Genomic DNA, 52,806 nt, shown 5'->3' with positions numbered 1-52,806 from the left:
TCAGCAATGTGTAAAGTCCTGAAAATAGCACGTAGCACTTTCTATTACGACACTGAAGTATCCGCTCAAAAAGAACAAGAAAAACGGGAAGAAGAACGCTTATTAAAAGAACTAATCACTAAGGTTTTCAATAATAACCGACGCGTTTATGGAACTCGGAAACTAAAAATAGAACTAGATAAAGGGAAGGAAGGCTTTACAATCTCCAGACGTCGAATTGGAAGATTGATGGGCGAACTTGGACTTCAATCAAAATACGCCAAACCTTCCTATAAACCAATGGCGACAAGGCCAAATGAAGAATCCGTTCGAAACATTTTAAATCGAGAATTCAAAGTGGACAAAGAGATGTCCGTGTTAGTAAGCGACTTAACATACGTGAAAGTAGGATACCGCTGGAGTTACGTATGTTTCTTAATTGATTTATACAATCGTGAAATTGTCGGGTGGAGCGTCGGAGCACAAAAAGACGCTGCTCTAGTTCAACGTGCTTTCGATTCTGTTAAATCCCCATTAGGAAATGTGAACTTATTTCATACAGATCGCGGTTCTGAATTTAAAAATGTTGGGATCGATGAATTATTAAGTGGATACAAAATTAAAAGATCACTTAGCCATAAAGGGAATCCTTATGATAATGCGGTGGCAGAGGCAACATTTAAGATATTAAAAACAGAATTGATCAACGGAGCGCACTATCAAACCCTTAACCAGCTGTCTCTTGAACTTTTCGATTATGTCAATTGGTACAATAATATCCGTACGCACAGTACATTGGGCTACCTAAGTCCGGTTGCTTATAAAAAGTCAGCCCTTAATAAGATTGTTTGATTTAGTGTTGACATACCAAGTCCCCTAAGGAGCTAGAATTCTTTTATTAATATTTTTAGTGAACATGAAGGCGATGATTCGAATGGGTGTCCATTTATAAGGGAGGGGAAATTATGCAGTTTGAAAAGATATACATTTAATTAGGGTTGGACATACACCTTGTTCCTATTCGATTGAGGTGAATATACATACAAGGAAACGGACAAACAATAAGAGGATAGTATTCTATTGAAAAGAAGGGATATGTATATGTATGAGTTTTCAAATTGTAATCACCGGTTTGGTGTTCCTAACGACCATGTTAGTCATATTTTGGAGACCTAGAGGAATGAATGAGGCGTGGCCCGCGTCGATTGGTGCGGCAATAATTATATTAACAGGTATTGTTTCACGAGCAGATATTGTGGATATTATCGATAAAATTGGTGGCGCATCCATCACAATTATTGCAACGATTGTAATGGCTGTTATATTAGAGAGTTTCGGTTTTTTTCATTGGGCAGCTGGACTGCTCGCGAAATTATCAAAGGGTTCAGGTCACCGACTGTATTGGAATATCCAGTTGTTATGTTTTTTGATGACGCTCTTGTTTAATAATGATGGCAGTATCTTAATTACGACCCCTATATTAATTCTATTACTCAAAAACCTTCAATTAAAACCCCATCAACAAATACCCTATCTGTTAAGCGGAGCACTCATTGCAACCGCTTCAAGTGCACCAATAGGAGTAAGTAATATTGTTAATTTGATCGCCTTGGAAATTATTAATATGTCGCTTTGGATGCATACGGCTATGATGTTTGTCCCAGCAACAATAGGTTTATTATTTATGTCAGGCTTGATGTATTTAATTCTAAAAAATAGACTTCCTAAAAAATTACCCAGTTCTGCAAATGATATTGAAGAAGTATTTTTCAGTAAAAATTTCCACCCCTTAAAAACGAAAATTTCGGTTGAAACAAAACAAAAACGTACTAAATTCATGATGAAGATTCTATTATTTGTCTTTATAATGCGTTGCCTACTTTTTGTTGCATCTTTTGCTAACATCCCAATTGAAATTGTAGCCGTACTCGGATCGGCAGCTTTGCTTTTGTGGAGATGGTATCACTTACGTACTAACCCTGTGGATATCCTAAAGAAGACTCCTTGGCATATTCTGATTTTTGCTTTCTCTATGTATGTCATTATATATGGCTTGCATAATGTGGGACTAACAGCTCTATTAGTAGAATTGTGTGAACCAATTGTGAATCAGGGATTATTTCAAGCTAGTTTTATTATGGGAGGATTAGTTTCAATACTGTCCAACATTTTTAATAACCACCCCGCTTTAATGATTGGGACGATTACCCTAACTGAAATGGGGCTAGATCCAATTACATTAAAGACCATCTATCTCGCGAATATAATAGGGAGTGACATGGGATCTTTGCTGTTACCAATTGGAACACTTGCCTCTCTTCTGTGGATGCATATCCTAAGAAAAAATAAAATAAAAGTTACTTGGAAGGATTATTTAAGCGTAACGTTGATTGTTATTCCCATAACAACCATCGTAACGTTGACTTTGTTATATTTTTGGGTACAATTGGTTTTTGCCAATTAAGATCACTAGAGAATAATCTATATGAACTGTGGGAGGGAATATTTAGATGAAAATATTTCCTGCTACTATAGATTATAAAAAGAAAATGTAAATTGGATGCAATAACCAACTTTAATAAGCCACAACTTAACTCTCGGGAAAACTCCGGAAATGAATAAAGAACCCAGCGTTAATTACGTCTTATTCCCTACCATTAAGAATCATAAAAATAGTTAGGGGATTTCAGAGGTGATTAATAAGGATCCTTTTGTTAAAAGTTTCAGCGCTTATACATCTAGTAGGGTAGCAGTACTATTTGAACGTCAACTGATTATTTTGCCGAAGCGGCTCACAGAATAGGAATAAACAGGTTTAGATTTGACCTAACCATTATTTCTTTTGTGAAGTCGTTCTTTGTATGTATATGTTGCAATAGGAAGAAAAGGGACCAAATAATCCGCAATAGCTAAAATTTACCGACTAATGACGGTAATACTTGATTAGTTTTAGAAAAAAATCCATTCATCGTTGTGTAAAGTGAATTAGTGGTAAAATAATGCCTGATTTGATGCCATAAGTTATATAGGATAGTATGAAACAGTACAAAATAGATCAAGTTGAATTATTATAAAGCCTGTTATATAAAGGTTTTAACACAAATATATAACAAGATGGACGGATATCTGCTATAATTCATATAGCTAAAATAGGAGTGAACTGACTATGAATCATGAACAGAGAGCAGCACGTCAAAAGAATATCCGGAACTTTTCCATCATCGCTCATATCGATCACGGGAAATCAACATTGGCGGATCGTATTCTAGAACAAACCCAAACGTTAACAGCAAGAGAAATGAAGACACAAACGTTGGATTCGATGGATCTTGAAAGAGAACGCGGAATCACAATTAAATTGAATGCGGTGCAGTTGACGTATGCAGCTAAAGACGGGCAGGAATACACATTCCACCTGATCGATACGCCAGGACACGTCGACTTTACATACGAAGTGTCACGAAGCCTTGCAGCTTGTGAAGGTGCAATCCTTGTTGTAGATGCAGCGCAGGGAATTGAAGCGCAAACACTGGCAAACGTTTACTTGGCAATTGATAATGAGCTTGAAATTTTACCAGTTATCAATAAAATTGATTTACCTGCAGCAGATCCTGAACGTGTGAGAAAAGAAATTGAAGATGTTATTGGACTCGATGCTTCAGAAGCGGTCCTTGCATCTGCAAAAGCAGGTATCGGGATCGTAGATATTTTGGAACAGATTGTAGAAAAGGTCCCTGCTCCACAAGGGGATCCGGATGCTCCGCTCCAAGCGCTAATTTTCGACTCGCATTATGACGCGTACAAAGGGGTTATTGTTAATATCCGCATTATGCAAGGTACAGTTAAGCCAGGCGATAAGATTCATATGATGGCAACTGGTAAAGATTTTGAAGTTCTTGAAACGGGTGTCTTTACACCAAAAATTTCGCCTCGTGATGAATTGACTGTAGGAGACGTAGGCTATTTATCCGCTTCGATTAAGAATGTTGGAGATACTCGAGTAGGGGACACGATTACAAGCGTGAAAAATCCTGCGAGCGAACCGCTTACTGGTTATCGTCGGATGAATCCAATGGTGTTCTGCGGACTATATCCAATCGATACATCGAAATATAATGACCTGCGTGATGCACTTGAGAAATTAGAGTTGAATGACTCTGCACTTGAATACGAGGCGGAAACGTCACAAGCCCTTGGTTTCGGTTATCGATGTGGTTTCCTAGGCTTATTGCATATGGAAATAATCCAGGAACGTATTGAACGTGAATTCAATATCGACCTGATCACAACAGCTCCAAGTGTTATTTACAATGTCGTTCTAACTGATGGTTCTGAAATGAAAGTGGACAACCCTGCAATGATGCCGGATGCGCAAAAAGTCGATTATGTTGAAGAGCCATATGTAAAAGCATCTATTATGGTACCTAACGAATATGTCGGTTCTGTTATGGAACTGTGCCAACATAAACGCGGGAACTTTATGACAATGGATTACCTGGATTCAACACGCGTCAATATCATTTATGAACTGCCACTTGCAGAAATCGTCTATGACTTCTTTGATCAATTGAAATCAGGTACGAAAGGGTATGCATCACTTGACTATGAACTGATTGGCTACAAACAATCGAAACTCGTCAAAATGGACATCCTCTTAAACGGCGAACACGTCGATGCATTCAGTTTCATCGTGCACAAAGACTTTTCATATGATCGCGGAAAAGCAATCGTTGAAAAGTTACGTAAACTAATCCCAAGACAACAGTTTGAAGTGCCGGTACAGGCAGCTATCGGACAAAAAATTGTCGCACGTTCGACAATCAAGTCAATGGGTAAAAACGTACTTGCTAAATGTTACGGTGGAGATATCTCCCGTAAACGTAAACTTCTTGATAAACAAAAAGAAGGTAAAAAGCGTATGAAACAAGTAGGATCAGTCGAAGTGCCTCAAGAAGCATTTATGGCTGTATTGAAGATGGACGAGGATTAAAGGCTGTAGGTATAGCATTATAAAGTTGGTTGAATTTGTGGGAATGGTCGTTTGCCATCCCCTTGCCATCCTTTAAAAAGATTGGGATGGCAAGTTATTCAATATCACGCATGGCTTGTTCGACATCATCAACCGATTCATTTTGCATCTTTTGCGTTAAGTGCGAATAAGTATCGATGGTTATTGTGGATCTACTATTGCCAAGCCTCTCCTACATTCTTTCACGCTTACATGATCTGATTCAGTCTAATGGACACCGTATTTTAGCTTATTTTTCATAAGCCATATGCGGTGTTTTTTTTAATATATTCATTAAGTTTTGACTAATCTGGTTGTCTCTTTCCGAAGAAGCGGTCATTGTTGAATTTAAAACCCCAAACACTTTCTTTGTTAATCATTGTTTGTTCAACCCGTAGCATTCCTCTTTCCAAATCAATATGTTTCCATTGCAACCCACAAACTTCACTTACCCTCAATTCAGCATGTAGCCCTATGAAGAGGGGAGATGTAAGTGAATGTCCTTCAATTCAGTATTCACTAATTTCTCTCAAGTTTTCCATTGGAGGTATCATTAGATCCTTCTCAGTCGTCTTTCTTACGACATACTTCGGCATAATGATATATTGTACATACGATTCTCTTTGAGATAGCCCCATGGATGTACAACATGTTTTAAGGCGTTTGAAGTACAAGGCATCACCACTTACACGATGACCGAGGACGACAAAGGTGAAAAGATCCACGTAAATAATGATATAGTTGAAGTTCAAAAAGTAAGAAAGCACCGGACGAGATACTTAAAAGTCATGAAATAAAAAAACTCACTTTCTAAGCGGTAACTTAGAGAGTGAGCGAAAAGTTGGGGGTAGCCCAACATTATATCCTTAAAAACCAGATTTTAGAAGTGGATGCAGTTTCCTCAGTGAAGCAGTACCTGTACCAAATGGTGCACCCTGTAAGATGCCTTCCCGGACCTCGTTATCCCTTAAAGGTAAGGGAAGGCGAATTTGTACCCCTCCTGTATAATCCGAAGAGTGGGATAAATTGTTCCTATACAATACAAAACAAACAAGTGATGGAATGTATCTTTTGAAAATATATAGATAGAATTGGAGAGATTTTATTTTGACTTATTTTGAAACAGCTACAGAGTCACGTGAAGTATTCGATGAACAATTTGAAAACGGTCTTTCACCGTTACATGCACGTCATGAACAAGCTGGTATTTTTAAATCACGTTTAAACGAAACTGGATTTTTTGCTTTGACCCTACAACGTATCGGTCATCAATTAACTTTCCTAACAGCTCTATACGAAAAAACTACTGATAAGGGAACCAAATCCGGCGTCCTTCAAGAGATTGAAGACATCATTAATGGTGAAACTGTTTCTGGTGTGGGATCATATGTTGGAACTAAAGCTTATACTTTCACTACTCTAGCGCCTACTATCACTGGCTATACTACAAACACAAGCGGTGTTTCAGGTTCGAAAGAAATAATCAATGGAGTATCTACAAGCAATAAGTACTTTTCAACTCCAACAGTTTCAGATGGTGTTATTGAACCTACACTAGATAACTACTCAAAAGATCTTGGTTATATTGATGGTGGATTTGAAACAGATCCGGGATTTGGTCTTATTTTAGTCGGATATACTAACATCTTAACTAATTCAACTTTACTATCTTCCCTAGCCCCTACAGTTCAAACTCATTTAGAAGAAGGGGCTAAGATCATGTTCCAAAAACTCGCAATTTATTATGCTCAAAATCCTAAATTTACCGAGAAGAATCAAGCTACTTCTGACTTTGATTTTAAACATACTACTATCGCTCGTTTAGCAGAGAACTATGGTTCTCCTGACTTACAAATCTTCGATACTGGTATTGCTACAGACCTTTCTACAACTCATGGTTTCAAAGCGGGTACTGGTGTATTAAATACGATCTACACTCACTTAGCTTCACTGGCATATTATCTAGCGGTTGGTCTTGGAAAATCAAAGTCTCAAATCAAGACTATTGAAACATCTGAACTGTTAAGTGGGATTTCTGTAAACTCGCCATTACGCACTGGTCAATTGAATCAATACTTCGAACAATTCCCTGACTATCTTAACAAAATCGGGAATCCAACAACTTTCAATTCGATCGCCGGTCTTGCTATTGGGGTTGGTGGTGTAAGTCAAACGTTCGCTCTTATTTCTTCTCAAATATCTGCGGCTCGTCTTACTGAACTTGGTGTTTCTTCTGTTTCTCAGTTGAACTCTTCAAGTACTATCGATGGTAATACTTATTACTCTCAAGATCATATGAGAGGTTTCGTAGGATCAAGTGGTTACGATCCATACGTGTCTATGGCATTAGTATGGATGTCGCATGCATCCGGAGCCGAAACGGTAACTGATCGATATGCTACGGCCTCTCAATTAAGTGGAACTGCTTTCACAATTGCTAAACAGCTTGGCCATGAGTATCGTCGTAAGTTAACTAACAAAACACTTAACAATCCTATCGCAATGCATCATGCGTCTAAGTCTGGTGACGGTTTAGCATTAACAGCTTATCTAGGTCAGTTCCAAAACTACATCAAGACTGCAAGTGCAACAGAAACCCATGGAGTTTATCCAGCGTTTGTTGATTTTGTCGATAGAGTTAATTCAGATAATCCAGAGCCAACTGGTTTCTTATACTCATTCGCTTCTAATGGTGATGTTGATTTATTCGAAGAGATTAATGGACGTGTAATTGCAACTGGTGAATTCCAAAACTTAAATAACTCACCTCCTGATATTACTGCAGTTCGAGGTTATATCCGGATTTCTCCTAAAACATCCCATCGAGGCATTCATGGTTTAGCTGGATTACTAGAAAGAGGAATCACATCAAATGGTAAGAGTGTTTATTGCGGAGATCTTATTTCAAACAATCCATCTAATGGTAAGGTGGTCCGCTAAGCTGAGCGGTTTCAATGAAATCGCAAAATCCTTAAAAGTACAAAGCCTGGATGGTTTGAGACTGACTAACAAAGCGGACGTCTTTATGAGAATGAAAAGATTGGACTTCATGTTTTTGGTCATAACAAAACTGAGCGGGGATTATACGGAAAGTTGGGCTACGAAATTACAAATATAACGATGGAAAGGTCAATTTAAAGAAGTTAAGATAGTAAACTAATATGACATTCAAAGCAAAAGAGATCGATCCACAGATTCAATTGTGGATCGATCTCTTATTTATTGAGTTAAGACGCAGTCACCTTTTTTAGTAGTATTCACATAGTTCGCTTTTCTTTAACGAAATAAACGAGAGTTAGAAATAAAAAACTTGCTTGCACTAGATGGTTCGTCCAATCATTGCGCGTACTCGTCCATATACTACGTAGAAGGCTGGCCAGCTTTAAAGAACAACAAAGGGGGGATAGAATATGTGTTTTGAAAATCAAAATCGAAATCGAAATCGGCGGGTAGAGTTGATTTGTGAATGTCGTGAAGTAAGGTCTGATCGTGATAATAGAAATCATTGTGACCGTGACCGCGAAGATAGGTTGAAGTGTCACTGTAAAGAATCTCGTCGCAGACGTTGTAATTTTGGCTGGTAAACGTAGTAGAGATTAAAAGATGAAATAAAGAAAATCCTGATGCGAAAAAAATTTTTAACGAAAAAGGTGACCATTCCATGCGGAACAGTCACCTTTTTCGTATACTTTTCACTAGAGAAATGCACTTTACTTTATTACTGGGGGATGAAGAACCCCCCTCTGATTGAAGATTAACTTTATAACGTTATATGCTTCGGCTTCTTCCAAAACAGTGCAATAATCGTACCGACTGCTAATACGATTGCGGCAAAATAGTAGGGGTAGTTTAAGTCAATATCGAATAACACACCACCGATGATTGGGCCGAAAATGTTACCAATACTTGTGAAAGTTGAGTTCATGCCGCCAATAAAGCCTTGTTCATTGCCCGCAATTTTAGATAAATAGGATGTGATGGCTGGACGAATTAGATCGAATCCAACAAACAGGAAGAACGTTGTCAGTAATATTGTGAAGTATGAGCTTACGAAGGTCATCAATAGGACGAGAATCGCTGATAGGGCTAAGCTGTAGCGAATAAGATTGATTTCGCCAATGCTTTTTGATAAGCGATCAAATAGTAATAGTTGTGCAAGTGCTCCGACAATTCCGCTACCCGTAATGACGATGGCGATATCTTTTGGCGTGAAGCCGAATTTATGGTCGACGAATAAGCTGAAAAACGATTCGAACGCTGCGAGACCAAACGACAACACGAATATTAAGATGAATGCAATGGCATACATCGGGATGAAAAGACGACGAAACCCTGTTTTTTGCCCTGGGATAGGCGCATCTTCGGTCGCTCGTTCGGGTTCTGTTAATAGAATAATAGACAGAATCGCTGCTAGCGCACCGAGTACACCCGCTGAATAAAAGGGTACACGTGTACCAATTTCAGCTAGAAACCCACCAATCCCCGGGCCGATAATAAAGCCTGTGCTTATAGCGGCAGACATATAGCCAATTGCCTTAGGTCTTGTGGCGTTCGTTGTAATATCTGCTATAAAGGCTGTAACAGCAGGCATAATAAATGCTGCACTGACCCCGCCGAGCATGCGTGAGATAAATAATACCTCAACTGTTTTACCAAATCCGAATAAAAACTCTGAGAAACCGAATACAAATAGACCAAGCACAATCATAATTTTACGACCGTATTTGTCAGCCCATCGCCCAGCAAATGGTGAGACGATAAGTTGTGTAATTGCAAATGCTGCCATCATATAGCCGACGACCGTACCGTTAATATTTAGCTCGTTCATGATCGTAGGGAGGACGGGAATAACAAGCCCGATACCAAGAAAGGCAATAAATAAATTCAGTAATAAGATGGCTAATGTAACTTTATGATTTTTCATAAACAGAACTCCTCTACATTTAAGTTTTTATAAACCACTTCTTTCGTTAGATTTGACAACGATTACGATAGTTACTACTTTATTTCGCTTTTTTCCGCTCAGATTACCCTTTGCTTTCTAAAATTCGAAAGTATCATTTTGGCAGGATAAAACGATTCAATCATCACTCGGAGTTGTTTCGACACTAACCATAAGAATGGAGTAGTCTTGTACAGGATTTAAGCTTTGTGCGATACATCATAATGCTGTATGATACAAGTTAGTACATCCAATTAGCAAGAATTATTTATTGTTGCCTTGGAGATGGACGAGGGTTAATTAATAAATGAAGAAGGGGGCGTCGAGCCCTCTTTTTTCCATGTATAGACTCTAACGCCTAGTAGTTCGGGGTCATAGGCCCTGAATAAGGCGTTAACTAAAGGAAGGAAGTGACGGTATGAGGGGTATGTATATCCACATTCCGTTTTGCCATCAAATTTGTCATTACTGTGATTTTAATAAAGTGTTTTTCAAAAATCAGCCTGTCGATGAATATATCGAATCAATGGGTCAGGAATTGGCAATCATGCGGCAGGAAGGTATTTCATTCAAAGAAGTGGAAACGGTTTTCTTAGGAGGCGGCACTCCAACTTCATTGTCTGAAAAACAGCTCGAACGGTTGCTTGAGATTATCCATGAATATGTAGATGTAGGTTCATTAAAAGAGTTTTCGACGGAAGCAAATCCGGACGAGCTAACATACGGCAAATTGATTGTCCTGAAAAATGGCGGTGTGGATCGATTGAGCATCGGTGTTCAGTCATTCGACGCGGACTTATTGAAAAAGATTGGTAGGACTCATGGTCCAGACGACGCTGCACGTGTTGTTGGAGAAGCGAGAAAAGCAGGATTCGATAATATAAGTATTGATTTGATTTACGGGTTGCCGGGGCAAACAATTGCACAATGGCAGGATACTCTTGATAAAGCACTTTCCCTCAATCTTCCCCATTATTCAGGGTACTCGCTTATTGTTGAGCCAAAAACGGTCTTTTATAATTTGATGAATAAAGGCAAGTTGCCGCTCCCGGGTGAAGACATCGAAACGGAAATGTTTACGATGTTGATTGACCAGATGGAAAGTAAAGGCCGTATGCGTTACGAAATTAGTAATTTTGCAACTCCAGGTCATGAATCAATCCATAATCTCATCTATTGGGAAAATGCGACGTACGCTGGTATTGGTGCAGGTGCCCATGGCTATGTAGATGGTATCCGATATTCGAACATCGGACCTATAGCGAAATATATGGAGAAGACGGCATTGGGTGAACGTCCAGTCCAACAGACACATGTAGTTACGGCAATCGAAGCCATGGAAGAGGAAATGTTTCTTGGACTTCGCAAATCAAATGGCGTATCCGTCTCTTTATTCCAAGAGAAGTTCGGACAGTCGCTTGAAGATGTTTACGGGGAAACGTTGCACTCGCTTATTAAAGATGGACTTGTCGAGCGATTGGATGATGCGGTTAAGCTAACGCATCGTGGTGTTTATAGAGGAAACGATGTATTTCAGCAATTTCTTAAATAATCCTGAGTCAATTCGTTGACACTTCGATCTGCATTTGTTAAATTATCAGTAGTATTAGCACTCGTAGTTATAGAGTGCTAACAGGAGTGATGACTATGTTGACGAACAGACAATTGCTTATCTTGCAACTGACGGTTGACGATTTCATCGAATCCGCACAACCTGTCGGATCGAGGCAGCTATCCCAAAAGCCGGAAGCACCATTTAGTCCTGCGACAATACGGAACGAAATGGCTGACCTAGAAGAGATGGGTTATCTTGAAAAAACCCACACTTCATCCGGCAGAATACCATCTGAAAAAGGGTACAGGTTTTATGTAGATAATTTATTAACAAAAGAAAAGTTGAACACGGAAGACAGCATTCACCTGCGCTCGGTTTTTCGGGAGAAAATTGTGGAGACTGAAGAGTTAATACGAAAGTCAGCAACAATTTTGTCCGATTTGACGAATTACACGTCGATTCTACTCGGGCCCGATACATCATTGCATGCAGTGAAACGTTTTTCAATCGTTCCATTAGATGAGAAGACGGCTGTCGCTATTATTGTCACTGACAATGGACGTGTTGAGAATAGGCTCTTCAATGTACCGGAAGGCTTCAACGCTTCAGATATCGAAAAAATGGTAAACATCCTGAACGAGCGGCTCATTGGTACTCCGCTTGTCCAAATTCAGAAGATACTTGCTGAGGAGACGAAAACGGTGTTAGAACGTCATATTCATCATGCAGGCGACTTGCTCGCTTCATTCCAACGGGCGATTTCAATCGAACCACAGGAAAGGCTGTTTTTTGGCGGCAAAATGAATATGATGAAGCAACCTGAATTCAATGATATCCATAAGATGAAAACATTTTTTGAATTGATGGACAAGGGTGCACCAGCAATGACGTTTTTTCAGGAAGGTATGACAGGTATACATGTCCGCATCGGTTCTGAAAATAATCACAATGCGATGGAAGATTGTAGTGTGATTACAGCGACATATTCAGCCGGCGACAATATGACGGGTTCCATCGCGATCATCGGACCAAAACGGATGGATTATGCAAGAGTCATCACCATGCTTGATTTAATGAGCAGTGATTTGTCCAGAGAATTGGCGAGGCTGACAATCGGCGGAACAGCAGGGAGGAACGACTAATGACAACTGTAAACGATGAATTTAAAGAGAACGAAGAAGTAGTAATGGAAACGCCCGAACAGACAGACGAAATAATCGAATCAGGCGAAAATACTGAGGAAATTGAAATCGTTGAAAATGGAGAAGACACTCTTGTGCAAGAATTAACTGACAAGCTACAAGAAGAAGAGAGCAAACGGTTTAGACTTCTAGCAGATTATGAAAACTTCAAGAGACGGGCTTCGCTTGATAAAGAAGCGTTGCAGAAGTATCGTGCGCAGAACATCGTGACGAATCTAATACCGGTTCTTGACAACTTTGCACGGGCACTTACTGTGGAAGCAAAAACTGAAGAGGCGCAAACAATGATGACGGGATTAGATATGATTTACCGTACTTTCGTTCAAGCCCTTGAAGATGAAGGTCTAGTTGAAATCCAAGCGCTGGATCAGGAGTTTGATCCGAATTTCCATCAGGCAATTATGACGGGTTCAGACGAAGATAAACCAACAGGCATCGTTCTTGAACAAATGCAAGCTGGTTATATGTTGAAAGATCGTGTACTTCGACCTGCAATGGTTAAAGTAAACGAATAAAAAATGTAGCATTTATAATAGGAGGAAATAGATTATGAGTAAAATTATTGGTATTGACTTAGGAACAACAAACTCGGTAGTAGCAGTTTATGAAGGCGGAGAGCCAAAAGTTATTCCGAATCCAGAAGGTAACCGTACAACTCCATCCGTTGTTGCATTCAAAAATGGCGAACGTCAAGTTGGAGAAGTAGCAAAACGCCAATCAATCACAAACCCAAACACAATCATGTCTGTAAAACGACATATGGGAACAGATTTTAAAGTAAAAGCCGAAGACACTGAATATACACCTCAAGAAGTTTCGGCAATGATCCTTCAGTATTTGAAGGGCTATGCAGAAGAGTACCTTGGCGAAAAAGTAACGAAAGCAGTTATTACAGTTCCTGCTTACTTCAGCGATGCACAGCGTCAAGCGACACAAGATGCTGGTAGAATTGCGGGCCTTGAAGTAGAACGTATTATCAACGAGCCAACTGCAGCTGCACTTGCATACGGCCTTGATAAAACGGATGAAGATGAAACGATTCTTGTTTATGACCTTGGTGGCGGTACGTTCGACGTATCAATCCTAGAACTTGGCGACGGTGTATTCCAAGTTAAATCAACTGCGGGCGATAACAAACTTGGCGGAGACGATTTTGACGATGTTATCATCGACTTCCTTGTTCAAGAATTCAAAAAAGATAACGGCGTTGATTTGTCGAAAGATAAAATGGCAATGCAACGTTTGAAAGATGCTGCTGAAAAAGCGAAAAAAGATCTTTCAGGCGTAACAACTTCACAAATCTCATTGCCGTTCATTACAGCTGGCGATGCAGGTCCACTTCACTTGGAAATCTCACTTTCACGTGCGAAATTCGATGAATTGACTGCTCACCTTGTTGAACGTTCAATGGTACCGACTCGTCAGGCAATGAAAGATGCCGGCCTAACTGCATCTCAGATTGACAAAGTAATTCTTGTTGGTGGATCGACTCGTATTCCAGCAGTCCAAGAAGCAATCAAGAAAGAAACGGGTAAAGAGCCATATAAAGGCGTTAATCCGGATGAAGTAGTTGCACTTGGTGCAGCTGTTCAAGGATCAATCTTAAGCGGAGACGTTACAGACGTAGTTCTTCTGGACGTAACACCTCTTTCACTTGGTATTGAAACAATGGGTAACGTGTTCACTAAACTAATCGAACGTAATACGACAATCCCGACTAGCAAATCACAAGTATTCTCAACAGCGGCGGATAGCCAGCCAGCGGTTGATATTCATGTATTGCAAGGGGAGCGTCCAATGTCTGCGGACAACAAAACGCTTGGTCGTTTCCAATTGACGGACATTCCGCCAGCACCACGAGGCGTTCCACAAATCGAAGTAACATTCGATATTGATAAAAACGGTATTGTTACAGTTAAAGCGAAAGATCTTGGAACACAAAAAGAACATAATATTACAATCCAAGCAAGCTCAGGTCTAACGGACGAAGAAATCGAGCGCATGGTGAAAGATGCTGAAGCAAATGCTGAAGCTGACCAAAAGCGTAAAGAAGAAGCCGACTTGAAAAACGAAGCGGACCAACTTGTATTCATGGCTGAAAAGACATTGAAAGATCTTGAAGGAAAAGTTTCAGAAGAAGAAGTGAAAAGTGTCGAAGAAGCAAAAGAAGAGTTGAAAACTGCGCTCGAGGCAGCTGATTTTGACGAAATCCGTACTAAAAAAGACAAATTGAATGAAATCATCCAACAAATGACTATGAAAATGTATGAACAAGCAGCAGCTGAAGGCGCTGAAAACGAAGGCGAGCCTAAAGACGACGGTGTAGTCGATGCTGAATTTGAAGAAGTAGACGACGAGAAAAAGTAAACGAGATAATGTAAATAAGAATGATCGTTGACGGAAAAGTCAAAGTCCGATATCCCGGCTTTGGCTTTTCCGATTTTTATTAGGCGATCTAGACTTCAGCGTCTAGCCGCTAGGCCGACACGAAGTGGGGAGGGATTGAACTGCATCCCCGCTTATTGCGACAGGACGTCGCGATTTCAGACTGCCCTCCTTGAACTTCAGTCTTGATAATCAAGGGGGGAAATGCCTTTATCTACTAGTCTTTCAGCACTTGTCGGAGCAGATCAGGCGCTTACGTTTTTCAGATTTTAATGATACAATAGATGATATTCAAAGTATTTCGGGAGAGTGAAGTAATGAGTAAAAGAGATTATTATGACGTGCTTAGTATAGCGAAATCGGCATCAAAAGATGAAATCAGGAAAGCGTATCGTTCGCTTTCAAAAAAATATCATCCAGACTTGAACAAAGCAGATGATGCAGTTGATAAATTTAAAGAAGTGACCGAGGCATATGAAGTACTGAGCGACGATTCGAAAAAAGCAAATTACGACCAATTTGGGCATACTGATCCGAACCAAGGTTTTGGCGGTGGCGGCGGAGCTGACGGATTCGGTTTCGATGATATATTCGGTTCGTTCTTCGGTGGAAACACACGACGACGGGATCCGAATGCCCCTAGAAAAGGCGAGGATTTACAGTATTCAATGAACATTGATTTCATGGAGGCTGTTTTCGGGAAAGAAACGGAAGTTGAAATACCGAAAGAAGAAAACTGTGATACATGTGATGGTTCAGGCGCAAAAAAAGGGACTTCACCTAAGACCTGTACACATTGTGGCGGTTCGGGACAAATTAGCGTTACGCAAAACACGCCACTTGGCCAAATGGTCAATCGTCGTGCGTGTCAACACTGTAGAGGAACTGGTAAAATAATTCCTGAGAAATGTTCAACTTGTCACGGAGCGGGTAAAGTGACGAAAAGGAAGAAAATCAAAGTAACGATTCCTGAGGGAGTCGATGATGGGCAACAGCTTCGGGTAACAGGGCAGGGAGAACCAGGCCATAAAGGTGGACCTTCGGGCGACTTATATATCGTATTCCGTGTCAGAGCACATGAGAAATTTATCCGTGAAGACGACGATATCTATTTGGAGCTCAAGCTTACCTTCCCGCAAGCATCACTAGGCGATGAAATTGAAGTACCAACTGTTCAAGGTAATGTGAATTTGAAAATTCCAGCAGGCACGCAAACGGGAACACGATTCCGCTTAAAAGGAAAAGGTGTTAAAAATGTCCATGGCCGTGGAATTGGAGATCAGCATGTAGTTGTGAAAGTGATGACGCCTAAGAAGATGACGGAAAAACAGAAAGAACTAATGCGTGAATTTGCTGCGATTAGCGGAGATTCACTTGACGAGTATTCAAGTTCACTATTCGATAAAATCAAACGTTCAATCAAAGGCGACTGAAAGGGATGAATTCATTTGAAGTGGTCGGAAATTTCTATTCATACGACGCATGAAGCAACTGAAGCAGTAGCAAATATTTTACATGAAGCGGGTGCGAGTGGAGTCGTTATCGAAGATTCAGCAGAACCAAGTCGAGTCCACGAAGACCGGTTCGGTGAAATATGGGCTCTTGACAAGAATGATTTCCCAGCTGAGGGTGTTATCTTAAAAGCCTATTTACCAGTCAATAGTTTCCTTATTGAAACGGTGAAAGATATCGATCAATCCATCAGTGGCTTATCGGAATTTGGAATAGATGCAGGGGAAAATGCCATTCAGACAAATGAAGTCGATGAAGAGGATTGGGCAACAGCCTGGAAAAAATACTATCATCCTGTCAAAATTTCTGGTCGCTTTACAATTGTACCGACGTGGGAAGAATACGAACCCGTTGAATCAGATGAATTGATTATTGAACTTGATCCTGGCATGGCATTTGGAACGGGTACGCATCCTACAACGGTTATGTGTTTACAAGCGCTTGAGAAATACGTCAAGCCAGGAGATACAGTTGTAGACGTAGGAACAGGTTCAGGTGTGTTATCTATCGGGGCGGCGCTTCTAGGCGCTTCCCGTGTCCTCGCGCTTGATTTGGATCAGGTTGCAGTTGTAGCTGCAAAAGAAAACATTGAGCTCAATCATGTTGAAGAAACGGTAGAAGTGAAGCATGGCAATCTTCTAGACTCTGTAAAAGAGCCGGCAGATATTATCATTGCAAATATCCTGGCAGAAGTGATCGTGTCCTTTTCGCAAGATGCGTATTCAATTTTACCGGAGAATGGACTGTTTATTGTTTCGGGAATCATTGGCCAAAAACGTGATTTAGTTAAAGAAGATCTGATTAGCAAAGGATTTGAGATTGTCGAATCTGTTCTTATGGAAGACTGGGTTGCTATCATCGCTCAAAAAAGGAGTGTGTAACGATTTGCAACGCTATTTTCTGCAAAGTCCTTTTGATGAAAGTGGTAACGGACTAATTTCTGGTGATGACGGTAAACATATTGTGCGTGTCATGCGCATGACTGTTGATGATGACGTCATTGCTGTTACTAACGGCGAAGCCTTCGTTTCCAAAATTACAGAGCTTTTACCTGACGGCGTCGTAATCCAACGCAGAGGAAAAGCACTTCGGTCAAACGAAATGCCTGTTAAAGTAACAGTAGCTTGTGGTTTGCCAAAAGGTGATAAACTTGATTTAATCGTTCAAAAAGGAACGGAACTCGGCATGGCAGGGATTTTTCCGTTTCAAGCTGAAAGATCTATTGTTAAATGGGATGAAAAAAAAGGTGACAAAAAAGTTGAACGGCTTCGCAAAATTGCCAAAGAGGCTGCGGAGCAATGTCATCGTACAGTTATCCCGGAAGTACGGAATCCATTCTCTGTTAAGCAGTTAATTGCCGAATCAGAAAAGTTTGATGTACTACTGTTTGCTGATGAAGAAGACGCGAAAAGTGGAGAGCCACATAAAATTGCGGACCGTCTAAAAAATGTATTACCTGGTCACACGGTACTTGCTGTATTTGGACCTGAGGGCGGTCTGTCAAGGGTAGAAGCCGAAACACTCCGTTCAGCAGGATTTTTACCGATAGCGTTAGGTCCGCGAATACTGCGGACGGAAACGGCTCCATTGTATTTATTGTCAACAATGTCATACGAATTTGAATGAAAGTGGTGAGCAGTTGTGTCTTCGGTCGCATTCCATACGTTGGGCTGTGCGGTAGTAAACTTAAATATGATTGCGTCTGAAGCCTTTAGCAGTAAGGGTTAAGGGGCTTGGCAAAAACCACTTAAAACCACTTAAAATCTCCATTTTAAGTGGTTTTTTCATTGAAATGATAGAGTATCATTGTAGATTGACCTGTTTTCACAACAAGCCTACGCTCGATTAATTCGGCCAATAGTTTATAAACCCCATCGCGAGAAATGTTGGTAGCCTTTTGCAAATTTGCTCGAGAAGTAGGTCCGTTTTCCTTCAAGTGTTGCAGCATAGCTCCCTCATAATCCCTGTACTGCATCCTGGCTGGTGCAGTAGATCGACTTTGCAAAAGAGACTTATAGGCAAATGTGTGCGTGATACCGTTTTTAAAAGTAATGGATTGCACACGCTTATCCAAAACAATGATATTATCAATTATCGTGTGAACAAAATCAGATAATGCCTCGCGGCCGACTATATCTGATAGGGCTCGATGATCTACGTGGCGAGCTTGCTGCATCTCTTTAGTGATCAAAAAATGTTGAGCGTTATCAACGAATACCTCGCTTGTTGTATCGCCATCTTTTTGTTGTAATGAATTAATCTCAGTTTCGATTTCTTCCAATTTCTCCTGAAGATCACGCTTCTTAAAAATATAATCCTTCTGACTGATACCGTCCTCTCCGAATAAGTATAAGTCTTCCAAACGAGATAAAGCAGTTCCGTATTTTTTTGCATCTCTTTGCAATCGCTCAGCTTCTAAGTTAGGCATAATTATTTCATCATCCGTGGCCAAAAAGTATTCTTGATCAGGCATACCGTTCGTAAGCGCAAAATACGTTTCTTTTAAAGCGGTGTTATCTACACCCACTACATCAATAAAAGTATTCCCACGCAAAAGTGCACGCTCCATGTCGCGCGTTGAATGTTTTGGCGTCATTCTCTCTTGTAAACGAATCAAGTTAGAAACGTAGTTAAAGATAAATGGCCCAATAATAATATCGCTCACGTAGTTGCTGCATCGCTTCGTGCCACCGGAGGTAATGCAAGTGTAGCGAGATGGACTATACCCGTCTTTTCGTGCTGAGTCTAGTCCAGACGTGAGAAGCGCGTTACATTTACCGCAGTAGATTATTTTTGAAAAGATGTGTTTGTGAATATCAGCACGTTGCACATCCGTCAACCCTCGATAATTATCTGACAGCAGCTGATTGACGCGTTCGGATTGCTCCTTGTCGATGATTGCCGGGTGATTATCTTCGACTACTACCCATTCATCTTTATTTTTCAGGCGTCTACTCCCACCACTCTCACGCATGTTGTAACGATATGTACCGATATAAAACAGGTTTCTTAGAATATCGCGAATTGTTTTTGCTGTCCAACGACCACCACGCTTGGTTTTAATACCCTCATCGTTCAAGCGATACGCAACCTTCAACGTCGATCGTAAAGATTCGTACAAATTATAAACGTATTGTACAACTTTTTCTTCCTCTGGATCAATGACTGGGAATTTTATTTCATCTGACCATACGTAACCAAGGGGCACAGTAGCGCCGTTCCACAAGCCCTTTTCTGCCCGTGAGAGCATGATTGCAAATACACGTTCAGCAGTTATTTTTCGTTCGAGTTCGGCAAACACCAGAATGATTTTCAACATTGCTTCACCCATTGCACTAGAAGTGTCAAATTGTTCATTCCTTGAAACGAAAGTCACTTTGTAGTCCTTCAATTCCTCGTACATTTCGGAAAAGTCTTTAAGGTTTCGAGAAATCCTATCAATCTTATAGACGATCATATGCGTAAACTCACCATCGCGTATGCGCTTCATCATTTTTTGGTACTCGGGCCTGTCTGTATTCTTTGCGGAGTAACCCGCGTCTTCGAATATTTCAAAATCCTTTATACCAAGTACGTATTTCGCGTAATTTTCGAGCTCTTGACGTTGAAACGGCAAAGAATCTTTGTCGATTTGGTGCAGGGTACTTACGCGGATATATAACGCTGCTTTTTTCAATGTCATTTCAAATTCTCCTATACAATAAATTTTAAGAATCTGCGGTGTCATATGATTTTAAGACATTAGGATACTTTGGGAACAATTGTTCCCGTGATAACTTGGAAATACACCGCGGGTGGGGGGAAGCCCCCAATGGATATGTGCTCCATTGTGATTGATTAGGTTGAAGGAGATTGATTTTTTACTTGGGGAATTTCTAACCATTATTACACTATCCCTTCAATTAAATTACTTTATAACCTATTCAAATAAAAAACTTCTTGATTCAGTAACCACTTTTCCAATCTAGCATCTGCAAAAGTAGGTTCAACATTGAATAAAGTTGCAATAAATCCAACAGCTTCGCATTTAAGTCTTGGTAACTCTAGATGATTCAACATAAACGTTGGAATACAGAAGTGGAATGCAAATTGCTCTGCCTGCCATTCCTGATACTCCCGGAAAGGCTTATTCATTGACCACTGATATCCTTCATGGCGCAAGATATGAGCCAGTTCATGAGCAAAGTCTTGCCAAATTGCCTGTTTAGATTGGTTTTCATTTAAAAAGATCCGATAAACTCCACCTAAATTATTTGCTTCACTTGGTTCATCAAAATAATAAATTTTTATTTTTAACATGGTAGAAAGATCTTCGATAAGATTGGCATGATAAATCTGTGCTGGCTCTGATATCTTTAGAGAATCATAAATCGAGAAAACCTTTTCTTCTAATGGAGATAGATATGATGTTTTCAAATTTAATTCGACACCTTTACAATTTCTAGGAATGTATGTTCGTGTGTTGTTTATAATAATACCCTATCTTGAATAAAAAGATAGGGTTAGTAACTCATATTTTAAAAGGTGTTTCATTTGTCCTCATTTTTAATAATATCCCACATTTTCCTTAGTTTTTGTAAGTCTTCCTCATCAGAGTTAGGTAATTCTGAGTACCAACGTTTTAAGCCAGGATCGGAAATAGCTTTTTTGAATTCCACGTCCGCTTTATCAATAGGTGAAGGGTTGTCAGTATTTTCTAGTAGGTAATCAATTGAAACATTAAAAAAGTTAGCTAACTTTTTAGTTGCTTCATGATCCGTTTCTCTCTGGTTGGTTGCACTTTCATAATAACCATAAGCCTGTCTGGTAATACCTAAGTGTTTAGCCATATCATCTTGTGTGAGCTTTTTTTCTAATCTTAGTTTTTTTAATCTTTCTTGAAAACTCATAGTGTATCTCCTCAGAAAGTAATATTAATTATATTATACAGCAACAAGATGTTGCTTTGTACTGATGGAAACAAAAAGTTGCTATTAACTATTGACAGAAACAAAATGTTGCGTATAATACGAAGTAGGTGATGCAACAAAATGTTGCCAAAGGGCGGTGAGGTGAATCAGAATGAGATTATGGCTAAAAAAAGAACGGGAAATGAAAAGAATTACTCAACAAAGTATAGCCAACAATGTTGGTGTTGAACGGCAATATTACGGAATGATTGAAAAAGGGGAGCGAAACCCTAGTCCGAAAGTGGCCAAAAAGATTGCAGTAGTTTTGGACATGGATTGGACTCTTTTTTTTGAAGAGGAAGGCAACAAATTGTTTCCTTTTGAAGGGTGAAGTTAAATGGGAAATAGTTGAACAAGTTCTATAAAAGATATCAAACCGGACTAGGTCTCAAATAAATATTTATGTATGTAATTCAAAAACAAGAAGGATTAATAAATGGTACAACAACTTTCAGTCAATCTTACAATTCCAATTCCACAAGATTCTGTATTGATTAGAACTTCCATAGATTTTTTAGGAAGCCAGTTACCAAATCGGTAACCTCGAAAGTTGATTTGGGAAAAAAGTGAAACGGAATGACAAACAAATTATCGGTAGGGTTATTTAATCGATGACGAATATGAAGGTTTTTAGGGGATCTATGCAGCCCCTAACAGAAGTATGGGATCAAGTAAATAGGTTAAATACAGTTTGAGAGTATTGTGTTGATCAGAATAGCTTTCAAGTGTATTACGAAAACGGCGACAAATGGTGTTAAACAAAGAACCCAATAAGGGCGGGAAGGGTGGGGAAGCTGATGAAGCAGGATGAGCTTCAAAAGATCTGGAAAGCATTGTCTAAATATGGAATCCATACAGAAGAAGAACTGAATACAGCGATTAAACAGATGAAGCCCCTCAATATTGGATGCATGGTTTCACCAGTAAAGAAGTTCGAAAATGAAAAAACTGTGATGGTAAAGTGAATCTTTCTTAACGAGAGGAAGGGCACAACATTTGACAGGGGCAGTAGTAAGACTAGAACAGGCAGAATACGGACGAATCGCTAAATTAGTGGATTAATTAATAGAAGGGAGATGGGTAGAAATGGCTTACTTTGTAGTTCAGGTTCGTAGCGGAGCGGAAATTGAAGTGAAAGGGATGTTGAATACTGTTTTGAATAGAGCAGGTGATTCAATGGTTAAAACTATCTATGCAATGGAAACATTCACAGAAATTATTCGTGATGACAATACTGCTGTAGATCTTTCCGAGTTAAATACAAATGATATTTCTGAACACTTGTATGTAAAGAGAATTCAAGCAGGTTTAAACAACCTTCGCATCGCTTGCGACAAGCTGAAAGAATACAAAGATGCCAATTCTCTTGTCTTGCTTGAAACGTACAAAGACAGCATCCGTGAACTTTCTAAAGACTTGAGGGAAGTTCGAAAGAATACGAAGAAAATAAGTAGCGTAATTAGCGGATATATATTAGTAGAATTAAATGTAGATTTTTATTACTTCCCAGATAATTTATGGCACTTAGTAAAATCGGTGCCTAACGTAACAGGAATTCCAAGTAAGTACAATGTTCCACAAGAAGAAATCGATGCTTTCTTCCAACAGGTAGATATTACACCAGAAGTGGAAATGCAATTTGAAGAAATTCTATCAAGTGATGAGTTTGTTGAAGCAAGAAACGAAATCCTGCATGAAGCGAATAAAGTAGTTGGTACTGTTGAAGAAAAAAAATTACTCGAAAAAATTGATATTATTGCAACTAAAGTTGTTGATTCTGTAAATGAAATGAAAAATGACATTGATTCCTCTAACCCAATTATTAGAAACGTAGAACGATGTAAAGCGTTTATTCGTCGTAAACGTCAAACAGTAGTGATGCCTATGGATTTATTCTTGGCTCTTTATAATGATATTGAAATACAAAACCTTATCCCAGCCCAAAGTTCTTTTGCATTTCTTAAACGCCTTAGATCCATATTGTATAAAGACGATAAGATGGTGAGTTTGGAATGAATGAATTCATTGGAACAGTTGTAAAGGTTCTTTATAGAAATGAGGATTTTCTGATTGCTAAATTGCAAACGGATAATGAAGAACTCACAATTAAAGGAAGCATTTACGGGGTAAATAAAGGTGAAGATATAAAGGTTCGTGGGACATGGGAAAAACATATGGAATTTGGCGAACAGTTTGTTGTAGAGCTTTGGGAAAGGCCAATTCCGCAAACAAAAGATCAAGTGATTGCATTCCTAGCATCGCCTCTAATAAAGGGATGTGGGCCGAAACAGTCAGTGGTCATTGCTGAAAATTTGGGTGAAGACGCTTTGATGTTAATCAGCCAACAGGGTGAGGCGAGTTTACAAGGGATTAAAGGAATCGGGAAGAAACGCGCTAGTAACATTGTTGAAAGCGTCAGGTCTACGTTTGAGGTACAGAAAATCATTTCGGAACTACTTGTGTTCGGCATATCCGCTCGTATGGCGATGCGGCTGTATAAAGAATATGAGTCTAATACGGTAGCAGTTGTTACAGAGAATCCATATAAGCTAACAGAATTAAACCTGATAGGATTCTTAAAAGCTGATGAAATTGCTCAAAAGATCGGTATATCACCCTTATCAGGATACCGCATTGATGCTTGTGTGAACTATGTTCTAAAAGAAACATGCTTCAGTTCAGGCCATTGTTATGTGATGGAAGAAAGTCTGATTGCAGAAGCTGCACGTGCATTAAACCATAATACGATTGAAGAGAACAAAGTTTCGATGGATGAATTAGCACAAAGTATATACCGTTTAGAAGAGAAACATATCGTTATTGAAGACAATTGCGTTTACCCAAAGTTTTTATTCACATATGAAGACAGGTTAGCTCGGAAACTTTCAGAAATGAAGGGTTCTCGGGATGGCGTAGCATTGCCTTCGTTAGAAAAACAGATAACCAACTATCAAAAGAAGCAGGGAATCATCCTAGCTGAGAAGCAACGTGATGCGATTAGGCGGTTATTTGAAGAACAGATGTTAATACTCACTGGTGGTCCTGGAACAGGTAAGACAACCGTTATACGTGCCATGATTGACATGTATAAAGAGTTGCATCCAGAATTGATTATATGCTTAGCGGCCCCGACAGGAAAGGCGAGTAGACAATTGTCAGAAGTAGCTGGACATGACGCATCTACAATCCATAGGCTCATAGGATACCAGCAAGGGGAAATTCCTACTTACAATTGGCAAGATAAACTTCCTTGCGATTTGTTAGTCGTTGATGAAATGTCGATGGTGGATGTTCAGTTAGCCAGTTTACTAATGGACGCACTTGAAAATGATACGAAAATTCTCTTTGTAGGTGACACGGATCAATTGCCATCGGTTAGTCCTGGTAATGTTCTTAGCGACATGATTCAATCGGGATTACCAACAGTGGCTCTGACAGAAGTATTTAGACAAGCACAAGAAAGCCAAATCATAAGTAATGCCCATAGGGTTAATCAAGGTAAATCACTTCTTATCGATAGCGATAAAGGTGATTTTTATTTTATTCATCAAGAAGATCCAAAACGAATCGCAGACTATATTGTAAGAAGTGCTTTACGTTTTCAAGAATTAGGTCATTCCATATCGGATATTTTGATTTTAAGTCCCATGAAAAAGGGACCTGCTGGAACAATTGTATTGAATGATCAGTTGAGAGATGCTTTAAACCCTGCTGACTCAACCAAAAATGAATGGAAGATAGGCAAAAACCTATTAAGGCTGGGTGATAAAGTTATTCAAATTAAAAATAATCAATCTAAAGGCGTTTTTAATGGCGATATTGGTGTGATTACTAAAATTTCAAAAGAAGTAAATGAAAATAGTGAGACCGTTGAGAAAATGACATGTGATTTCATGGGAATAAAAGTATCATACGAAAAAAGCGAAACCAAAGAATTAGAATTAGGTTACGCAATCACGATTCACAAATCACAAGGCGGTGAAGCACCTATTGTCATAATCCCTGCTACGACAAGCCACTACGTTATGTTGGCTCGGAATTTAATGTATACAGGCATGACTAGGGCAAAAGAAAGACTCGTTTTGATTGGTACAGAAAAAGCGATGGAGATTGCTATAAGAAATAATAAACTGACAGAAAGAAACAGCTGCTTATCAAATCGTATCACCTCGTATACCGAATATAACAACCGATTCAATACGGGCAATGCAAGCGGTGAGAGGGGGTGATATAGAAATGGACATGCAGAACGCTTTAGAAGCAGCAGAGAAGCATGCTAGACTTCGCGATGGTGAGAAGTTAGTTGATGTAGCTGCTGTCGCAATAGAAGAACAGAAGGCGAATGGGCAAGGTTACGCTCTTTACAAGTTGAAAAATAAAAACAAGGCATTATTTGTTCAAACAATTCAAGAAAACCTCGATGTGCTTATCAGGAAAGAATTCCTGACAAATGCAGAGTTAGGTTTTCTTTTTTCATTGATGCCGTTGGTCCAGCTACATTCAAATGGCATTACCGATAGAGAAACAGGACAATTTATGACAGTCTCAGAAATTGCAAAGTATTTAAATCGTGATCGAACAGGAATTAGTGCAACAATCCAAAGTCTTTTAGTAAAAGGAATATTATTTGAACTTGTAGATTCACAAGAGATTAAGGAACATAAAAGAAGCGTTACTCGAAGACCATTATTTGTGAATCCCGAAATTATTTATGCCGGAGATCGGAATAGAATAAATGCTACATTATCAAAATTGGTTATCGAATTTGATAAACTGGAAAGAAAGAAGGTATTGCTTTCCTGGAAGTTATGGATAAAAAATGGAGAAGAGTTCGGAAGGTTGTATAGCAGGAAAAGTTTTTTGGAATTCAAAAAACTGAAATGAGTTAGCAAGGTGTCGAGAAAATACGACACCAATTATTGTTGATTTATATAGAGTTTCAACACTCTTTTTAGAGGGTGTCGAAAAAAATCTACACCTTCTATACACATATTGAAGGGATTAATATGAAAAAGGGGTGTCGAAAAATCTCGACACATGTGTAGATAAATCTCTACGCGTAAAAGTCTGTGTAAACGTTGTTGTGAAAGGGTTTTGGGAGAATTTTAGGAAGACTCTCTATCTCACTCTTATATATACAACTGCCATACTAGAATTTTCACCTGTATCTTGAGCGAAAAGTTCGGAGGAAAGTAGTTGTAATCTAAAGCGTATGATATGTCATTAGGATTTAAAAAAGATTGCAAACCATATTATTTTGCAGTAGTTTTGGAAATAGAAATTGGAACGAATTAAAACCTGGGCTGGAAAAAAGAGAAGAATCGCGATGTCTGCTCTTTCAGCTCTTCAATTATTCAGCCCATGTTTTAACGCATTCAACGCCAAAATCCAAATTTATTATGGTGAATATTAATGTGAATCAAACCCGTTCAGTTAAGTGGTATAAAAGTTGAAGTAACGATTCAATTAGCATCGAACTTAGAATACTTTTCCTTTTTTGAAAGGTTTTTTGGGGAATCATTGCTATAATGATATTGAGTATTAAAAAGGTTCTTGAAGTCCAACAATCGGGCCAGATTCTGCAATGAAGCGATTGAACAAATTACATTAATTTGTAACAATTTTTATTAACTAATCAAGTCCATTTAACGTAAGCATTATTTTGAGACAGAGAAAGAGGAATGAATTATGTCTAATGACGAACTATCACAAAAGGAATAGGATCAAATAGTGAAAAAGTTGATTTCCCATCTTGATGGGATGGGTCCAGAGGAAAATCTTTATGAAGAATTATATAAATAGCTTGATGTTTGGCGCCAAATGCAAGTAGATGGTGCAATAAGGGAATTTTCTGATGCTGCTATTGGGGATGAACATTGGGATTCTGATGAAAAACATTTATGATGTTAAAATAGTGACATATTGCTATTAACCGTACTTAGAAATATATTAGAGATACAGAATAACCGTAAATTAAATTTCAAGGCTATATTGTGCGGAATTTTTTGGTTCCTAGACAAAAGTGCGCTTTAATACTCAGCACACTGTGTATGTGAAGGTGCGGAAATTATTGCTTAATTAATATCTTATTTGGAGGATTACAATGAAAGTACATACATTAAAATGTATTAATTGTGATGGTGCACTTGAAATCGAAGACGGTATAGATACTTTTTTTTGTAAATATTGCGGTCATAAAATGATCTTAGAAGAATTAAGTAAAGCATCTATTAACGCAAAAGTTCAAATGAAAATAATGGAACATCAAGAACGAATGAGAGATAAACAGTATGAACAAGAGCGTTATAAATTCGATAAAAAAGAACAATATAAAATAAAGAAAATAAATAGAAAATCAAGAAGTAGTTTATTTTCTATATTGGCATGTGTTGTAGTTTTAATTTGGAGTTTCAGTTATTTTAATTCAGTAGAGAAAAAGTCCATAAAAGAAGAGCAACAATTACAAGCTACAGTTGATGAAATAATGAAAGATATTGATAATGGGGATTATGATAAAGCGTACATAAAAGCAAAATCATTGCACTATACTTCTAATTGGTCGAGTGAAGTTGAGGACAAATGGGACAATACTAGGAAAGCGTTAATAGAAAAAATTGAACAGGCAGAGAAACAAAGTTCTGATAATAACGATGGTGGCGGTTTCTTTAATTGGTTTAAATAATAAATTTTACTTTGAACGATTTTGATAGGACACTGAATTAAGTAATCCTAGTGAGCTTGCCTTGTTTTCTTATTATTAAAGTCTTGGTTTTATTATTAGGAAATTATGTTAGTGCAGAGGAAGAAATTAGTGTACTATCGCGGCAGTTTAGTTGAAGAGTGTTGTTTAAGAAGCAAGATAAAGTAATAACCAAAAAACGCTGATTATTTCAGTGTTTTTTTTGTTGCAAAAATCCCATGTTTCACTCTTCAATTTCCCTTAAGTAGTATTTTATACAACACAACTGAACGGGAATATGTGAATCGTAAAAACTTTTGTACCTGTCAAAAGCAATCGAAATATTTTGGTTGTTTTTAAGAGGAACAAAATCATTAATAGGAAGGAAGGGGATATAAATTGGGATATGAAAAAATGAAAGAGGTAAACGATAATTTAGAATCGAGGTTGATTCATGGAGTGGTCCACACACGCTTTATCGGGAATGGTAGCCGGATATACAGTTACAGGGGGTGATTGGCGAGGAGCGGTGGTAGGAGGAATTGCAGGTGTTCTACCGGATCTTGATGAACCGAAATCTAAGTTTGGAAAGTTGTTCTTCTTTATAGCTATACCACTTAATTCTATATTTGGTCATCGGACTTTTACACACTCCCTGCTATTTACGTTATTAGCAGGGATTTTTATATACCCGTTTACAGAATTATGGGTGGCTTTGTCAGTAAGTGCAGGGATACTTGCCCATATTGCAGGAGACATGTTAACCGGAAAAGTGAAACTCTTCTATCCGTCAGCTAAATCTGTCGGGATTGCAATTCCATCATTCAGTTTTATGTGGATAGACAGAATCACGAGACTGTTGCTTGTTATAGCGATAGGTTGGGTTGTACTTAAAAAAGTAATTTGAATTTATAGGAGGTCAAAAATTGGAAAACGTTGCAGTGGATTTAGGTTATGGCTACGTCAAAGCGATTTCATCATCAGGAAAGAGAATAATATTTCCTTCGTTGGTTGGGAAAGGATACGACAGGGGAATTACAAATATCCTCGGAGATACGCCAAATGACTTAGCGAATATACATGTATCAATCAAAGGTGAAGATTATTTTGTGGGAGAACTAGCAAATGGATCACGTTCTTTATCTCGTATCTTTGAACGTGAACGCTTTAATCATATGTACACACACATTCTACTTAATACGGCTATTCAACTTGTCACCGACGGAAGAGGGGGTTCGGTGAATTTGTCAACGGGACTTCCATTGGATTTCTACCAAGCACAGGCAAAGGATTTTCAAACGTCTATTACGGGGATCCAATCCCAAATTGAATGGAAATCAGGTTCACTAAAAGATGGCGCTAAACAAGTAAATATTGAACGAGCCTTAGTGTTTCCACAAGGTGCATCAGCTATCTTTTCAGCATTGATTAATCATGATGGAAAATATACCTATCCTCATCTAATGAATCAAGGAACGCTTATCGGATTGGTTGATATCGGATTTAGGACAACGGACTTTGTTGTAGTCGAGATTCAACAGAATGGTTCATTTGTTCCTAAAGCAAAGTTATCTGGAACTGTGGATGACGGTGTAAACAATCTATATAGGGATATCCGTCAAGCTTATAAAACAAAAACAGGTGGTGCGGATTTAAGTGAACATTACATTTCCCGAATATTAAAAGACGAACAATTGACTTACAAAGGAAATAAAATTGATTTCAGCAATATCATTCAGTCGAGTAAGAAATCCATTGCTACGAATATTGTTGACCGATTAAAAAATGTATGGGCTGAAGAATCTGATCTATTTGATGCGATATTCTTAGCCGGTGGTGGCGGAGAACTCTTTGAACCATTCATCCAGCACCACTTTGATAATCGATTGGTGAAGATTACTGAAAGCCAGTTTGCAAACACCATCGGTTATTTAAGATTAGGAAAATCAGTATTTGAACAATTAGAGCGTCGAAATTCAGTGATTTGATATGAGTGTAAATTGGGAGAAGCGATATAGCTTTCGTTTGCAAGAAGAGGATAAAGAAATTTATAAATTACTTCAACAAGTCCCGGATAATAAACGAAGTGAAACAATTCGGCAGATGCTGAGGTTCGCCTTTCGTACGATGTCGGAAGGAAAGAAAACGGAGCAAGGAATCCAAGATCTTTTGGCTGAAATGAAGTCATTAAAAGAAAATCAAGAATTGCAATATCAAGAGTTGCTAGTGAAGATAGGGAATGCTGTAGCAATTAAAAATGAAGAAGTAAACAAACCTGAAGACAATAAAATGAATGAACAGGCGATTGACGATAGCGCGAGTGCGATGCTATCGTCTTTTGGTGTTAATTTTGATTAATTAAAGGGAGGTGTTGAAATGGGTAGGACAAAAGAAGAATTACGTAAACGCAAAAAGGAAAAGTTTTTAAAAGTATCTGAAACGCTGAGAGTGTGTGACTCCTGTGAATATAGAGGTTTAGTGATGACGGGAGATAGCTCACAAATCAAGGCACTTGTCGAAACAATTTGTGGTGGCTGTCCCAACTATAAAAAAATGCGGAGCGTAGGTGACGAGCTATGGCATACAGATACGAACATCGAAGCAATTCTGGAAAAGAAACTAGAGATTACAACTCAAGAAATACGAACGCTGCTTGAAGAAGGTGTAACAAAAAAGAAAATTAGAGAGGCATTAGGGTTCCACTCAGTTATTGAATTTAGGGAGTTCATCTTAATGATTGCGAATAAATAGGAGGGGAATTTTTAAATGAAATTAGTAGAAGATACCGTAGAAAGTTACCGCAAAGCAGGTAGTACAATAAAACGACTTTTGAAGGAAATGGATGAACTGATGGATAACATAAATATTTTCGATTTAAATTCGGAAGATGTGCAAAGGTATTTCACGCTGTATAAAGCTAAATTAGGACTTGAAGAAGCATATACATCAATTGTTGATTTGAGTAAGGAAATTCAAATTGAAGGCTATTTACGAAAAAACAGTAGGGCCAGGTATGAATTAAATAGCTTTGAATTAACAAGTGGTACTTTTCTTGATCTTTGGCAGGAGGATTTAGAAATGAAAGAAGGGGGCTATTACAAGCTCTGTAGGATTGAGCATCGCGGAACAGATTATTACTGTGTAGAAATGCCAGAAGTAAAATTAGAAGGATTGAAAGCGCGTTTCAGAGTATCATTATTATCAATTTAAATTGAAAGGAGTAATCTTGTGCTACTGAATATAGAAGAAACCTATAGAACTGTGATACTAAAAGAAATGTTAGAAAATGAATTAGTAGAATTGGAAACAGCTTATAAGAATCCAATGGATGAAAGGACCGTAAGTAAAGAAACAGTACGTAAAACGGTAAAATACCTTTTCATATGGGTGCCGATTTTTATGGTGCTTGTTAATTATATTCGGAATGGTGTGGATCTATTTATTTTCATCTACACACCTGTTTTTCTGTTCTATACAGCAATTTATACTGCGGTAATTGTTTTGTTCATTTACGCCTACAACTTTATTGTTAGGAAATATAACAAATCCAGAGCAGGAGCAAATGAAACATCACTTTTCTTTGAGCAAAATATAGCAGCGCTTCAAACAAATATTAAGACGGTAGAAAATGCGTTAATGACTAAATCTACTTTAATGCCTTTGTATCATTCAAAAGAGAAGTTGATGAAAATGATTGAGTATATGAAGAAAGGGCGAGCAAGAACAGAAGAGGACGCTATCAAACTATTTAAAAAAGAGCATTCAAGCTATATCCAGCCAGATGCTACTAAGCGAAATAAACGTTTTAACAATCAAGAAGGACTACCAAGGAAATTGAGTCGTTTTGGTCGTTTCATAAGTATGATATTTTGGGCTTCGTTAATCGCAAAGAGTCTAAATAGATCAAGCTCCCCTAAAAGATAGGTTAACTATTCATATTAATAAAAGGGGATGTCATCGTGCAATTCCTTGAAGGGAGGTGAATTCGTGTTTAAAACAATTATCGGAATCATCCTAATGATATTCTTAGTCGCTGTTGTCGGTAGTCTATTATTAGAACAGTTTCCAACCTTAGTCCCGTTGTGGGAGGAACTGAAAATGCACATCGGCACTCTTTATGAATCATCCCTTGTTAAATATGGGACAATTACTACGCTGCTATTAATTGTCGCTATTTTCATTATGGTAGGAAGTTCAAAAAGAATGTGAAGAGTCGTGTAAAGTTTGAACAAAAAGACAAGAAGGAGGTCCACAAAACTTGCGGAAGAAGTTAGGGAAATCCAATGGAAAAAAGGATGGTATTGTAAAAAAGTCGATGGATGTATTGAAAAAGTCATTGGAAAATGAAAAACGTAAAAAAGAGATGCGAATGCTTGAAAAGAAAAGCAAACCGAAAGGGTATCGAGCCAAAAAGCTAGGTGCATTTACTTTCTGGATGCTTTTTTTGTTTATGCTTTTTATTGTTTTTGTAAATGTGTTTTCAACCAGTGGGAGTTCGAATGCCGGCAATGAAGCGGATAACCTACAGGTGAATAAAGCTTTAGCAGCTGAGGGGGTAGAGTTTTCAAAAGGCTTTGTAGCAGAATACTTCACATGGAATAATGGTAATGAAGATCGTACTCAACGAAAAATGAAGTTAAGTTATTATTTGCCCGAAAAGTTAAGTGATCTAGCCGCAACAGATGATAAGAAGTGGAGTTCAAAGATTTTACGAGAAAATATACATTTAAAAGAAGTTGAAGATTTGGGGGACAATCGAGCACGAGTCATTTTTCAAGTTAAAATAAATTTTGAAAATCCTACCGGTAAAGAAAAAAAGGAGAATGATAAAGCGACAGAAAATGAAGCTGTTGTGCCTGAAAAAATTGAAACAGTAAAATATATATCTGTTCCAATCTTATATGACGTTGAAGGAAGTCGTTTCGCAGTTTATGAACTTCCAAGCTTCACGTATATGAATGAAGAGATAGTAGGTAAAGGTATTGAATCTGAAACGGAGGGGTTGAAACCGATTAATGATGGAAGCATTCAAAACATTCGTGCCTTCATGGAAACTTTTTTTGAAGCATATGCAAACGACGCAAAAGATAAGTTAACTTATATCGTTGAGGACCCTAAACATCAAAACGGTCTTAATAAAACAATGGGTTTTGTTAGCTTGAAAAACATAGAAATATTTGAAGGTAAGAAATCGAGTGAAAAAATTATAAGAACGGACGTTGTGTTGGCCGAACCAAAAACAGGAATCGAATTTACATCAACTTACTTCCTTGTATTGGTTGAAAAAGAAATGCGTTATACCGTGTTATTCATAAACAATAAACAATACATTGATGAATTAAAGGACAAGAAAAAAGCAGAAGCAGAAATTGAAAAAGGTATGGAAGTCGAGGAAGATAATCAGGATCAAAATCATGGTGTTGAAAGCGATCAAGTGGATAAAAATGATACGGAAAATGAATAAGCAGTATGTAGGTACAGACAATTGTGTCTGTATTTTTTTATTTTAAAGGGAGGTGAATTGTATGAGTTTAGAAGGATTATTTACATGGTTTTCACAAGAAATCAAATGGGCATTATTCATCGTTCTTTTTGTTGCGTTGATTGTGACAGCATTTAAAAGAGCATGGATTGCAATGATCGGTGTTGTTATCGGCCTTGCGTTCATCGGAATCTTCATTGTCCAACCAGACATTTTAATTAACATATCCGAATTTATTGCTGAGAAATTGAATTTAGGTAACTAATTTTTTGCTATACATGCAAGAGGGCTTCGACTACTAGAGCGCCTCTTGCTATTTGTTTTGAAATAGACAGCTTGGAGGTGAAAAGACATAAACAAGATCCCGTTATATGTACTGAATAACTTCATTCGTTTTGAACGTCAGCTCTATCAAATATTCGGGTTAGAACTAGGCAGGCCTATCCGGTTAAAAGCGGTTTTGTATTTCTTTGTGATAGCAATCGTGGAGTCTACTATCTATTTTACCCCGGGAATTGGGCGGTTAATTAATTGGATACCTGTTGGGATCTTAATTCTTATACCAATAGGATTGGCATGGTTACTTGCAGATGTAGGAACGGAGGGTAGATCACCCGTAAACTTCTTCCGTTCGTTTATTTTGTATCAAGCAAGAAAGGTAAAGGACAGCTCGGTTTATAGAGGTAGAGAAGTTGATAAAGAAAAGGATTATCAATTTCATAACTACTTTACCTTTAATGAATCGGTGAAAGTGACAAATGAAGATATATCCGTTACATCAGAAAGCGATGAAGAACGAAAGAATGCAATTGAATATATGGCGCGAATTACTCAACGATAAAATGGAATCGGTGAAAAATTAGCTAATCATTAAAATAAGGAAGTGGTTCACATTGAAAATCGAGTTCCCTGTTAAGCATATAGAAAACAATTTAGTATTTGCTCATGATGGAACAGTTTGGGCTTATTATAAAATAGATGGATTTAATTATGACTTCTTAGAAGAGGATGAGAAAATAATCCCATTTCAACAACAGATGTCGTTTCTAACAAACATCGGCCTTGATTTACATTATTTAGTTGTTCCTAATCCGACGAATATTACAGGTATTTTGAACGCTACAATTAATGAAATGAATATGAAAAGTTATCCGTTGAAAGAAAATGGCATTCAGTATATAAATCAAGTCAAAAGAGCTTTAGAAAATGAACGAGAATTGAATGAGTCCAGTGAGTATCATCACTATATTGGTATTCAACTAGATCCCGAGAAAAATAAATATGCTTCGGGTAATGCTGGTATCAATGCCCTTACATCCGTTAAGAAGTTTATTGAAGGCTTCAGTTCACCGTTATATCAAGCGGTAGGATTGTATCCCGATGACATTTTAGAAATCCAAATTAAAGCTTTTCAAAGCCAAGCCGTGTCAATCGAATCAACAATAGCTAACTCATTCGGTTCACGGATTCAAAAAGTAACGACGGAGGAATTAGTATTTATTATTGAAAAAAGTTTCAGTACAAGAATTAACAATACGGATGTTCAGCTTCGTAATTCGTATGAAATTGGTAAAGAAGTTGAAGGGATGGATATGCAGGGAAAGAAATATAAAGCGATTCGTAATAATAAGAAGGAATTCTTTGATGTGCAAAATACGAATATCAAAGAAATTGGTCCTAAGACATTGATGTTGAGTCGGATTACTGATGCGAATGAGATTGAAAGTCTGTATTGCCAATATTTAACGATTGAATATATGGACGATGTTCAGCATCATCCCGGTAGTGAATGGCTATACCGGATTCAATTGCGAATGCCTTTTCCGTTAACCGTTTCGATTCGTGCGGAAAATCAACCGAATGAAATAATTAAGAAGAAATTAAGTAATGCAAAGTTGGAATTCAAAGACCAACGTAATGAAGCTCAAAAGGGCGGTCAAGATGTTGATATGAGTGTCGATGTTTCCCAAAGTGGAACGATTCAAATGGAAAACTATTTTAAGCAAACAGGATTTCCCGGGTTTGCTGTTTCGTTTGTCTTTAAAGTAACTGCTGAAACTGAAGAACAATTAAAGACGAGGGTTGGTTTGTTGAGAAATGAATTATCAAAGTACGGTTTGAAAATTGTCGCTCCTTACGGTGAGCAAGTTCATTTCTTATTAGAAGCTATTCCCGGTTCAAAAAAGTATCACGATGATTATAAGATGGAAGTTGCTCCAGGTGTTTTAGCTGGAATGATGTTCGGTGCTACTACAAACATTGGGGATAATCGAGGATTCTATATCGGACATACTTCGCAATTTTCAAAGCCAGTCTTTATCCAGCCAGATTTAGCAGCCAAAGCATTTGATGGGCTGGGTAACGTAGTAGATTCCATTTCAGTTCTCGTTGCAGGGATGACAGGACGAGGAAAATCCTTCTTTATGAATTTGTTTATTTATCTTGCAACACTTACTGGCTCCAAAGGGTTAATCATAGATCCTAAAGGTGATAGAACAGGATGGGATAAGGGACTCCCGTTCATTCCGAAAGAGTTCATAGAAGTTTGGACGCTTGGTTCTGACCCAGACGATGCCGGTTCACTTGACCCATTTAGAACAAGTACAAGTATTGAGGAAGCGAAAGACATTACTATGGACATTCTTTCGTATCTGGCAAACATTAATTTGAACGAAGATGCTTACAATATTTTGAGTGAAGCAGTTGAAGAAGTATCAAATGAAGATGATCCATGTATTGGAAGGGTTCTAACCTATTTACATGAGTTGTATGACCGTCGTCCAGAAAGTATGTCGAATAGCCGCTATGAAGCATTAGAGCGGTTGAGAGGTACGCTAGAGACATTGAAACGCAATCAACTCTCCATGTTGCTATTTGGGGAAGTGGGGCAAAACTTTAAAGTGTTAGAACATGACAAACCGATTCAAGTACTTATGATTCAAAACCTTAACTTGCCATCATCTAGTGAGAAGAAGAACGCCAGAACGATTCACAAGATATCGGAAGCAATTATGATTTCAATCACCGCTTGGACAAAGCAATACATGTTTAAAAGCGATAGAGGTACACATAAGTTCATTCTACAAGACGAAGCAAGTGCAATTGAAAGAAGTCCAATTGGGGCTGAATTAATGGACTTTATCGTCCGAATGGGTCGTTTCTATAATACGACTTTGATTAAGGGGTCCCAAAATGCTTCTGACCACGGAAATGATGTTGCAAATATGGGGATGAAATTTAGTTTCGGATTGCGTAAAACTAGTGAAGCAGAAGAAATGTTAAGTTACTTGAACCTACCCAAAACAAATGCAAATATCGAAACGTTAAAAGCATTGGATCGTGGTGAAGCTTTATTTCAAGATATTTATGGTCGTTCTGCCGTTGTGAAAATTAATCCGGTGTTTGTTGAGTTGTTAGATGCATTTGATTCTTCAACATCATCCGAAGAGGAAAGAGAGCGTGAAAAAGATAGAGTAGTATGATAATATACAACTCAACGAAAGGAAGTGTCATATTGAATAAAAAACGTATCCTAAGCCTAGCAGCAGTGTTAGGTATGACTTTTCTAATTTCTGGCTGTAATTCGGATGGGAAAGAAAGTGAAACGGTAGAAAAAGAAGAAAATGCTAATGCGGAGAAATATGAAGAAGTATTTAAAGAAACTGATGAAATAGCACATGACTTTATGGTGGTTAAGATAGAACAAAATTATCCCAAGATTCTTAAATGTTTATCGGCTGAAGGTATTGAAGAGTTAAGAGAGAAAAAAGAATATTTATTAGAGAGCCATGAGTATCCTAATCTATTCGAAGAACTTGATGGGAAATACGAATTACAAAGATATGAAACCTTTTATGATGAAGAAAAAAGAGATGTCATTTATCGGTATAGTAGATATAACGATAATGATGAAATTATTAATGATTGGATTATAGTCGAAGAAAATGAAAATGAAGAGTGGAAAGTTAAATCGTTTTATGGGCAAAGACCAGATGTTATCAATGATGGCAATATTGAAATAGGTACAATACTTCATGAATTTCCCTCTGAATAAAATTAAGTGTTCGGTTTAGGAGTTTAATATGAAAGGAGGTAACAGGCTTTAAGTAACCCTTGCTTTATGCAAAGGGTTATTTTTTATGGCCAAAATCATATGAAACCAAATTACAAAAGAATATTTCTTGTATTCATGATGATATATCTTTTTTTCGGTATGGGTGTGACTCATTCTGCATTAGCGAATGATGGCGAAGAAACAAATAAGATGTCCGATATTATGGATATAATAACAGATCAATATGGTGAGTTTAAGGATGATGGAAAATCCCACTATCACTTAGATGCAGTTTCTGACAAAGATGTGGAATCGTTTGATGATGGGGAAAAGTTTTGGGCTGACACTTATGACAAACTTTTCGGATGGGCAGATGTTAAAGAAAATGTTGGAAATAAGTTAAGCGAAATGGTTAATTTGGTCAACAATATCGTCTTTGATATTAATATATTTTTATCCTACACGATGTTGGTCATGTATGACTTGGCTTATACCGCTGATTTTACCGAAAAGATTATTATAGAACTTGAAAAGTTAATGTCAAATCTCACTGGCGTTTCGGGTGGGAAATTTAGTATCGGAAACGGGCTTTTTGGAAATCTTGTAAAATTAATAGCGATTATTACTGGTATGTATGCCTTGTACGTTTTTATAGTAAAACGTGCTTTTTTTGATTCTTTTTCTTCGGTATTCCAAACAATTATTGCATTGACAATCGCAATTCTAATGTTTGCAAATTACACGACACTTTTAACAGGTGCTAATAAAATAACAACTGAATTAAGCGGATTTGTTGTTAGCCTTCCGAGTCAAAGTGGAGAAGCTGATGCAGGTGTTGATAATCCAAGAACGAAAATGAAGGACAGCATTTGGGGGATGTTTGTAGATCGTCCCTACTTGTATATGCAATACGGAACTCACGACGTAGAAGACCTAGGTGGTGGAGATAGAAACCTAGGAATTCAACGTGTAAAAAGTATTCTTAAAGAACCTGTCGGTGAAGATAGGCTAACCAAAGTAATTGAAGATGAAGCTTCACAAAAAAGCGGTAAAAATAATAACATGATGAAATATTCCGCAGTAAATAGCCGATTAGCCTTCTCATATTTCTACATGATGATTAATGGGTTAGTCTCACTACCAATCTATTTATTATCACTTTGTTTAATTCTATTTCAGTTCTGGTTTATGGTCATTGCAGCTCTTGCGCCCTTTGCTTTACTGATTGGTGCAATTCCAGGACAATTCAATGTTTTGAAACGATATTTCATCGAGTTAGGTATCCCGTTAGCTTTGAAGATATTTGTATCATTCATTGCGTTAATTGTATTTGTAATTTCAGATATTATTTACGCTGGTGATTTTAAATCGATAAATGGAGCTTCCAATCCATTTTATAGCTACGTGGGTGCAGCAACCTTTAATTTATTATTGTTCGGAACAATTTTTATTCTACGGAACAGAATCAAAGATATATTCTCGTCTGGATCGAATGCAATTCGTGACCTAAGAGAAAGTTCTGGAACGTTCACAGCTCCATTTAAAAAGGGTGTACAAAATGTTGCTACGGTTGGTGGTGCTGTTGCGGGTGCTGCGGTTGGAGGTCCAGCTGGTGCTATGACAGGTGCGGCAATTGGTGGGTCTGTTGGTAAGGTTGCAACAGGTGAAGGTGGCATAAGTGACGTTGCTGGCTCTGCAATGAAAGCTCAACATCTTGCCCACTTGAGTAAGATGACAAAAACTCAACAAGCTGCAAAGCTTTCTGCTACTGACAAGGGTAAGTTAGACGGCTTTATGGATGATAAAAACTTGACCCCTGAAATGAAAGAGGAGACGAAGGAAGCCCTTGAAAAAGAAGGGATAACAAATTTAAGTGATGAAGAACTGAATGAGCAATTTGCGAAAATTAGTAATAAAGGTGATTTGGACGGTAATTTTGCTCAGACATTTGCTAAAGGTATTTCAGATGACCGAAGAAGCAATGCAATCGAAAAAGAAAAAGATTTATTATTTGCTGGAAGAGAACAAAAACGTGAACAAACAAAAGCAGTTCTGTCTGACAAAGGAATCCCTTCAGAAATGGTTGATGCAACAATGACTGCTTTAGATCAACAAGGTTTGCACGATGTAAGTTCGAAAGAATTGCATTCGCAACACGACAAATTGATGACGCAAGGCGAATTGAATGATGACTATGCTGCGACATTTGCAAAAGGAATTGCGGATGAAAGAAAAACGATTCAACTACAGAAAGAGAAGCAAGATGTATACGGTGAAGTGGAATATGAACTTCATTTGAATAAATCAATGGTGACAAATGAGCTTGCGAATAAAGGTGTACCACCTGAAATGATTAATCAAACCCTGGACACATTAGGTGATCGCGGTTTAAACAATGTCAGTCAAAGTGAAATGAACAGACATTTTGATTTAGTAGTTGAACAAGCTGAGAAAGGCGAATGGAAAAATGGTTTTGCAGACACGTTTGCTTGCAACATTGAAAATGAAAGAAGGGCCATCGAATTGGAAAAAGAAAGAAAAGCTATTATTGAAGGTAATAACCTGAAATCGTTAGAAAATTTTCCAGAGTAGTAAATGAGGTTTTGCAAAACTAGCATAATAACTAGAAAAAGGGGTTGACACTTTCAGTGAGTGAGCAAACAAAAAGAATAGTTTCTTATTGCGTGATGGGTCTAGCTGTCACGCTTTTATTATTGGGTTTTATTATCGGTTTTGTCGATAAAGGAAAAAAGAAAAGTGTAGATGATAATTCAATACAAACTCCCAATGGAAATGCGGAAGGGGATATATGGAAATGTGCTTCAAAAGAAGGAACCAAAGAAAAAAGTTTAAATGAAATCGAAGGGGCTGATTCCAAGAAAGAAGAAAGTGGAAATAATGATGTTGTAGAAGAGAATCCTGAAAAGAACTATTTGAAAGTGCCTGAAGAAGTTTCAAAAAACCCCACTCAAAATGATATGTTCAGCAATAAGGATTTGGAGAAAACAATGGAAATTGCAAATGAATTTGCATTAAAGTTTCATGAGTTTGATAAGGCATCACCTGTTAAACATTTAGAATCCGTCGAGGGACTGCTGGATCAAGGATATATCAGTTACCTGAGGGATAGTGAAGAAGAAATGATTACGGGGTTAAAAGATGTGAAAGGAATCGTTTCAAGAAAAGTTCTGTCAGTGGAGATTAAAGAACCTGTTGCCCCGACATTAATTGCTATTTCATGGGATGCCGTAGTTATAAGTGAAGTGATTGATCGTGATGGAAAAACCAGAAGGAATAAGGATGTTTACAGTTTGATGTTTGAAAAAGACGACAGCCGTAAATTTCAAATTATTGAGTATTACTTGAACTATGACGACAAAAGATAGGGAGGAGGGAGCGAACAAAACCTCTTTTAAGAGTAAGTAGTTCGTTGAATGATTATGAAAAAGTTGTTATGGATTGTACCAGTTATAGCCAGCCCAGCTTTGCTATTAATGTTTTCGCTTCTTGCCCTTCTTCTTTTCTTCGGGGTATTTGTAATTTTTACAGAAGAAGACGATGAACAGATGAACTTTGGGGGTGGTGCGATATGTCGTGGTGATGGAGAAATTAGTGAAACAGTATTCTTCGCTCAATTTAATGATGCTGGAAAATTTACAGGCAAAGGGCAAGTATTTATTGATGTTGCAGAAAAGTACGGCATAGACCCAGTGTTGATGTCGGCAGTGGCTTTTCATGAAACGGGATTCGGAACATCGTCGGCGGTTATATTAAAAAATAATCCCGGTGGTTTAATGGACCCGGCAACAGGAAGTAAGTATTTATATTCTTTCCCTACAATTGAAGATGGTTTAAACGCAATGGGGAATACGTTGCACAATCGTATTATTAAGGACGGTTTAACAACGATTGCCGATTTAGGTAGCGTATATGCACCAATTGGAGCAGACAATGATCCAACCGGATTAAATAAACATTGGGGACCAAATGTTACTACGTTGGTAGCTCAATTTGGTGGGCTAACGATGAACTGCGAGGTACATGTTGTAGGCGACTGGATGCTTCCTGTATTAAATGGATTAAGAATTACGAGTCCATTCGGTTATCGAACACACCCCGTGCATGGTGATGTAAGACTGCATACAGGTGTAGACCTTGCTTGTGCAAATAATGACCCTATTCTTTCAGCCCAAAGCGGTAATGTTATTTTTGCCTCTGGAACAGGTTGGTCAAATGGATACGGGCTACATGTAATGGTCAATCATGGTGAAGTCACAACATTGTACGCCCATCTAAATTCCACGAAAGTAAAAATAAATGATGTAGTTTCTCAAGGTGATGTACTTGGCACATGTGGTTCAACGGGAACATCAACCGGAAACCATCTGCATTTTGAGATAATTCGTGCCGGTGGAAAAGAAGATCCGATGCCGTATTTGACAGAATATATGGCTGTTGGAAAGCAGTAAATATACAAATATGATTTGTCCGACGTTAATCGGAGGTCTAAACATTGATAGAACAGCGTTTCGGATAAGCAACGTCGGACGTTGAAGAAAATGAACGTCCGACGTGAAAGTGATCTACAAACGTTGCTGTTATAAGGTTCTGAAATCCTAACGTCAGACGTTGGGTTATTCGTGTTGGAAAAACTTTATAAACGTCCGACGTTGAGTTTAAAGAATGCTTATGTATCAAGGGTTTAAGAGGTGAATTTACGTCCCCGAACAAGAAAGGAATGGATTTAGTGGAATCTGAAAAGAAGATGCTATTTGAGCAATTGAAAAACATCGAGGAAATGAAGGTGTACCTAATGTTACAAATAAATAAGTTAGGTGGAAATGATGCTGCTATTAAAAGAACATCGGTATACCCAATGGCGAAGGTAAAACCCTTGTTAATCAATGGTTATCCAGTTTTTCAATTCTCATATGAGGGAGCATTACCCGCTTATAAAGAGGATGATAGAGATTACTTGGCATTGATTAGACACTATTATTACCGTGCAACGTTTGATGCGTATGATTTTTCTAAGATAGATATTAAATTTGATCAGTCGGTCATTATTACAGCCCATTACTTTAACAACATGCAGATAAGCGATTTAGACAACCGGAATAGAAAACTCATTCAAGATGCGATACGTCAAACGGGTTTAATTGGGGATGATAGCTGGTCCAGAGTATGGAATGTTGATGTGGGATTCCTTGATCCTAAAGAAAATCACGTTCAAGTTTATGTAGTATCGCAAGACAACTTCGCGAATTTCATGTCTTACTTGCAAGATGAGCACCGGAACTTGGTAACTGCTGTAGAAGAGTTCAGAAAAGAAACGATAATCGACGAATATAAAACAGAGGAAAACAAAAAGACAAAATTAGTTGAGACGGAAAGTGAAGAAAAGGGCGGTATCCCTGCAGCGGTTTTTTGGGGTTAATCTATGTCTGGAAAACATCATATTGCCCCTCGATATAGATGCTAAGATTCATATCCAATATTAAGGAATTTTAAACCCCCTAATATTGGATACAAGAAAGCAGCTAATATTGTACCCTGTTTATGCTGTTAAAACATTTGTGGATACAGAACAATCATTCATTACTTGCGAATTAGGAAAATCCAAGCAAAATCCAAGTAGTTTAGTTGAATCAATTCGTAACAGCGTGTAGAAGTGACCGAAAATAAACAGCCGGGGCGAACAATCAAAAAGGAGGGGAACGCATGTCAAAGACGGGCAATAAACAAGCGGTGAAGATTCTGCAAGCTCGTGATATTGAGATTCTCACTGGCCTCTATGAACATCGAGCGTTGAGTACGGAGCAGATCATGCGACGCTACGAAATGACGAAGTGGTACACGTACAAGAAGCTTACATTGTTGCGAAACAGCAGATTGATTAGCACCCATCCAATCCGTGGATACCTTGCGAATCAGAAACGACAAGGGAATTACCACAGAATTAGTGAAACGGGCATCACCTGCTTACGCAAGCAGCGGGTGGTTGTTGAACGGAGTGCTGACCAACTGCGTGTAAACATCCGGCATCTCCCGTTCCTGCTGTCTAGTAATGATATTATGATTGACCTTGAAAAATACAAATGGGCCATGAAAGATAGCCGGCAGGTCAAAGTAGCGTATGAATTAAATCGAGGAGCCAACGTGCAGGGGATGTTAATAAGTCCAAGAGAAGTCGGCTACTTATTTTATATGTTCATGCACGGCATCAGCAAAATGAATCTCAACAAAACAGCAAAAGAAATCAAGGAATCCAATTATCCAAACTATATGGTCTTTGCAAAGAGCCAAAACAGTTTTACCACCATCGTCAATGTATTTTCAGCAGATGACGGTCTAATCGTGAAATGTGAGAGTTTGAAAATATTCCCGTTCGTCTTTGCTAAGTACTATCTCCGTCAATTTGAGGATGAACAAAACGTCATGAAGTTTCTGGAGGACTACGAAATCTACGACTTGTCCTTTAAAACCTCTGCAGTAAGTGGAATCAAGCAATATGAAGGATTAAAACGTATCGTTCGACATAACGGCGAAGAAAAGTATTTGGTGAATTTGCTGGATACAGATTTAGTCAAAGTATATAACATCAAACAATACCGCAAAGAGATGTATGAATTAGATGGACGGAAAGTACTTGTTGTCACAACTTCAAACACACGTGCTTTGCATGAACAGCTGTTAGAATCGATTCATCATGTGGATTACCTTGAAATTGATACTCGGGATCTCGTGGATCATCTGTCCGCAATCTAAACGACTACTCATATAGAAGGAACTGTTCTTCAAAAGACATTTTAAAACCAAATAATAAAAATAGGAAAGGGGAAATTAATATGCAACATACAAATCAAGTCATACCCGAACTATTGGAAATGACAAAACTAACAGCACACGAAAAGGGGCTTAATAATGAGATAGCCGTGCATCTAGGGGAAGCAGCGCAAAAGAGAATGTACCGAACGATGCGTGAGCTGCTAGCTGATGAACTTGTATTTGTGTTGAATTTGGAAGTGTCCAGTGCCCGAAGCAGAAAGGCGTGATTCATTTGCAAGTAATTATAGTGGTGATTAGCTTTCTAGCGACAGCGTTGGGTGTCACAATCATGTACAACGCTGTCTATATCCCCTCAGCAAAGTTAATCCTGATTGCTGGACTGATAGCTTTGGTCGCCTACTTCATGGTCAAGCAGCTACAGCAGTCGAAAAGTAAGAAGTTGGACAAACTCATGTCAGTCAGTATGACGTTGTTCGGAGCAATGTTCCTAGCTAGTTTCGTTTATTCAACCTGGGACATGGAAAAGTTTCTATCCCGATTAACAATGATGAAACTCACATTGGTATTGCTTGGCATAACGGGAGTATACTTGAATATTGTCTTCATCCGAGCCGAAATTTCCTACAAGAAAAAGAGAGGTAATCAGCGAATCGAGGAACAGCCAAACAAAAGCTATTTTGAAAAGCGTAAAGAGGAAAAAGAAAGAATTGAACGTGGAGAAGTACGAATAATACTGGGGGCTTCTACTGATAATGAGGGTAAATAAGAGCAACATGAAAAGACCTTTCAAAAATCAATAGGCAGTAAAATCCCAAATAAAAATAAAGTTACTAAGGTGTTTTCAAACAAGCTGGCTTCCATTCTTATTAATTTATTGCGTGTGCCAGGTGTTGACACTGTGACCAAAATTAGTAGGGCTGATGAAACACAGTGAAAATCAGATAATTCATATCAATTTAATGTGAAGCAGATAAGGAGTAGTATTGGAAATACTAAAGAATACACTCTCCAACTTTAATAAAAACTAATTAAAATCATATTTTCTTTAATTAAGTGTTATAATAATACTTAGTAGAAAATATGGGGGTATGTTAATTGGAAAACTATAAATTGGCAGACGAATTAAATCAAAAAATAATTGATGGTTTAATGGAAGGATACCGTGAATATCTCGATATTCGAAGAGAAAAGGCTCGAGTAATGAAAGTTAGTGGGGCTTATGCATGGGTTAAAGGTAATCATATCGATGATAGTATAGCTAATGCATGTGAATCGTATGGTGTTGAAAGTAAATTAGCAAAGGCCGGGTTAACTTGGCAATATCTACAGTTTAAACATCTTGATGAAAAAATATTGTTTATCGTAAAAAATGCAAGATATTTCGATGAAGAGCAAGTCGACAAAGGAAAAGGCGCCAATGGGAAGACTCGCGATGCCAAAATGTCTTATATGAATAAACTAATGGAGATTAACTTAGATATAGATTTTGGTAGTATTAAAACAGAGGAATCGAATGGATCGGTACAACTGGAATTAATTGAGGATCTCCATTTAAGTGAATCGGATGATATAGCAATTTCAGCAATTGAGTCGAATTTCAGTCGGTTTTATATTGTCACTTATGAAATAGATGAAAATCAGTTAATCTCAAAAGTTTCACTTCTAATGCCTAATCCTGTTAATAACAAAGCGTACCTAATTGATGATTTGATTAGATATGTTAATGCTTCACATGATTTAATTATTGATGAAGAATTAAAAGATGCGTTAACTAATAGTGTTGAGACAAATGAAAATCTTAATGCCTTCAAATTCGATATTGGATTAAATGATGATGTGGATGAGAAGGATAAAGGAAGCTAATCACATAATAAGGAGGTATAGCCTGTGTTCGTGGGCAAAAGTTTGACCAACATACGGGTACTAAATGACTTGAGCAGAAATCAGTTGGCAGATAAAATCGGTGTAACTGAACAAGCTGTTTGGCAGTATGAAAATGGATATATGTCTCCAAAGTTAGAAGTAGTAAATAAATTAAAAACTATTTTTCAAGTGAAATCAACGTACTTTTACAACGATGATTTGTTAAATGAAATAGGTATGAATAATATACAGGTTGAAAATATTGCATATCGTTCGGAAACAATTAATTCATTAAATAAATCACAAAGTGAATCAATGCATGTAAGATTTATTGATGCATTTATAAAAAAAATTGAAACGAAAATTAACTATCCTAAAAATAGTATCTTAGAATTAAGAAAAGAAACTATACTTTACTTGAAAAATAATGCGGACTTGGATAGAAGTATGCAAATTAATTATATTGCGGACTTAGCGCGAGAAAAAATCGGGTTAAATAATAATTCTAATCAAAACTTTCTATTTCTTTTGGAAAAAGCCGGGGTTTTTATATTCGAAAAGGAAATTGGCCATACAATCGATGCGTATAGTTTGTGGAGTGAGGATGAAAGACCATACATTATACTAGGGTCTATCAAAAAATCGGCTGTAAGAAGAAATTTTGATTTAGCCCATGAGTTAGGGCATTTACTTCTACATTACAAAGTCGAGTTTACTATGCAAGATAAAAAAAGTTATAAAAATATTGAAGACGAAGCGAATAATTTTGCTTCTGCATTCCTTTTACCGGAAGAGCAATTTAGAAAAGATTGCAGAGGTATAGGCAAACGATCTAATCCTGATGCATATGTCGATATTAAGCAAAAATGGCTCGTTTCTTTACAAGCTATTGCAATTAGGGCCTTTAAATTAAACATAATTGATTATCAACAATATCGCTATTTCTATATGTCCATCAATAAAAATGGCTATAAAGTTAACGAGCCTTTAGATAAGGAGATACCAATAAGTCGTCCAACAAAAGTAAAAAGCATTTTGCAATTACTTTTTGATAATGGACTATATACGGTATCAGAATTAATGGATGAATTAAAGGTGGATCAAAGCTTTCTAACTTCCTTAACCGGAATTGAAATTGAATTCTTCGAAAAACATCGACAAAGTGAAAATAGAACTTTTTCTGTAATTGATTTAGATATCAAAGCAAATTAATAGTTCAAGGTAAAGGACAACAAATAACACATTTTTAGCCGTGTTATTTGTTGTCTTATTTTTTTATTCCACTAAAGGTTAGATAATATGAGTTCACTATAACAAAGCTCCTTCTAAAAAGTACGCTATAAATATCGGTACTGGCACAGTAGTAAAAGTATGAAAAATTAATTTGTTTCGAGAGAATATCGTTGAATGGGAGATATGTTAATTGGTGGTTAGGACTCAATAGAAATATACACTTGAAAATAGCTCCATTTAATAGGGTAAACAAGCTGGTGTTAAAAAGTACGAATCCCCCTGTGTTAGGCTAGTTACAAAGATATGCCAGCAGGAATGGCTGTGAAGAAACTGAACTTGAAAGGAGTTGTGGCAGATGGGAATGCCAATTGTATGGCAAGGGAGCGACTGTTTCACACACATGCTTGCTGTTGGCCCAACACGGTGCGGTAAGACAGCGACAATATTGAAACCGATGATTTATCAACTGTTGCTTCAGAAGAAACGAGGTGTCCCGTTAGGCATATCAGTTGTAGAGCCAAAAGGGGATGTCGCAGCAATGGTTGCCGAAATGTGCGAGGAAATGGATATACCTTGTACGCACGTTGATCCTGAACAAACGAATTCAGCTAGATTTAATCCGATGGAAGGTGACACGGACACAGTGGCGGAGGCAACAGTCGTAGTATTAAAAGGTTTATTCGGGAAGCAAGATGCATTTTTTGCTACGGTTCAGGAACTCTCGGCACGTAATGTTACGAGGTTACTCAAGGAACTTCACGGCAACAACATGGACATTATCGATGTCATGAACACACTTCGTGATCAAAATGTCTTACAGCAGAAAGTATCCGAACTGAAACATCGTGATGGTATGACAGATTTGGTTCACTTCTTCGAGGCGGAACTACTGGGGAGTATGCGTGAGAAATATCAGCAGTTTGTCATTGGGTTAAGAGCGCAACTCGAAAACATTGTGAGTAATGAATCCTTACGAACGATCATGACAGGAAAAAGTGATGTGAACATTGACGAGCATTTGGCAACAGGCGGCGTTCTAGCCGTCAATACCGCACTTGGGAAACTACGGAAAGCAGGTGATGCATTCGGTCAGTTTATGATTATGCACTTACAAAATGGCACTTTCAGAAGACCAGGAACAGAAGATACACGGATTCCCCATTTTTTGATTGTCGATGAATACAGCCGTTATATTAATCCAGATGTAGAAATCTTCTTATCGCTCGCTGCCGAATATCGGGTAGCGGGCATTTTTGCGACGCAATCTCTTGGCCAACTTGAAATCGAGTCGGGTAGTCTTGGTCCAAAGGCGATGAAACAAGCGATTCTTACGTCATGTCGAAATAAAATTTGTTTTGGCGGTATATCTGCACAAGATGCGCAAGATTTTGCAGATGAATTTGGTAAAGATAAAGTCATCATGCGACAAAGCACATACAAGAATAGGATATTGCTACCCCGACTATTTCCAGACTCTTATCGAGATACGGAAGACGAAGAATATCGTTTTGATCCTACAGACTTAATGGATGGCATACCCAAGTTTAACTTTGTGCATAAACTTTTAGAAGACGGCACCCCACAGAAACCAGCTCTAGCGAAAGGGAATTTTGTTCCACGAAATTGGAAGGAGTTGAGGGAGTGGGAAGACAAAACAGCTTTTAAAAAGATGAAGAATAAAAAGGTTAAGGTAGTCTCGAAGGAAAGTCTGTTTATACGGTTACAAGAAAGAATAAATAACAAAAAAGGGAAGGTGGCTGAAAAAGTACAAGAAGAACAATTATATGATCTACCATCAGCACCAAGAGAACAATCCGAACTTGAAACTCTTAATATTGAGAGGGCAGAGGAGAGATTAAATGTAGAAAAAGACGGAATGGAGGAAACTGAATTTGGTTCGTTTGACGAAAAAATAGAGAATGCTGATTATTACCATAAAGAAGTTCATTCAAAAGAGAAATCATTAGTGTCTTCTATTCCGGTAAAAGAAGAGCAAAATATTACTCCAGAGAACTCAAAGACTGAAAAGAAGCCAGCAAGTAATATCGTGAAATCAAACGACGGATTTTGGGATTAAGTATAACTAATTAAATTTGAAACACCTTTCGTTAATCGACTCTAATCGGTTAAGGGGCGGTGTTATTTTATTGCAAAAAAATAAACCATTGAAATGGAGAGAGTAAAATGACAGAAAACAACATGCAAGTTCTAATTGAAGGTTTTGATCCATCGAAAGTACAAGCGGAAAATGAATTTAATAATGATTGGAAAAAAGTTTACGGTGCATACCAAAATAATTCGATTTTACAGGCGCCGATAACTGGCATTGAAAAACTGCTTGATAAACCTTGTGCGGTTGTAACCCTTAGTAACATCCGTGGTTTCATCCCGTTGGAATTTACGGGCGCAGACAACTTGCGTCAGCTTCGGGCAATGACAGGACAGTCTGTTGCATTCAAAGTGCTGAACTTTGACCGTGAAGCAGAAGTGTTCACTGGATCGCGTATCGCAGCATTGGACCACATGGCATCTATCACATTAAAGAAGATTGATGTAGATGATGAAATCATAGCGGTTGTCCGTAGCGTCAGCCCATCACTTGTCCGAGCAGATATTGGCGGAATCGAAGTGAAAATTCCACTGGAAGAAATCAAGTACGGTTGGATTGACGATTTAACGGAAGAAGTTAAGCAAGGCGATCACTTGAAGGTGAAAGTTTTGGAGATTGATAAAGAAGAGAAGAAAGTTGTTGTCAGTGCCAAGGCCACACAAGAGAACCCGTGGTTGCATTCAATTGGCAGGTACTCATCGGGTAATGAATACGTCGGCACAGTTTCCGGCGTCCGTGAATACGGTGTGTTCGTCAATTTAGAAGCAGGTGTGGATTCATTGGCCCGTCACTTGAAATTCCAAAATGTTAAAAGAGGTGACCGGGTATTGGTTCGTGTGTTAGAAACGGATGCACAAAAAGAGCAAATTCGTACACGTATTACGCGTGTATTGTAAAAATTGAGGGGGATGGTGTCTAAATGATATCATCCTTTATTAATTGATTACAGCTAATGAATAAAAGATTATTTACCAATTCACTCCCTCTGAATGAAGAAGAAATTAGAAACTAGAAAACTTAAAATTATCGTAAATTAGATAGAATTTACTAAAACCGACCACTCCTATATTTAGAATTACTTGAGTTTTAAGATAACTAATGTATAATTTTACATGCGTGTGGCTAGATTTTTTTCGCTTGTGTTTCGCAAGTGTTGACAAAAATGGTGGGAACATTAGCTTCTCCTATTCCTAATACTTATCATGTCGGTATATTTACCGATTTATCCGATTAGCTTCGCATAATGAGTAGCCACACGTTTAATTATGGGGGGATTATTTATGAGGGCATTTTACGATGTGAAAAACCGAAATGAATTTGCAGACTTATTGAAGATTCCACGGAAACAGCTGAGTTATGTATTGTATATAAAAGGCATTAATAATTTATACGCTTCGTTTGAAATACCTAAGAAAGATGGGGGTATTCGTAAAATTAATGCGCCGTTAGAAGAACTCAAAGTAATTCAAAGGAAACTTGCCGAAGCATTGTATGAGCATAAGAAAAGCAAGCGGAAAAATAATAATATATCTCATGCATTTGAAAAAGATAAGAGCATTATAACAAACGCAAAAATTCATCGAAATAAAAGATTCGTTTTGAATATCGATTTGGAAGGCTTTTTTGAAAGCTTTCACTTTGGTCGTATCAGAGGGTTTTTTCTTAAGAATAAAGACTTTTTACTATCTGAAGAGGTAGCCACAGTTATAGCACAAATTTCATGTTATGAAGGAAAACTACCCCAAGGAGCTCCAAGTTCTCCAGTCATCACGAACTTAATTTGTGAGATACTTGACCATAGAATATCAAAAGTCGCAAAAAAATATAAAATGAATTATACACGTTATGCAGATGACCTAACATTTTCGACTAATGATAGAAAATTCCTAGATCTACATGTGAAGTTTTATGGGGAAATATCCGAGGAGTTAATACGGGCTGGATTTATAATTAATGAAAAAAAGACTAGGTTGCAATTTAGGGATTCTAGACAGGTGGTAACTGGACTTGTTGTTAATAAGAAAATAAATGTAAATAGAATTTATTACAAAGAGACTAGGGCAATGGCTCATCAACTCTATAAACATGGGAATTTCGAGATTAATGGTGAACCTGCAACCCTTAATCAATTAGAAGGAAGGTTTTCCTTTATAAATCAACTAACTTGGTACAATAACAAAATAGATGGTAGCAAAAATCATTTTAGTAATTTAAAGTCAAGAGAACTTCAATATCAAAAGTTTCTATTTTATAAATACTTTTTTTCCAATCCCAAGCCACTAATTGTAACGGAAGGTAAAACAGATATTGCTTATTTGAAGTCGGCTTTAAAAAATCTCTACAATGAGTATCCTAATTTAATTACTAAAAATAGCGATGGAACATTTGAATTCAAAGTATCTTTTCTAAAGAAAACGAAAAGATTAAGATACTTTTTGGGAATTAACCTGGATGGGGGTAGTGCATTAAATAATATATATAATTTCTTTGATTCTAAGAAACCTGCCCCTAATTATTTAAATTATTTTAAGAGCACTAGCAATACATCGCCAACAAATCCCGTGGTTTTAATGTTTGATAATGAGATCATAAGTGGGAGGGAAAAACCGATAGGTAAATTTCTTAACCACTCTGCTCTTGATACAATAAAAAGAAAAACTTTGGAAAAAGAATATATGGTTGATGTTATAGATAATTTATACCTTTTAACTGTACCTCTAATTGACGGAAAGCCTGAATGTGATATAGAAGACTTGTTTGAAGACATTACCATATCTCATAGAATAGATGGAAAAGAGTTTACAAAAGATAATAAGTATGACAATTCAAAGTACTACGGCAAAGAAATGTTCTCTAAGTATATCTTAAATAATTACTCTGATATTAACTTTAATGAATTTAGACTGGTTTTAGATAACCTAAATAATATTATGAACAATTACAAGAATGCTTTTGTAGAGAGAGTGTAAAATATCTTGTGTAAATGAATAAATGCAAAAAGGAAGACCTTTTCTTGGTAGAATTAAGTCACCACAACCAATCCTAGAAAAGAGGCCTTCCCTAT

At 37.7% G+C, this 52,806-nt stretch carries 45 protein-coding genes and 1 pseudogene; 42 read left to right on the top strand and 4 right to left on the bottom strand.

The window, feature by feature from the left end:
• From I2484_RS13260 to I2484_RS21530, 5 genes and pseudogenes are all read left to right on the top strand, one after another.
• The coding region (locus tag I2484_RS13260; protein ID WP_207151518.1) for an IS3 family transposase at window positions 1-831 on the top strand (831 nt) is incomplete at its 5' end.
• Between the two features lie 253 nt (window positions 832-1,084).
• A complete protein-coding gene (locus I2484_RS13255; RefSeq protein ID WP_207151517.1) occupies window positions 1,085-2,443 on the top strand; it encodes an arsenic transporter in 1,359 nt (452 codons plus the stop codon).
• A 702-nt stretch (window positions 2,444-3,145) separates the two neighbouring features.
• Window positions 3,146-4,969, top strand: a complete 1,824-nt coding sequence (gene lepA, locus I2484_RS13250) for a translation elongation factor 4 (RefSeq protein ID WP_207151516.1) — start codon at window positions 3,146-3,148, stop codon at window positions 4,967-4,969.
• Window positions 4,970-6,094: 1,125 nt separating this feature from the next.
• Window positions 6,095-7,927 (top strand): hypothetical protein, encoded by a 1,833-nt coding sequence (locus I2484_RS13245; protein ID WP_207151515.1) that lies wholly within the window; start codon window positions 6,095-6,097, stop codon window positions 7,925-7,927.
• A gap of 93 nt (window positions 7,928-8,020) precedes the next feature.
• Window positions 8,021-8,125: pseudogene (locus I2484_RS21530) on the top strand (GNAT family N-acetyltransferase); the annotation flags it as partial.
• A gap of 622 nt (window positions 8,126-8,747) precedes the next feature.
• Here I2484_RS21530 and norA read toward each other — a convergent pair.
• Window positions 8,748-9,911 (bottom strand): multidrug efflux MFS transporter NorA, encoded by a 1,164-nt coding sequence (gene norA, locus I2484_RS13240; RefSeq protein ID WP_207151514.1) that lies wholly within the window; start codon window positions 9,909-9,911, stop codon window positions 8,748-8,750.
• A gap of 436 nt (window positions 9,912-10,347) precedes the next feature.
• On the opposite strand from norA, the gene hemW reads away from it, so the two are divergent.
• The 7 genes from hemW (at window position 10,348) to I2484_RS13205 (ending at window position 18,209) form a co-directional block, all read left to right on the top strand.
• The gene (gene hemW / locus I2484_RS13235; RefSeq protein ID WP_207151513.1) at window positions 10,348-11,481 is read left to right on the top strand and encodes a radical SAM family heme chaperone HemW; all 1,134 of its coding nucleotides are present in this window, start codon (window positions 10,348-10,350) and stop codon (window positions 11,479-11,481) included.
• A 95-nt stretch (window positions 11,482-11,576) separates the two neighbouring features.
• Complete coding sequence (gene hrcA, locus I2484_RS13230) at window positions 11,577-12,626, top strand: heat-inducible transcriptional repressor HrcA (RefSeq protein ID WP_207151512.1); 1,050 nt, start codon at window positions 11,577-11,579, stop codon at window positions 12,624-12,626.
• Window positions 12,626-13,201, top strand: a complete 576-nt coding sequence (grpE, locus tag I2484_RS13225; protein WP_207151511.1) for a nucleotide exchange factor GrpE — start codon at window positions 12,626-12,628, stop codon at window positions 13,199-13,201. Before hrcA ends, grpE begins: the two co-directional genes overlap by 1 nt.
• A 34-nt stretch (window positions 13,202-13,235) precedes the next feature.
• Complete coding sequence (dnaK, locus tag I2484_RS13220) at window positions 13,236-15,053, top strand: molecular chaperone DnaK (protein WP_207151510.1); 1,818 nt, start codon at window positions 13,236-13,238, stop codon at window positions 15,051-15,053.
• A gap of 335 nt (window positions 15,054-15,388) precedes the next feature.
• Window positions 15,389-16,504, top strand: a complete 1,116-nt coding sequence (gene dnaJ, locus I2484_RS13215) for a molecular chaperone DnaJ (protein WP_207151509.1) — start codon at window positions 15,389-15,391, stop codon at window positions 16,502-16,504.
• A gap of 15 nt (window positions 16,505-16,519) precedes the next feature.
• Window positions 16,520-17,464, top strand: a complete 945-nt coding sequence (prmA, locus tag I2484_RS13210; protein ID WP_207151508.1) for a 50S ribosomal protein L11 methyltransferase — start codon at window positions 16,520-16,522, stop codon at window positions 17,462-17,464.
• 4 nt (window positions 17,465-17,468) lie between these two features.
• Entirely contained in the window at window positions 17,469-18,209 is a 741-nt protein-coding gene (locus tag I2484_RS13205) for a 16S rRNA (uracil(1498)-N(3))-methyltransferase (RefSeq protein ID WP_207151507.1), read from the top strand.
• Between the two features lie 145 nt (window positions 18,210-18,354).
• Here I2484_RS13205 and I2484_RS13200 read toward each other — a convergent pair whose 3' ends face one another.
• From I2484_RS13200 to I2484_RS13190, 3 genes are all read right to left on the bottom strand, one after another.
• Window positions 18,355-20,265: a recombinase family protein gene (locus I2484_RS13200; protein ID WP_207151506.1), complete on the bottom strand. Its 1,911-nt coding sequence runs from the start codon at window positions 20,263-20,265 to the stop codon at window positions 18,355-18,357.
• Window positions 20,266-20,495: 230 nt separating this feature from the next.
• Window positions 20,496-20,999, bottom strand: coding sequence for an ImmA/IrrE family metallo-endopeptidase (locus I2484_RS13195; protein WP_255551402.1), 504 nt, complete (start codon window positions 20,997-20,999; stop codon window positions 20,496-20,498).
• A gap of 113 nt (window positions 21,000-21,112) precedes the next feature.
• A complete protein-coding gene (locus tag I2484_RS13190) occupies window positions 21,113-21,472 on the bottom strand; it encodes a helix-turn-helix domain-containing protein (RefSeq protein WP_207151505.1) in 360 nt (119 codons plus the stop codon).
• 172 nt (window positions 21,473-21,644) lie between these two features.
• Between I2484_RS13190 and I2484_RS13185 the strand changes: the two genes are divergently transcribed.
• The 30 genes from I2484_RS13185 to I2484_RS13040 all read left to right on the top strand — a co-directional run bounded on the left by I2484_RS13185 (window position 21,645) and on the right by I2484_RS13040 (window position 52,711).
• Complete coding sequence (locus I2484_RS13185) at window positions 21,645-21,863, top strand: helix-turn-helix transcriptional regulator (RefSeq protein WP_207151504.1); 219 nt, start codon at window positions 21,645-21,647, stop codon at window positions 21,861-21,863.
• A gap of 466 nt (window positions 21,864-22,329) precedes the next feature.
• On the top strand, window positions 22,330-22,497 hold the full coding sequence (locus I2484_RS13180; RefSeq protein WP_207151503.1) for a hypothetical protein: 168 nt from the start codon (window positions 22,330-22,332) through the stop codon (window positions 22,495-22,497).
• Window positions 22,498-22,618: 121 nt separating this feature from the next.
• Window positions 22,619-23,548 carry a transcription termination/antitermination NusG family protein gene (locus tag I2484_RS13175; protein WP_207151502.1) on the top strand — a complete coding sequence of 310 codons (930 nt, stop codon included), beginning with the start codon at window positions 22,619-22,621 and terminating at the stop codon, window positions 23,546-23,548.
• Window positions 23,545-25,761, top strand: a complete 2,217-nt coding sequence (gene recD2, locus I2484_RS13170; protein ID WP_207151501.1) for an SF1B family DNA helicase RecD2 — start codon at window positions 23,545-23,547, stop codon at window positions 25,759-25,761. Before I2484_RS13175 ends, recD2 begins: the two co-directional genes overlap by 4 nt.
• A gap of 7 nt (window positions 25,762-25,768) precedes the next feature.
• A complete protein-coding gene (locus I2484_RS13165) occupies window positions 25,769-26,416 on the top strand; it encodes a MarR family transcriptional regulator (RefSeq protein WP_207151500.1) in 648 nt (215 codons plus the stop codon).
• Window positions 26,417-27,635: 1,219 nt separating this feature from the next.
• Window positions 27,636-28,214 (top strand): TFIIB-type zinc ribbon-containing protein, encoded by a 579-nt coding sequence (locus I2484_RS13160; protein ID WP_207151499.1) that lies wholly within the window; start codon window positions 27,636-27,638, stop codon window positions 28,212-28,214.
• Window positions 28,215-28,665: 451 nt separating this feature from the next.
• A complete protein-coding gene (locus I2484_RS13155) occupies window positions 28,666-29,118 on the top strand; it encodes a metal-dependent hydrolase (protein ID WP_207151498.1) in 453 nt (150 codons plus the stop codon).
• Between the two features lie 19 nt (window positions 29,119-29,137).
• Window positions 29,138-30,199 carry a ParM/StbA family protein gene (locus I2484_RS13150; protein WP_207151497.1) on the top strand — a complete coding sequence of 354 codons (1,062 nt, stop codon included), beginning with the start codon at window positions 29,138-29,140 and terminating at the stop codon, window positions 30,197-30,199.
• A 1-nt stretch (window position 30,200) separates the two neighbouring features.
• On the top strand, window positions 30,201-30,569 hold the full coding sequence (locus tag I2484_RS13145; protein ID WP_207151496.1) for a hypothetical protein: 369 nt from the start codon (window positions 30,201-30,203) through the stop codon (window positions 30,567-30,569).
• Window positions 30,570-30,587: 18 nt separating this feature from the next.
• Window positions 30,588-30,962 carry a hypothetical protein gene (locus I2484_RS13140; protein WP_207151495.1) on the top strand — a complete coding sequence of 125 codons (375 nt, stop codon included), beginning with the start codon at window positions 30,588-30,590 and terminating at the stop codon, window positions 30,960-30,962.
• A gap of 15 nt (window positions 30,963-30,977) precedes the next feature.
• On the top strand, window positions 30,978-31,421 hold the full coding sequence (locus I2484_RS13135; protein WP_207151494.1) for a DUF5348 domain-containing protein: 444 nt from the start codon (window positions 30,978-30,980) through the stop codon (window positions 31,419-31,421).
• An 18-nt stretch (window positions 31,422-31,439) separates the two neighbouring features.
• Window positions 31,440-32,135, top strand: a complete 696-nt coding sequence (locus tag I2484_RS13130; protein WP_207151493.1) for a hypothetical protein — start codon at window positions 31,440-31,442, stop codon at window positions 32,133-32,135.
• 63 nt (window positions 32,136-32,198) lie between these two features.
• The gene (locus tag I2484_RS13125) at window positions 32,199-32,420 is read left to right on the top strand and encodes a hypothetical protein (RefSeq protein ID WP_207151492.1); all 222 of its coding nucleotides are present in this window, start codon (window positions 32,199-32,201) and stop codon (window positions 32,418-32,420) included.
• Window positions 32,421-32,547: 127 nt separating this feature from the next.
• Entirely contained in the window at window positions 32,548-33,675 is a 1,128-nt protein-coding gene (locus I2484_RS13120; RefSeq protein WP_207151491.1) for a conjugal transfer protein, read from the top strand.
• Between the two features lie 61 nt (window positions 33,676-33,736).
• Window positions 33,737-33,958, top strand: coding sequence for a hypothetical protein (locus tag I2484_RS13115; RefSeq protein WP_099670960.1), 222 nt, complete (start codon window positions 33,737-33,739; stop codon window positions 33,956-33,958).
• A gap of 87 nt (window positions 33,959-34,045) precedes the next feature.
• Complete coding sequence (locus I2484_RS13110) at window positions 34,046-34,534, top strand: TcpE family conjugal transfer membrane protein (RefSeq protein ID WP_207151519.1); 489 nt, start codon at window positions 34,046-34,048, stop codon at window positions 34,532-34,534.
• Window positions 34,535-34,586: 52 nt separating this feature from the next.
• A complete protein-coding gene (locus I2484_RS13105; RefSeq protein WP_207151490.1) occupies window positions 34,587-37,175 on the top strand; it encodes an ATP-binding protein in 2,589 nt (862 codons plus the stop codon).
• 32 nt (window positions 37,176-37,207) lie between these two features.
• Window positions 37,208-37,747: a hypothetical protein gene (locus tag I2484_RS13100; protein WP_207151489.1), complete on the top strand. Its 540-nt coding sequence runs from the start codon at window positions 37,208-37,210 to the stop codon at window positions 37,745-37,747.
• Window positions 37,748-37,813: 66 nt separating this feature from the next.
• On the top strand, window positions 37,814-40,339 hold the full coding sequence (locus I2484_RS13095) for a CD3337/EF1877 family mobilome membrane protein (RefSeq protein WP_481886409.1): 2,526 nt from the start codon (window positions 37,814-37,816) through the stop codon (window positions 40,337-40,339).
• Window positions 40,340-40,395: 56 nt separating this feature from the next.
• Window positions 40,396-41,133, top strand: a complete 738-nt coding sequence (locus I2484_RS13090) for a hypothetical protein (RefSeq protein ID WP_207151487.1) — start codon at window positions 40,396-40,398, stop codon at window positions 41,131-41,133.
• A 48-nt stretch (window positions 41,134-41,181) separates the two neighbouring features.
• The gene (locus I2484_RS13085; protein ID WP_207151486.1) at window positions 41,182-42,216 is read left to right on the top strand and encodes a peptidoglycan DD-metalloendopeptidase family protein; all 1,035 of its coding nucleotides are present in this window, start codon (window positions 41,182-41,184) and stop codon (window positions 42,214-42,216) included.
• A gap of 278 nt (window positions 42,217-42,494) precedes the next feature.
• The gene (locus tag I2484_RS13080; RefSeq protein WP_207151485.1) at window positions 42,495-43,184 is read left to right on the top strand and encodes a hypothetical protein; all 690 of its coding nucleotides are present in this window, start codon (window positions 42,495-42,497) and stop codon (window positions 43,182-43,184) included.
• Window positions 43,185-43,468: 284 nt separating this feature from the next.
• Complete coding sequence (locus I2484_RS13075) at window positions 43,469-44,515, top strand: replication-relaxation family protein (RefSeq protein ID WP_207151484.1); 1,047 nt, start codon at window positions 43,469-43,471, stop codon at window positions 44,513-44,515.
• An 80-nt stretch (window positions 44,516-44,595) separates the two neighbouring features.
• On the top strand, window positions 44,596-44,802 hold the full coding sequence (locus I2484_RS13070; RefSeq protein WP_207151483.1) for a hypothetical protein: 207 nt from the start codon (window positions 44,596-44,598) through the stop codon (window positions 44,800-44,802).
• A gap of 5 nt (window positions 44,803-44,807) precedes the next feature.
• Window positions 44,808-45,302, top strand: a complete 495-nt coding sequence (locus tag I2484_RS13065) for a hypothetical protein (protein WP_207151482.1) — start codon at window positions 44,808-44,810, stop codon at window positions 45,300-45,302.
• A gap of 329 nt (window positions 45,303-45,631) precedes the next feature.
• Entirely contained in the window at window positions 45,632-46,399 is a 768-nt protein-coding gene (locus I2484_RS13060; RefSeq protein ID WP_207151481.1) for a spr1630 family ClpXP-sensitive toxin, read from the top strand.
• Window positions 46,400-46,429: 30 nt separating this feature from the next.
• Complete coding sequence (locus tag I2484_RS13055; RefSeq protein ID WP_346014193.1) at window positions 46,430-47,611, top strand: spr1629 family repressor/antitoxin; 1,182 nt, start codon at window positions 46,430-46,432, stop codon at window positions 47,609-47,611.
• Between the two features lie 376 nt (window positions 47,612-47,987).
• On the top strand, window positions 47,988-49,709 hold the full coding sequence (locus tag I2484_RS13050) for a type IV secretory system conjugative DNA transfer family protein (protein ID WP_255551400.1): 1,722 nt from the start codon (window positions 47,988-47,990) through the stop codon (window positions 49,707-49,709).
• Between the two features lie 107 nt (window positions 49,710-49,816).
• Window positions 49,817-50,638 carry a S1 RNA-binding domain-containing protein gene (locus I2484_RS13045; RefSeq protein WP_207151479.1) on the top strand — a complete coding sequence of 274 codons (822 nt, stop codon included), beginning with the start codon at window positions 49,817-49,819 and terminating at the stop codon, window positions 50,636-50,638.
• 384 nt (window positions 50,639-51,022) lie between these two features.
• Window positions 51,023-52,711, top strand: coding sequence for a retron Ec67 family RNA-directed DNA polymerase/endonuclease (locus I2484_RS13040; protein ID WP_207151478.1), 1,689 nt, complete (start codon window positions 51,023-51,025; stop codon window positions 52,709-52,711).
• The last annotated feature ends 95 nt before the right edge of the window (window positions 52,712-52,806 follow it).

It is taken from the genome of Sporosarcina sp. E16_8, from assembly GCF_017347095.1.
In the GTDB taxonomy this organism is placed as follows: domain Bacteria; phylum Bacillota; class Bacilli; order Bacillales_A; family Planococcaceae; genus Sporosarcina.
This window is presented reverse-complemented; position numbering and strand designations above follow the sequence as displayed.

Excerpts from the sequence above, each read along its gene's own strand:
- I2484_RS13255 (WP_207151517.1), top strand. The coding sequence starts at position 1,085 with ATGAGTTTTCAAATTGTAATCACCGGTTTGGTGTTCCTAACGACCATG.
- lepA (WP_207151516.1), top strand. The coding sequence starts at position 3,146 with ATGAATCATGAACAGAGAGCAGCACGTCAAAAGAATATCCGGAACTTT.
- norA (WP_207151514.1), bottom strand. The coding sequence starts at position 9,911 with ATGAAAAATCATAAAGTTACATTAGCCATCTTATTACTGAATTTATTT.
- hemW (WP_207151513.1), top strand. The coding sequence starts at position 10,348 with ATGAGGGGTATGTATATCCACATTCCGTTTTGCCATCAAATTTGTCAT.
- hrcA (WP_207151512.1), top strand. The coding sequence starts at position 11,577 with ATGTTGACGAACAGACAATTGCTTATCTTGCAACTGACGGTTGACGAT.
- grpE (WP_207151511.1), top strand. The coding sequence starts at position 12,626 with ATGACAACTGTAAACGATGAATTTAAAGAGAACGAAGAAGTAGTAATG.
- dnaK (WP_207151510.1), top strand. The coding sequence starts at position 13,236 with ATGAGTAAAATTATTGGTATTGACTTAGGAACAACAAACTCGGTAGTA.
- dnaJ (WP_207151509.1), top strand. The coding sequence starts at position 15,389 with ATGAGTAAAAGAGATTATTATGACGTGCTTAGTATAGCGAAATCGGCA.
- I2484_RS13200 (WP_207151506.1), bottom strand. The coding sequence starts at position 20,265 with ATGACATTGAAAAAAGCAGCGTTATATATCCGCGTAAGTACCCTGCAC.
- I2484_RS13190 (WP_207151505.1), bottom strand. The coding sequence starts at position 21,472 with ATGAGTTTTCAAGAAAGATTAAAAAAACTAAGATTAGAAAAAAAGCTC.
- I2484_RS13185 (WP_207151504.1), top strand. The coding sequence starts at position 21,645 with ATGAGATTATGGCTAAAAAAAGAACGGGAAATGAAAAGAATTACTCAA.
- I2484_RS13180 (WP_207151503.1), top strand. The coding sequence starts at position 22,330 with ATGAAGCAGGATGAGCTTCAAAAGATCTGGAAAGCATTGTCTAAATAT.
- I2484_RS13175 (WP_207151502.1), top strand. The coding sequence starts at position 22,619 with ATGGCTTACTTTGTAGTTCAGGTTCGTAGCGGAGCGGAAATTGAAGTG.
- recD2 (WP_207151501.1), top strand. The coding sequence starts at position 23,545 with ATGAATGAATTCATTGGAACAGTTGTAAAGGTTCTTTATAGAAATGAG.
- I2484_RS13165 (WP_207151500.1), top strand. The coding sequence starts at position 25,769 with ATGGACATGCAGAACGCTTTAGAAGCAGCAGAGAAGCATGCTAGACTT.
- I2484_RS13160 (WP_207151499.1), top strand. The coding sequence starts at position 27,636 with ATGAAAGTACATACATTAAAATGTATTAATTGTGATGGTGCACTTGAA.
- I2484_RS13155 (WP_207151498.1), top strand. The coding sequence starts at position 28,666 with ATGGAGTGGTCCACACACGCTTTATCGGGAATGGTAGCCGGATATACA.
- I2484_RS13145 (WP_207151496.1), top strand. The coding sequence starts at position 30,201 with ATGAGTGTAAATTGGGAGAAGCGATATAGCTTTCGTTTGCAAGAAGAG.
- I2484_RS13140 (WP_207151495.1), top strand. The coding sequence starts at position 30,588 with ATGGGTAGGACAAAAGAAGAATTACGTAAACGCAAAAAGGAAAAGTTT.
- I2484_RS13135 (WP_207151494.1), top strand. The coding sequence starts at position 30,978 with ATGAAATTAGTAGAAGATACCGTAGAAAGTTACCGCAAAGCAGGTAGT.
- I2484_RS13115 (WP_099670960.1), top strand. The coding sequence starts at position 33,737 with ATGAGTTTAGAAGGATTATTTACATGGTTTTCACAAGAAATCAAATGG.
- I2484_RS13095 (WP_481886409.1), top strand. The coding sequence starts at position 37,814 with ATGCAAAGGGTTATTTTTTATGGCCAAAATCATATGAAACCAAATTAC.
- I2484_RS13085 (WP_207151486.1), top strand. The coding sequence starts at position 41,182 with ATGATTATGAAAAAGTTGTTATGGATTGTACCAGTTATAGCCAGCCCA.
- I2484_RS13075 (WP_207151484.1), top strand. The coding sequence starts at position 43,469 with ATGTCAAAGACGGGCAATAAACAAGCGGTGAAGATTCTGCAAGCTCGT.
- I2484_RS13070 (WP_207151483.1), top strand. The coding sequence starts at position 44,596 with ATGCAACATACAAATCAAGTCATACCCGAACTATTGGAAATGACAAAA.
- I2484_RS13050 (WP_255551400.1), top strand. The coding sequence starts at position 47,988 with ATGGGAATGCCAATTGTATGGCAAGGGAGCGACTGTTTCACACACATG.
- I2484_RS13045 (WP_207151479.1), top strand. The coding sequence starts at position 49,817 with ATGACAGAAAACAACATGCAAGTTCTAATTGAAGGTTTTGATCCATCG.
- I2484_RS13040 (WP_207151478.1), top strand. The coding sequence starts at position 51,023 with ATGAGGGCATTTTACGATGTGAAAAACCGAAATGAATTTGCAGACTTA.